General features: G+C 45.1%; 45 protein-coding genes and 2 riboswitches (2 of these 47 only partly in view). Of the genes, 41 read left to right on the top strand and 4 right to left on the bottom strand.

The genetic code is table 11. The features are described 5' to 3' along the window. Window positions 1-112, bottom strand: the 5' portion of a protein-coding gene (locus B2M23_RS20275; RefSeq protein WP_038351731.1) for a FeoA family protein. Its footprint begins 104 nt before the window's first position; 112 of the gene's 216 nt are visible here — the first part of the coding sequence; the start codon lies at window positions 110-112; the stop codon falls past the left edge of the window. A gap of 295 nt (window positions 113-407) precedes the next feature. Here B2M23_RS20275 and B2M23_RS20270 point away from each other — a divergent pair, with 295 nt between their 5' ends. The 29 genes from B2M23_RS20270 to B2M23_RS20130 all read left to right on the top strand — a co-directional run bounded on the left by B2M23_RS20270 (window position 408) and on the right by B2M23_RS20130 (window position 37,239). Beyond that, window positions 408-971: a DUF3793 family protein gene (locus B2M23_RS20270; RefSeq protein ID WP_013381055.1), complete on the top strand. Its 564-nt coding sequence runs from the start codon at window positions 408-410 to the stop codon at window positions 969-971. Window positions 972-995: 24 nt separating this feature from the next. Continuing rightward, window positions 996-1,424, top strand: coding sequence for a flavodoxin (locus tag B2M23_RS20265; RefSeq protein WP_013381054.1), 429 nt, complete (start codon window positions 996-998; stop codon window positions 1,422-1,424). 57 nt (window positions 1,425-1,481) lie between these two features. Further along, on the top strand, window positions 1,482-2,096 hold the full coding sequence (locus tag B2M23_RS20260; RefSeq protein WP_013381053.1) for an L-2-amino-thiazoline-4-carboxylic acid hydrolase: 615 nt from the start codon (window positions 1,482-1,484) through the stop codon (window positions 2,094-2,096). Window positions 2,097-2,810: 714 nt separating this feature from the next. Next, window positions 2,811-3,467: a TetR/AcrR family transcriptional regulator gene (locus B2M23_RS20255; protein ID WP_013381051.1), complete on the top strand. Its 657-nt coding sequence runs from the start codon at window positions 2,811-2,813 to the stop codon at window positions 3,465-3,467. 87 nt (window positions 3,468-3,554) lie between these two features. Beyond that, window positions 3,555-4,211, top strand: coding sequence for an HAD family hydrolase (locus tag B2M23_RS20250; protein ID WP_013381050.1), 657 nt, complete (start codon window positions 3,555-3,557; stop codon window positions 4,209-4,211). A 119-nt stretch (window positions 4,212-4,330) separates the two neighbouring features. Continuing rightward, the gene (locus tag B2M23_RS20245) at window positions 4,331-4,750 is read left to right on the top strand and encodes a MarR family winged helix-turn-helix transcriptional regulator (RefSeq protein ID WP_013381049.1); all 420 of its coding nucleotides are present in this window, start codon (window positions 4,331-4,333) and stop codon (window positions 4,748-4,750) included. A 35-nt stretch (window positions 4,751-4,785) separates the two neighbouring features. After that, on the top strand, window positions 4,786-7,173 hold the full coding sequence (gene lon, locus B2M23_RS20240) for an endopeptidase La (RefSeq protein WP_013381048.1): 2,388 nt from the start codon (window positions 4,786-4,788) through the stop codon (window positions 7,171-7,173). 159 nt (window positions 7,174-7,332) lie between these two features. Then, a complete protein-coding gene (locus B2M23_RS20235; RefSeq protein ID WP_038351732.1) occupies window positions 7,333-8,448 on the top strand; it encodes a 1-propanol dehydrogenase PduQ in 1,116 nt (371 codons plus the stop codon). Window positions 8,449-8,741: 293 nt separating this feature from the next. Further along, window positions 8,742-9,746: an ABC transporter substrate-binding protein gene (locus B2M23_RS20230; protein ID WP_038351262.1), complete on the top strand. Its 1,005-nt coding sequence runs from the start codon at window positions 8,742-8,744 to the stop codon at window positions 9,744-9,746. Next, window positions 9,718-10,500, top strand: a complete 783-nt coding sequence (locus B2M23_RS20225) for an ABC transporter permease (RefSeq protein ID WP_013381045.1) — start codon at window positions 9,718-9,720, stop codon at window positions 10,498-10,500. The genes B2M23_RS20230 and B2M23_RS20225 overlap by 29 nt, the downstream gene beginning before the upstream one ends. Next, a complete protein-coding gene (locus B2M23_RS20220) occupies window positions 10,490-11,098 on the top strand; it encodes an ABC transporter ATP-binding protein (protein WP_038351263.1) in 609 nt (202 codons plus the stop codon). Before B2M23_RS20225 ends, B2M23_RS20220 begins: the two co-directional genes overlap by 11 nt. Window positions 11,099-11,154: 56 nt before the next feature. Beyond that, window positions 11,155-13,047 (top strand): alpha-amylase family glycosyl hydrolase, encoded by a 1,893-nt coding sequence (locus B2M23_RS20215; protein ID WP_052237100.1) that lies wholly within the window; start codon window positions 11,155-11,157, stop codon window positions 13,045-13,047. Window positions 13,048-13,621: 574 nt separating this feature from the next. Then, window positions 13,622-14,611, top strand: coding sequence for a ketol-acid reductoisomerase (ilvC, locus tag B2M23_RS20210; protein WP_038351264.1), 990 nt, complete (start codon window positions 13,622-13,624; stop codon window positions 14,609-14,611). 116 nt (window positions 14,612-14,727) lie between these two features. Continuing rightward, on the top strand, window positions 14,728-16,323 hold the full coding sequence (gene cimA / locus B2M23_RS20205; protein WP_013381039.1) for a citramalate synthase: 1,596 nt from the start codon (window positions 14,728-14,730) through the stop codon (window positions 16,321-16,323). Between the two features lie 22 nt (window positions 16,324-16,345). Beyond that, window positions 16,346-17,608 (top strand): 3-isopropylmalate dehydratase large subunit, encoded by a 1,263-nt coding sequence (leuC, locus tag B2M23_RS20200; protein ID WP_013381038.1) that lies wholly within the window; start codon window positions 16,346-16,348, stop codon window positions 17,606-17,608. A gap of 16 nt (window positions 17,609-17,624) precedes the next feature. Then, entirely contained in the window at window positions 17,625-18,116 is a 492-nt protein-coding gene (gene leuD, locus B2M23_RS20195) for a 3-isopropylmalate dehydratase small subunit (protein ID WP_013381037.1), read from the top strand. A gap of 74 nt (window positions 18,117-18,190) precedes the next feature. Next, entirely contained in the window at window positions 18,191-19,252 is a 1,062-nt protein-coding gene (leuB, locus tag B2M23_RS20190) for a 3-isopropylmalate dehydrogenase (protein ID WP_038351265.1), read from the top strand. Between the two features lie 17 nt (window positions 19,253-19,269). Next, the gene (gene ilvD / locus B2M23_RS20185; RefSeq protein ID WP_038351266.1) at window positions 19,270-20,928 is read left to right on the top strand and encodes a dihydroxy-acid dehydratase; all 1,659 of its coding nucleotides are present in this window, start codon (window positions 19,270-19,272) and stop codon (window positions 20,926-20,928) included. 103 nt (window positions 20,929-21,031) lie between these two features. Next, window positions 21,032-22,699: a biosynthetic-type acetolactate synthase large subunit gene (gene ilvB / locus B2M23_RS20180; protein WP_038351267.1), complete on the top strand. Its 1,668-nt coding sequence runs from the start codon at window positions 21,032-21,034 to the stop codon at window positions 22,697-22,699. Window positions 22,700-22,878: 179 nt separating this feature from the next. Then, window positions 22,879-23,613: a rubredoxin-like domain-containing protein gene (locus B2M23_RS20175; RefSeq protein ID WP_227207411.1), complete on the top strand. Its 735-nt coding sequence runs from the start codon at window positions 22,879-22,881 to the stop codon at window positions 23,611-23,613. Window positions 23,614-23,997: 384 nt separating this feature from the next. Beyond that, the gene (locus B2M23_RS20170) at window positions 23,998-25,410 is read left to right on the top strand and encodes an MATE family efflux transporter (protein WP_081571321.1); all 1,413 of its coding nucleotides are present in this window, start codon (window positions 23,998-24,000) and stop codon (window positions 25,408-25,410) included. 14 nt (window positions 25,411-25,424) lie between these two features. Next, the gene (locus B2M23_RS20165; RefSeq protein WP_038351268.1) at window positions 25,425-26,066 is read left to right on the top strand and encodes a cytidylate kinase-like family protein; all 642 of its coding nucleotides are present in this window, start codon (window positions 25,425-25,427) and stop codon (window positions 26,064-26,066) included. 360 nt (window positions 26,067-26,426) lie between these two features. Next, window positions 26,427-27,263, top strand: coding sequence for a phosphate ABC transporter substrate-binding protein (locus B2M23_RS20160; RefSeq protein WP_038351269.1), 837 nt, complete (start codon window positions 26,427-26,429; stop codon window positions 27,261-27,263). 47 nt (window positions 27,264-27,310) lie between these two features. Further along, window positions 27,311-28,192, top strand: a complete 882-nt coding sequence (gene pstC / locus B2M23_RS20155) for a phosphate ABC transporter permease subunit PstC (protein WP_038351270.1) — start codon at window positions 27,311-27,313, stop codon at window positions 28,190-28,192. Window positions 28,193-28,197: 5 nt separating this feature from the next. Then, window positions 28,198-29,403, top strand: coding sequence for a phosphate ABC transporter permease PstA (pstA, locus tag B2M23_RS21760; RefSeq protein ID WP_038351271.1), 1,206 nt, complete (start codon window positions 28,198-28,200; stop codon window positions 29,401-29,403). 11 nt (window positions 29,404-29,414) lie between these two features. Next, the gene (gene pstB, locus B2M23_RS20145) at window positions 29,415-30,176 is read left to right on the top strand and encodes a phosphate ABC transporter ATP-binding protein PstB (RefSeq protein ID WP_038351272.1); all 762 of its coding nucleotides are present in this window, start codon (window positions 29,415-29,417) and stop codon (window positions 30,174-30,176) included. Between the two features lie 14 nt (window positions 30,177-30,190). Continuing rightward, window positions 30,191-30,868, top strand: coding sequence for a phosphate signaling complex protein PhoU (gene phoU, locus B2M23_RS20140; protein WP_038351273.1), 678 nt, complete (start codon window positions 30,191-30,193; stop codon window positions 30,866-30,868). Window positions 30,869-31,017: 149 nt separating this feature from the next. Further along, window positions 31,018-31,105, top strand: a riboswitch (cyclic di-GMP riboswitch). A 130-nt stretch (window positions 31,106-31,235) separates the two neighbouring features. Further along, entirely contained in the window at window positions 31,236-36,473 is a 5,238-nt protein-coding gene (locus tag B2M23_RS20135; protein ID WP_038351274.1) for a fibronectin type III domain-containing protein, read from the top strand. 10 nt (window positions 36,474-36,483) lie between these two features. Beyond that, window positions 36,484-37,239 (top strand): hypothetical protein, encoded by a 756-nt coding sequence (locus B2M23_RS20130; RefSeq protein WP_038351275.1) that lies wholly within the window; start codon window positions 36,484-36,486, stop codon window positions 37,237-37,239. Window positions 37,240-37,638: 399 nt separating this feature from the next. Beyond that, window positions 37,639-37,801, bottom strand: a riboswitch (cobalamin riboswitch). A gap of 66 nt (window positions 37,802-37,867) precedes the next feature. Here the strand turns inward: B2M23_RS20130 and B2M23_RS20125 are convergent. Next, window positions 37,868-38,728 carry a LysR family transcriptional regulator gene (locus B2M23_RS20125; protein WP_038351276.1) on the bottom strand — a complete coding sequence of 287 codons (861 nt, stop codon included), beginning with the start codon at window positions 38,726-38,728 and terminating at the stop codon, window positions 37,868-37,870. A gap of 114 nt (window positions 38,729-38,842) precedes the next feature. Here B2M23_RS20125 and B2M23_RS20120 point away from each other — a divergent pair, with 114 nt between their 5' ends. From B2M23_RS20120 to B2M23_RS20070, 11 genes are all read left to right on the top strand, one after another. Further along, window positions 38,843-40,579 carry an ABC transporter ATP-binding protein gene (locus B2M23_RS20120; protein ID WP_038351277.1) on the top strand — a complete coding sequence of 579 codons (1,737 nt, stop codon included), beginning with the start codon at window positions 38,843-38,845 and terminating at the stop codon, window positions 40,577-40,579. Beyond that, window positions 40,576-42,324, top strand: a complete 1,749-nt coding sequence (locus tag B2M23_RS20115) for an ABC transporter ATP-binding protein (RefSeq protein ID WP_038351278.1) — start codon at window positions 40,576-40,578, stop codon at window positions 42,322-42,324. Before B2M23_RS20120 ends, B2M23_RS20115 begins: the two co-directional genes overlap by 4 nt. 99 nt (window positions 42,325-42,423) lie before the next feature. Further along, window positions 42,424-43,551, top strand: a complete 1,128-nt coding sequence (locus tag B2M23_RS20110; protein WP_038351279.1) for a DUF362 domain-containing protein — start codon at window positions 42,424-42,426, stop codon at window positions 43,549-43,551. Between the two features lie 713 nt (window positions 43,552-44,264). Continuing rightward, window positions 44,265-45,548, top strand: coding sequence for an MFS transporter (locus B2M23_RS20105; RefSeq protein WP_038351280.1), 1,284 nt, complete (start codon window positions 44,265-44,267; stop codon window positions 45,546-45,548). A gap of 19 nt (window positions 45,549-45,567) precedes the next feature. Continuing rightward, entirely contained in the window at window positions 45,568-47,004 is a 1,437-nt protein-coding gene (locus B2M23_RS20100) for a trimethylamine methyltransferase family protein (protein ID WP_038351281.1), read from the top strand. Between the two features lie 4 nt (window positions 47,005-47,008). Further along, on the top strand, window positions 47,009-48,451 hold the full coding sequence (locus tag B2M23_RS20095; RefSeq protein WP_038351282.1) for a trimethylamine methyltransferase family protein: 1,443 nt from the start codon (window positions 47,009-47,011) through the stop codon (window positions 48,449-48,451). Window positions 48,452-48,543: 92 nt separating this feature from the next. Next, complete coding sequence (locus B2M23_RS20090; RefSeq protein WP_038351283.1) at window positions 48,544-49,995, top strand: sigma-54 interaction domain-containing protein; 1,452 nt, start codon at window positions 48,544-48,546, stop codon at window positions 49,993-49,995. Between the two features lie 23 nt (window positions 49,996-50,018). Beyond that, complete coding sequence (locus B2M23_RS20085; RefSeq protein ID WP_038351284.1) at window positions 50,019-51,458, top strand: trimethylamine methyltransferase family protein; 1,440 nt, start codon at window positions 50,019-50,021, stop codon at window positions 51,456-51,458. Window positions 51,459-51,480: 22 nt separating this feature from the next. After that, window positions 51,481-52,914 (top strand): trimethylamine methyltransferase family protein, encoded by a 1,434-nt coding sequence (locus tag B2M23_RS20080; protein ID WP_038351285.1) that lies wholly within the window; start codon window positions 51,481-51,483, stop codon window positions 52,912-52,914. Between the two features lie 57 nt (window positions 52,915-52,971). Then, window positions 52,972-54,552: a BCCT family transporter gene (locus tag B2M23_RS20075; protein WP_038351286.1), complete on the top strand. Its 1,581-nt coding sequence runs from the start codon at window positions 52,972-52,974 to the stop codon at window positions 54,550-54,552. Between the two features lie 212 nt (window positions 54,553-54,764). Next, window positions 54,765-55,184: a hypothetical protein gene (locus B2M23_RS20070; protein ID WP_038351287.1), complete on the top strand. Its 420-nt coding sequence runs from the start codon at window positions 54,765-54,767 to the stop codon at window positions 55,182-55,184. A gap of 237 nt (window positions 55,185-55,421) precedes the next feature. Here B2M23_RS20070 and B2M23_RS20065 read toward each other — a convergent pair whose 3' ends face one another. Both B2M23_RS20065 and upp read right to left on the bottom strand, forming a co-directional pair. Then, window positions 55,422-56,768 carry an APC family permease gene (locus B2M23_RS20065; RefSeq protein WP_038351288.1) on the bottom strand — a complete coding sequence of 449 codons (1,347 nt, stop codon included), beginning with the start codon at window positions 56,766-56,768 and terminating at the stop codon, window positions 55,422-55,424. 18 nt (window positions 56,769-56,786) lie between these two features. Beyond that, window positions 56,787-57,416 (bottom strand): uracil phosphoribosyltransferase, encoded by a 630-nt coding sequence (upp, locus tag B2M23_RS20060; protein ID WP_013381008.1) that lies wholly within the window; start codon window positions 57,414-57,416, stop codon window positions 56,787-56,789. A 194-nt stretch (window positions 57,417-57,610) separates the two neighbouring features. Here upp and B2M23_RS20055 point away from each other — a divergent pair, with 194 nt between their 5' ends. Next, window positions 57,611-57,671: the beginning of a glutaredoxin domain-containing protein gene (locus B2M23_RS20055; RefSeq protein WP_224168834.1), read on the top strand. Its footprint extends 194 nt past the window's final position; the window shows 61 of its 255 coding nt (coding positions 1-61); it begins with the start codon at window positions 57,611-57,613; its stop codon lies off the right edge, out of view.

Genomic DNA, 57,671 nt, shown 5'->3' with positions numbered 1-57,671 from the left:
CATTATCACCAATAACAAATCCCAAACTATTTAAAAAACGTTTTGTTTCATCTTTACCATTAATTTTCATTATTCTTACTGGTTCTCCCATACGGGCCATACTTAACGGCATCATTCATACCTCCTAATTCAGTTAGATGCTCATAAAAATGTTAGCCGCATCTGATATCTTGTTTAAAGTTTAACCTTTTGTGATAATATTGTCAAGAAGAATTTAGCGATTGATTCAATTTCGAGAGAAAAAATAGCGTAATATTAACTAATTTATAATCATTCCTATTTAATGAAAAGGTATTGACAGAATAAAAAACGCGTGCTAAGATGTTTTCAGTTAGTTAGCTAGCACTAACAATAATTCCAAAGTTAACGCTGGAATCATTGAACATATAAAAGGGGAAATAAGACAGATGCTGAATGATTTTGATAAATTACTGGGTTTTCATTGTGCCCCAACCCTGATGGGAATAAAAGAAGCGAATCTCATCTGCTGCGCAAAGAAGCAGTTTGCAGATATTTCAGATTTGTTATCTGAGTATAATGCCTTTTTGAATCATAAAGGTTTATACCTTGAACCGTTATGGGAAACAGAACGTCGCGTATTGGTTCTGGTTTATCAAAAAAAGAAGCTTACAGAGAGTCTTAAAGAACCAAAAGTAATAAACTTTTTAGAAAAATATGGTTATCAAGAAAATATGACTTTTAATGAACTGCTGGATAACCTTAAAAAAAATGTAAGTGCAACAGGAGATTTTCCACACGAAATTGGTGTTTTTCTGGGATATCCCATAGAAGATGTTGAAGGGTTTATCCTCAATAAGGGAAAAAACTGCCAGGTGTGTGGTTGTTGGAAGGTATATTCGGACGTTGAAAATAAATTGAAATTATTTGAAAAATATACAAAATGCCGAGATGTAGTTTGCAGCTATATTAATCGGGGAGCCTCAATCAGACAATTAATGCAAGCTGGTTGATAAAATCATTAAAGGAGAATAAAAATGGATAAAATTGCAGTTATTTATTGGAGCGGCACAGGAAATACAGAATTAATGGCCAATCGTATTGCGGACGGTATTGAAAAAGGTGGGAAAAGTTCAGAGACTTTTTTTGTAACGGATTTTAGCAAAGACAAAATCGCGGATTATGATCATATTGTTTTCGGATGTCCGTCGATGGGGGCAGAAGTGCTTGAAGAAGGCGATTTTGATCCGTTCTTTACGGATATTGAAGCCAACTTAAAAGATAAAAAAGTGGCTTTGTTTGGCTCTTACGGCTGGGGCGACGGTGAATGGATGAGAGACTGGGAGGATCGTGTTCGTGAAGCTGGGGCAGTGCTTTATGACGAAGGGCTGATTATTCAGGAAACACCAGATAGTGATGGTGAGGAAGAGTGCGTTGACTTTGGAAAAGGATTTGCGCAGTTTTAGTTTTACAGGCCGGCAGAGATCCGGCCTTTTTGTTATTCATCTTAGAAAGGACAAAATATGAGAGCGGCAATCAATAAACAGGAATTACTTGAAAAATGCAGATTATTGCTTTTGGAAATGCTCGGAACTGAAAGAGGAGGTAAAGCCTACAGGTCTTTTGAGCTTAGCTACGATGCTTTGCTGACAAAAGAATCGTCTGAAGAGACAAAGGGCGAGCTGCCGCAGATGCGGGAGATTGTGCTGCGCACAATAGCGTTATATCAGGCATTGCTTAAGATAAAAATTTCATGGCAGCAAACCGAGGAAATATTAAAAGCGCTTATGAAAGGGTATGCTGTTTTAATGTCTAGAGAGCTGGAGAGGCTGTCGTCAACGCCGTTCTTTTTTGCGAACTATCGAAAAAAGGTAGCGGAAGGTTATAGCGATTATTTTTCTGAAAAAGAATGGGATATTGAATTGATTGAAAATACACGCAGCAAGTTGTGCTTTGATATTAAAGCCTGTCTATTTTTTGATGTTTTAAAAGCAAATGATTGCGTCATTTTAGCTCCTTTATTTTGTGAATTTGAAAAAACTGCTTTTGAAGGTATGGAAGATAAAGTTGGATTTAGTCGTCCTTATTATAAAGGGCAGGGAGATGATTATTGCGAGCTGAGCTTTTATAAAGTCTAAATAAAAAAAGCCTGTCAGTAAAGCCTGCAGGCTGTTTAATGAACAATGAATGATAGCATTCATCAATTCAAGAGAGGTTAATTGGATGTGTTGGGAAAGGAGCCTGCCTGCCCTTGGCAGGCTCCAAAAGAAGGAGTATCATTTCCCGAAACACTTTTGAAGAAATTAATAAGTTAGTTTCAGCAGCTTTTGAAAGTGGATTAAACAATTCATTGGTATTTGAACGAAGTTGATTGTTAAAAGGATTTGTCTTAATAGGAATACTTCTCACATGTTACGGTGAGTGATTATCGCTGTGCTTCGATAATCTTCATCTGATTGGCTGCATTAATCAGAGAGTGTGTTGTTGTTCAGTTTAGCTGCTTAAGTTAAGCATAACTAACTTATGACTTAAGTATACAACAAAGAAAAAGAACTGTCAAGTATAAAATATAAAAAATTATTTTTATTTTATTACAAAATGAAACTCTTTCGTTATTGATGTAACTTTGTTTATGTAATTTTCTTTTGCAATACCAAGGCTTAGATGGTAGTGATTGAATTATATATCAAAATATAAATAAAACGATTATTGAAAAAGAAAATATAAAAAAACAGCGAAAAAGACGATATTTTTACTGAGAATATTGGTTGTTATCATGAGAATCAAATGGTACAATTACTGTATTGGAAAATAAAATTCTCCATTAGTACTTAAAGAAAGCAGGGTGAAGTATGGCCGAAAAATTAACAACTAAAGGGAAAAAGACCCGAGAAAATATAATGAATACTGCAAAAAAGCTGTTTTATGAACGCGGTTATACCAATACAGGAATCCAGGATATTGCAGAAGAAGCAGGTGTAAAGCTTGGTACGATGACCTATTATTTCAAAAAAAAGACAGATTTAGTAGGTGAGATTTACAATACATATTTCATGGGGCTTTACAACTCTATCAGTGAGACTTTGGGACAGGAGGCAACACTGTTTACAAAATACTGTTTTACGCTGATTTGTTTTTTTGATGATATCCTTAAAGACTCAAAAAATGCTCGGTTTTATTATGAAATATTGGAAAAAGATGCCAGCCGTAAAGAGCGTTTGTATTTAATTAAGACATTCAATCGATCATGTCTTGATTTTTTCAATAAATCATATGAGAAAGATGATCTGGACGCATATGCCATTACGAATTATGGCGCGCAAAAGGAAATATATATGGATTATTACGACAGAGAGTTGCCTTTTGATGCACACAAGGTTGTGGAGTATCTGGTACGCAACACGTTTCGTATTTTAGCCATTGACAAAGAAACGCTGGATAATACTATTGAGCAGGCCTTTCGTTTTTCTGAAAGCGGACAACTGTCAGAAATTCGCTTTCTGATCTAACCTCGGCGTTAGATGCTTTGGAGTGATATGAGCTTGCGGAAGCGGTTTGCAGTATTTATATAGGAAATATTTTTTTGAGGAGATGAAATGATCGAGGCAGTCATTTTTGATATGGATGGAGTCATTATTGATTCTGAACCAGACTATAAACAAATTGAGTTGGATATGTACGCCGAAATGGGCTTGGAGATGTCTGAAGAAGACGCAGTGAAAAGCATGGGCAGAGTGACAGTTGACTGGTGGCGGGAGCTGAAAGAACGATTTGGTTTTGAACAGAGCGCTGAGGAACTGGCAGAATATGAAAATAATCTATATCTGGACTTTTTATTCAGCGATGAAAATCAGAAAACCATGATGGAGGGTGTAGATGTTTTTCTGAAGACCTTAAGGGATAAAGGGTACCGCATCGCAATCGCCTCTTCCTCAACCGTTCCTGCGATTAATCGTGTGTTGGAATTGTTTGATTTAGAGGACGCTTTTGATGTAAGGGTTTCAGGAGATCACGTCGCTGTGGGTAAGCCGGCTCCGGATATTTTTTTGCGCGCTGCAGAATTATTGAATGTAGCGCCTGAAAAATGTATGGTCATTGAAGATTCTGGCAGCGGGATTCTGGCAGCCAAGCGGGCCGGTATGCAGTGTACAGCGTATCTCAGCGCTCCGGAAGGTCAGGTTGATGTCCATCTGGCGGATTATCGAATAGCACATTTTGACCGCTTTTTTGAAACCGTAACGATTATGGATTAACTTAATTAAAACTTTAGGCAAGGTAGCCCTGTCTTGACACTTGGTTAGGATAGGGCTATAATTATGCTTGTAAAGTTAGGTTAATGCTAACTAATTAATTATGGTAAAAGGTGGACAAAATGACATGTAAAAGACATGAGCTCTATCAGGCATACATGAAGCTTTTAGAACTAGGAAGCCAGTGTAGCGAGACCATCAGCCATGAATGCCAGGCCAAAGCACTGACTCGTAAACAGGTTTATTATTTACGGATCATTGATGAAAACAACAATATGACCTTTAGCAAGCTGGCTGATTTTACATCAAATTCTAAGCCAACCATAACGGAAGTGATCAATAAGTTTATTTCCTGGGATTGTGTTTACAAAGAGAAATCAGATAAAGATAAAAGGGTGTGCTACATCCACCTGACACCCAAAGGAAAACGCATTGCTCGGGCAGAGGAACTGACCCAACTTCGGCTGATCGAACGCATTGAAGCTTGTCTGGATGAGTCAGAAATTAATACACTCATAACCCTGTTGAATAAACTGAATTGACGTTATGGATTTAAATAAAATTGAGGAGGACATTTATGAATTTAGAAATGAAGCATACAGCGATCATTCCAATTACTGAGACGGTTATCTATCCTGGTGTGGCAAGCCGTATTTTTGTAAATGAAGTGATTGGCCAAAATATAAAAAAACTGATCGTTCGCAACGACACCTTGGCTGTCGGCGTAACGACAAAAGATTATCATGCATACGACCTCCTGACGGGTGAATCTTTTTACTCTGTTGGAGTGCTTTTGAACTTTGATAATATTCAGCGTGCAGACAACGGATATATTATTGATATTAATACATTAGGAAGGGTGCGCGTCAGCAATATTGCCAACGATGGTGAAGGACTTGTAGGCGATTATTATGAACTCGAGGATATTCATGATTTGGATGAAACCGAGCAGGCAGAAATGATTGACTATATCAAAGGTATCATGGGAGATATTGGACGTAACTTTAAGGGAGCAGATTATTTTGTCAAGCTGCTTGAAGGGTTCCATTCGATTGAAGAGGTAATCGGCTATACTGTTCCCATGATGGGGATTCCAATTTCCAGCAAGCAGGAGCTTTTGGAGATTGATTCAGAAAAAGAACGGGCGCTTAAATTTATTGATTATGTGATCCGCGAGAAGGATTCGGTTCATCTGCAGCTTGAAATCAGCAAGAAGTATTCCAAGCAGAAGGATAAAGCTTACAGAGAAGCCATGCTCAGAGAGCAGCTGAAAAATATTCGCGCTGAGCTGGGCGAGATGGATACTGAAGAGGAAGAGGAAGCAGATTACAGAAAGCGCATCGAAGAATCCGATATGCCGGAAAAAGTCCGCAAGGTAGCGATGAAAGAGCTTAAAAAGCTGGAGGCTGCGGCCCAGGGAAGTGCGGAGGTTAACGTCATTCAGAATTATCTCGATTTATTGCTTGAGCTGCCTTGGCACAGTGAAATTAAGGAAATTGATATTGGTAAGGCCAGAAATGTGCTTGACTCGCACCATTATGGTATCGATGATGTGAAAAAACGTATCATTGAGCATTTAGCTGTTATGAAGCTGAAAGAAGATAAACAGGGCTCCATTCTGCTGTTAGCCGGACCTCCGGGAACAGGTAAAACAAGCCTTGGAAAGAGTATAGCTGAAGCGCTGGATCGTGAGTACGTACGTGTCAGCCTTGGCGGCGTCAGAGATGAATCTGAAATCCGTGGCCATCGCCGCACATATGTTGGCGCCTTACCTGGACGCATTATCAAGGGAATCAATGACGCGGGAACCATGAATCCGGTTTTCATCCTTGATGAAATTGATAAGCTGGGTATTTCAAACCAGGGTGACCCGTCTGCGGCACTTTTGGAAGTTTTAGATCCAGAACAAAATAATACATTTGCGGATCATTATCTGGAGGTACCATATGATTTGTCCGATGTTTTCTTCATTGCGACTGCCAACGATCTGAGCACCATTCCAGCACCGCTTTTAGACAGAGCTGAAATCATTGAACTTTCCAGCTACACAAACCGTGAGAAACTGCATATTGCCAAGGATCATCTGATTCCGAAGGTATTGGACGACCATGGTCTTAGTGCAAGTCAGCTGACCATCAGCGACGAAGCACTGCTTCAGATCATTGAAGACTATACCGCAGAAGCGGGTGTCCGAGGACTGACCAAGCAATTGGCAAAAATTGCCCGTGTGGCAACGGAACGTATCGTTTCCGGAAAATGTGAAGAGCTGGCAGTTACAAAAGACAATCTAAGAGAAATTCTTGGCAATAAAACACGTCGCCATGAAAAAGCGGGTGAAAACAATAAACCTGGCGTGGTAACCGGTATGGCGTGGACTGCTGTTGGCGGAGAAATCCTCTTTACAGAGGCCACTATTATGCCAGGAAACGGAAAACTGACTTTAACCGGCCAGTTGGGCGATGTCATGAAAGAAAGTGCTACCATTGCCATGAGTTTGATTCGTTCCCGTCTCGGCGGTGAAAGCAATGGGTTTAACTATTTCTCCTACGATACACATATCCACGTGCCTTCCGGTGCAACACCCAAGGATGGCCCAAGCGCGGGTGTAACCTTAACCACTGCTCTGGCATCCTTAGTTCTTGGAAAACCGGTAGACAGCAAACTGTCTATGACCGGTGAGATTACCCTGAGCGGCCAGGTACTGCCAGTTGGAGGAATTAAAGAAAAGGTTATCGCAGCTCACCGCAGCGGCATTGAAAAAGTGCTGCTTCCCAGAGAGAATCAAAAAGATGTTGAGGATATTCCAGAAGAAGTGCGAAATGAACTGACTTTTGTTTTCGTCGATACGATTGAGGATGTCCTTAAAGAGGCTCTTGGCGTTGATTTGCCGGAATGCGACCTGAAATTTGATGTTTTATTAAACAAACCGGAAGATAAGGACCACACCCCTTCAATGATTTTATAAAGATTAAAAAGACCAATACTCAGGCCTTGGTCTTTTTTAATGATAAAAATTTACATGATGTCGACGGGATTTTTTCTTCTAAAAAGTGAATTGAAAGGATAAAATACTAATATTCTATCTGGAAGCTTTATGTACATGGATAAATACCAGAAGGGTAATATGGAAGTTTTTGAATTAAATACAAAGGTCATCAGTGGCGTTGACTGCCTTGAATATTTTAATCAGTACAAGAATCAGGGAATCTTCATTGTCTGCGATAAGTTTCTGGCAGAAAACCAGTCTGTAACCCGAATTTTAAAAGAAATAGACGATTCAAATAAAGTTGTACTGTTCACAGATGTGGTGCCAGACCCACCACTTGAAGAAGTTGCAGCCGGTATGAAGCGGCTCATGGCAAGCAGCTGTGATGTGATCGTCGCCTTCGGCGGCGGATCAGCCATCGATGCCGCTAAAGCGATCCTTTTCTTTACAGCCAAGCAAACGGGGAAGGTTTTTGAGTTTATTGCGATTCCAACCACAAGCGGTACCGGGTCAGACGCAACCGCCGCAACGGTTATCACTGATTTACAGGCAAAGGTCAAGCACCTTTTTGCAGATCCAATGATGTTGCCGGCTGTGGCACTTTTAAATCCGGATTTTACAAGAAGCGTCCCCAAGCCGATCGTGGCCAATACTGGTATTGACGTATTAACACATGCTCTGGAAGCTTATGTAGCCCAGGGAAGAGATAATTTTTCAGATTGTTTCGCTGAAAAGTCTGTTCAGATTATTACACAGTCGCTTTTGATCACATATAACGATCCAGACAATACTTACCACCGTGAACAGATGCAGGTAGCGTCAACCATGGCAGGTATGGCCTTTAATAAAGCGGGACTGGGCATTAATCATGGCATTGCACATAACCTGGGCGGTATGTTTCATATTCCGCATGGACTGGCCAATGCGATTTTACTGCCGCATGTGGTTACTTTTAACAGCCGCGATGAGGGATGTCTGAATCGTTACGCACAGCTCGCTAAGGTTACGGGTATCGCGCCTTTTACAGACACGGCCAGAGTTGCTGTGGATAAGCTGATCGCGTACATCCGGGATATTATGGAAAAAACGGAAATGCCTACTTCTCTGATTGCATGGGGAATGGATAGAAATGAGTTTGAAGCTGGAAAACGTCAGCTTGCAGAGAATGCTCTGGTAGATACCTGCACTCAGACAACACCTCTCATGCCAACCGCTGATGAAGTACTGGAAATTCTTAATAATATATCTCAATAAGTTTAAAACAGCGAAAGCAGACTTTGCAGTTCTGTCTTCGCTGTTTTTTGTGTAAAAACAACGCTGAAAAGAGTGGAAATGTAATCCTTGCCAGAATATTGGAGCTATGATATACTAAAAAAGATGAAATACCCTAACAGACAAGGTTTAGTAGCCTGATTTGAAAGGAAGATGAAATCAAAAAACGCATGTTGTGCATGGGTTTCTTTTAGGTTGCATACTTCCTGCCCCGGCTGGAAGTTTTTTGATTTTTATGGGTATACATTCGAAATAACGTTTAAAGGAGTTTTGAAATGAAGAAAAAAAGATGGCTTACGTTTGTCGGATGCCTTTTGGCAGTAGTTTTAATGAGTGCTGGCTGCTCAACGAAGCAGGTAGAGGAAGAACCAAAACCAGAGCCACAGACAGTTAAAATTGCTGCGTTGTCTGGCCCAACAGGAATGGGCATGGCCGAAATGATCGCCGAAGGTGTTGAACTGGGAGAGCAGGTAGAGCCTGAATGGACAATCGCCACAGCCCCCGACCAAGTGACAGCGGGAATCATCAATGGTGATTATCAGATTGCGGCAGTGCCAACCAATCTGGCGGCCACCCTGTATAATAAAACAGAGGGTAAAGTTATTTTGGGTGCTGTGAACACATTGGGAACTTTATCAATAGTAGCGGATAAAAGTGAGAATATCAATTCCATGGCGGATCTCAGAGGAAAGACGGTTTACGCTACCGGGCAGGGTTCTACACCGGAATATGTCTTAAACTATCTGTTAGATAAAAATGGCCTGACACCAGGGACTGACGTAACCATTGAATGGTTTGGGGAACACAGTGAAGCGGCCGCGAAGCTTGCGTCTGGAGAAGGCTCCATTGCCATGCTGCCGCAGCCTTTTGCCACAGCGACTCTTGCTAAGAATGAAAACTTGAAGTTGGCTGTCGACATGACGGATGCCTGGGAGAAAGCTACAGACGGAACAAAGCTGGAGATGGGCTGTGTAGTAGTAAACAAGGAATGGGCTGAAAAGAACCCAACGATTGTCAAAAAGTTCATGGAGGCATATAAAACCTCGGTTGAAACGGTCAATGTTGCTGATGAGCGCGCTGCCAATGATGTTGTGGAAGCAAAAATTATGGATAATCAGCAGATGGCTCAGAAAGCTATTCCAAATTGCAGTATTGTTTTTATTACACCGTCTGACGCCAAAGGAGACCTGCAGAAATACTTTGATGTTCTGGTTTCTTTTGAACCAAAATCGGTAGGAGGAAAGGTACCGGGTGAAGATTTCTACGGACTCACATATTAAAAAAATGCCGCCAGGAGTTTTAAAACTTCTGGCAATCCTTTTTTGGATTGGTATTTGGGAGCTTGGAGCCAGTATGGTGGGAAACAGCCTCGTTCTTCCATCGCCGTGGACAACCTTGACCGGTGTGGCTGGAGTCGTTGGTGAAGCCGGATTTTTTGAAGATCTTGGAATGACCTTAATCCGGGTTTTTGGCGGGATTGCTGTCTCTGTGGCGCTTGGGGCAGTGGTCGGAATGCTCAGCGGTCTTAACCGTGTTCTTTATGAATTGATGCTGCCGTTTGTCACAGTTGTGAGGACGCTGCCGGTAGTGTCGGTCAGTATTTTGATTAACCTTTGGATCAAGTCAGGCTGGGTACCGCTGATGGTCACCTTTCTTGTCTGTTTTCCTATTACCTGGACGAATGTGGTGGAGGGCATCCAAAATACCAGCAGAAACCTTCTGGAGATGGCGGCGCTGTACCATGTGCCCTTTAAGCGTGTATTAAAAGATATCTATCTGCCCACATTAAAGCCTTACTTCGCTTCTGCTTTAATGAATGTTATCGGAATGGGGTGGCGATCAACCGTAACCTCTGAGGTCTTAGCCAATGCCCTCCCGTCTGTGGGAATGAATTTATACTACGCTAAAGTATATCTGGAAACAGAGACACTGTTCTCATGGACGCTGATTGTCGTAATATGCAGTTTTACCCTTGAAAAACTGACTGTTTGGTTTTTGAGAAAAATAAAGGCCGGTGACGATTATGGATATTAAAATAGAAAACTTGACAAAGGCTTATGGAAATGAAGTGATTTATTGTGATTTCAGTATAAAATTTCCAGAAAATAAGATCACCGGAATTATGGGGCCGTCGGGCAGCGGAAAAACCACGCTGCTGAACCTTCTGGCTGGCGTCACAGCTCCAGACAGCGGCATTATTGAAGGTGTAGAGGATGGGAAGGTTTCTTATATTTTTCAGGAGGACCGCCTTTTACCCTGGCGGACGGTTAAACAAAATCTGTGCTTTGTACTGGATAAAGAGCAGGAATCGACCGTGGCACCCATTCTTGAAATGGTGGGCTTGGCAGAGTATGCAGATTATTATCCAAAAGCTCTGAGCGGCGGAATGCGCCAGCGTGTTTCCATAGCCAGGGCTTTTTGTTATCCTTCGAGCCTGTTGTTGATGGATGAGCCCTTCAGCAGTCTGGACTATGAGCTTAAGGACCGTATGGCTGAAGATTTCAAACGCCTTTGGCGGCAAGATCCCAAAACAGTTATCTATGTAAGCCATAACCGGAATGAGCTTACAAAGATCTGCGATGCGATATATTTATTAAAAGAAAAACCTGTTAAGGTTGAGAAAATTACATAATATTAAAGGAAAAAGTGTTATAATCAAAAGAAAACAGCATTAACAGGAGGAACCTTATGGATTTTGGCGACTTTAATGTATATCACATTTTTACGATGGGCTTTGCCGGAGCTGAGGAATACCAGGAGCAGTGCGGACAAACAAAGCACCGCCTCTGGAAAATAGAGAATCTTCTGGAATACTTAAAAAAGCTGGGCATTAATACGATTTTGCTTGGGCCTCTGTTCAGTTCAGTATCGCATGGATACGACACAACAGACTATTATACGGTTGACAGGCGTCTGGGCACAAATGAAGATTTAGCGGCGCTTATGAACAAACTCCATGATAGTGGTTTTAAGGTGGTGCTGGACTGTGTTTTTAATCATGTAGGAAGGGATTTTTTTGCTTTTCAGGATATGAAACAGAACCGGGAAAACTCGCGTTATAAAGATTGGTTCCTCGGCGTTAATTTTTGGGGAAATAACAGCTTTAACGATGGCCTTAGCTATGAAAACTGGGCGGGGCATGACAATCTTGTCAAACTGAACCTTTATAATCCAGAGGTAAAGGATTATTTAAAAGAAGTCATGCGTTTTTGGATTGAAACATTTCATATAGACGGCGTCCGGATGGACGCTGCCAACGTTATGAGCACTGAGTTTTTAAGAGAGCTTAGTGATTTTTCCAAAAATTTGAAGCAGGACTTCTGGTTTGTCGGTGAGAGTGTCCACGGCGATTATAATGTGCTGGTACAGGAGGGGCATCTTGATTCTGTAACCAATTATGAGGACTACAAAGGGTTGTATTCCAGCCTGAATACCAAAAACTACTTTGAGATTTCCTTTTCCCTGAACCGCCTTTTTGGCGAGTATGGCATTTACAAAAGCTTTTATACTTTCAATTTTGTGGACAACCATGATGTAGACCGGGTGGCCTCAACCCTGACCCGTGAAGCGTGGTTGTATCCGCTTTATCTGATGCTTTATACCATGCCGGGGATTCCTTCGATTTACTATGGCAGCGAACAGGGCGCCAAGGGTGTAAAAGGGAATGGGACAGACGCGCCGCTCAGACCAAATTATGAAAGCATGCATTTTGATGAGCGCTGTGATTTATATCAGAAAATCTGCCGTATGGCGGCGGTTAGAAGGGCGTCGAGAGCAATACGCTACGGCGATTATAAAGAATTATTTGTAAAGTCGCAGCAAATGGGATTCATGAGGCGTTTTGAAAATGAACAGGTCTACGCCCTGTTTAACAGCGAGGAGAATTCTGTCAGAGTTGAGCACCATGACCTGAGAGGAAAATTTAGGGATTTGTATAATAACGAAATTGTGGAGTGTGACGGCAGTGTTGAAATTCCTGGAGATTCTGGACGTGTTCTGGTAGATGAGAGCTGCGGTCTTGTCGTCGAGGAAATAACAGAACAGCCAAGCAGCAGCCAAGCAGAAGAGCAGTCCGCTGGGGAGATCAAATCCCGAGAGGAGAAATGCGACCAGACTCTTGAAACTCCTATAGGGATGACCATGCAGGATATTATGTCTAAAGCAATAGAGGAGGCTGAAAGGGGCATCGAAGAAGGTGAGGTGCCTGTTGGGGCAGTGATCTTGCACAATGGAGAGATCATAGCAGCGGCCCACAACCAGAAAGAAACGCTGCAGGACCCAACGGCACATGCCGAGATGCTTGTTATTCGTGAGGCTTCAAAAAAACTTGGACGATGGCGTCTGGACGACTGTGAACTTTATGTGACAGCGGAACCGTGCCCCATGTGTATGGGGGCAGTTATTCAAAGCCGAATCAGGAAACTGGTTTACGGGACATGGGAAACGCGGTTTGGCGGTGTCGAGACAACGGCAGAGCTGGGAAAGCATCCAATGCTTTCAAATGCAACGGAAATTTATTCCGGTATCTGTGAAGAGAAATGCCAGGAACTGCTTGAACGTTTTTTTCAAAATAACCGTTAGATAAAACAATGGCACAGCGGAAAGAGGCATAGTAAAATAAAAGTCTTTTCGCTGTGCTTTTAAGATTTAAGCCTCTAAAGTGATAAAATAAAAATAATTCCATTGGGGGTAAGCGGTTTCAGGTTGTTAAAATTAAAACAAGCAAAAATAAGTGTTGACAAAGGTTTTAGAAACAGATATAATCTTTTCAACATCAAAAATATCTAACAGCTATGACCAAGAGAAAGATACCGTAGGTCTTTATTCCAGAGAGTTGGCGAATGGTGTGATGCCAACAATAAAGGGGTATGTAATACTCACTTGCGAGCTGCTGACCTGAAAGTTTACCAAACTAGTAGGGGAAGCCGTTATCCTGTAACAGGAGTGTCAGCGTTAAATGACTAGGGTTAAGAAAGACAAATGTCTGTTCCGACCTGAAGAGGAAATGGCCGTGAGGCTGTTTTAAAGAAGAGTGGTACCGTGGATATGTATATATTATCCGCCTCTTTTTATACAATGACAGAATTGTATACAAAGAGGCGGTTTTTTTATATAAAAAATTATTCTTAAGAGTTTTTTAGGAGGAACTAAAAAAATGGCAACATTATTTTATGACAAAGATTGTAATTTAGGTTTATTAGATGGTAAGAAAGTAGCTGTTATCGGTTATGGCAGCCAGGGACATGCTCACGCTTTAAATATGAAAGAATCCGGAGTGGATGTGCGCATCGGTTTATATGAAGGCAGCAAATCCTGGCCTAAGGCTGAAGCAGCGGGCCTTACAGTCAAAACTGTCGCCGAAGCGGTAAAAGAATCTGATGTCATCATGGTATTGCTTCCAGATGAAAAACAGGCTCAGATTTACGCAACCGAGATTGAACCAAATCTGGAAGACGGCAACTACCTGGCATTTGCTCACGGTTTTAACATCCATTTCAAACAGATTGTTCCACCGGCAGGCGTAAATGTATTTATGATCGCGCCAAAAGCTCCGGGTCATACTGTAAGAAGCCAGTTTGAAAAGGGTGAAGGTGTTCCAATGCTGATTGCCGTTGAGCAGGACCCATCTGGTAATACTCATGATATCGGATTGGCTTACGCAAAAGCCATCGGCGGTGCGAGATCCGGTATTCTTGAAACCAGCTTCCGCGAAGAAACAGAAACAGATTTATTTGGAGAACAGGCTGTTTTATGCGGCGGCGTTACAGCGTTGATGAAGGCAGGCTTTGAAGTATTGGTAGAAGCCGGCTACGAACCGGAAAGCGCATACTTTGAATGTATCAACGAAATGAAACTGATCGTTGACCTGATCTTCAAGGGTGGTTTCTCCATGATGCGTTATTCCATCTCTGATACTGCTGAATACGGCGACTATGTCACAGGCTCAAAGATCATTACCGAGGACACAAAAGAAGCCATGAGAGAAGTATTAAGAGACATTCAGGAAGGTACTTTTGCTAAAAACTGGTTACTTGAAAACAAATGCGGCAGACCATATTTTAATGCGAAGAGACGGATTGAGTCCGAACAGCAGCTTGAAAAAGTCGGCGCAGAATTGAGAAAGATGATGACCTGGGCTGACTGATTGTCCAGTTAACGCTTATTCACCAAGAAGGCAGAAGGTTATCCTTTTGCCTTCTTTCATAAAATAAACAAATTGCTAAAATCCCTTCGTAACGGAGAGTAGAAAGAGGAACAAGAATGTCCGAAAAAATAATTTTATTCGATTCTACCCTTAGGGATGGAGCCCAGGCAGAAGGAATATCCTTTTCTGTAGAGGATAAAATCCGGGTACTGGAAACGCTGGACCGGGTAGGCATTGATATCATCGAAGCGGGTAACCCGGGATCAAATCCAAAGGATATCGAGTTTTTTGAACGCGTTAAGGATATTGAACTGAAGCATTCAAAGCTGTGCGCATTTGGCAGTACAAGAAGAAGCGGCATTGATGTGGAAGATGATGCAAACCTGCAGGCGATTATTCAGGCGGATACACCGGCAGTTGCTATTTTTGGAAAAGCGTGGCCTTTTCATATCACAGAGATTATTAAAACGACACTGGACGAAAATCTTGCGATGGTTGAGGATACGATGGCTTTTTTAAAAGCAAGTGGAAAGGCTGTAACCTTTGACGCAGAACATTTCTTTGACGGCTACAAGATGGACCCGGCATATGCTGTTGAGGTTCTGAAAGCAGCTGAGCGCGGCGGAGCCGAATGCGTCGCCCTTTGTGATACCAACGGCGGTACTCTCCCCATGGAAATCATGGAGATTGTAAAGCATGTTGCCAGTGAAGTCGGCATTGCCGTCGGCATTCATTGCCATAATGACAGTGGTCTGGGCGTAGCAAATAGTATTATGGCAGTACAGGCCGGGGCAAGACAGGTGCAGGGAACTTTTTTAGGCTATGGAGAACGATGTGGAAACGCCAATCTTTCTTCGATTATTCCCAATCTTCAGCTAAAGCTGGGGTATGACTGCCTGAGCCCAGAGTCAATGGAAAAGCTGACCAGCTCGGCCATCCGTATCGCGGAAATTTCCAATTATGTTTTGTCCGGGCGAGAACCCTTTGTGGGTAAAAGCGCCTTTGCTCATAAGGGCGGCATGCATATTGACGCGGTATTAAAAGCGCCGACTTCCTTTGAGCATATTCCACCAGAGTCTGTAGGGAACCAGCGGCGGATTTTAATGTCAGAGGTTGCCGGGCGCAGTACCATTATCCAGCTGATCAATGAAATTGATCCAAGCCTGACAAAAAAATCAGAAGAAACCACGCGGGTGATGGACAAAATTAAAGAGCTCGAGTATCAGGGCTATCAATTTGAAGGTGCTGAGAGCAGTATCAAGCTTTTGATTCGCAAAGAACTTGGAAAATACCGGCCGTTTTTTCAGATTGAAGATTTTAAAACCATCGGTGAAAAGCCTGTTGAAGGCCGGGCACTCAGCGCTTCTGCCGTTGTAAAGGTCAATGTTGAGGGACAGTCTGAAATCAACGCTGCTGAAGGTGACGGCCCTGTAAATGCTTTGGATAAAGCGCTCAGAAAAGCTCTGGAGGTCTTTTATCCCAAAATTAAGGAGGTTCGCCTCACAGACTTTAAGGTCCGCGTGATTGATAAAGGCGCGACAGCCTCGAAAGTCCGTGTTTTAATCGAAAGCACAGATGGCGAGGATATCTGGACAAACGTCGGCGTTTCCACTGACGTTATTGAAGCCAGCCTTATCGCGTTAATCGATTCGATTGAGTACAAGCTTCTCAACGATATGGAAAGAAAATTGAAAGAGTTTAAATTTATATAAATTAAGAAGGAGAGTGATCATTTTGGGTATGACAATGACTCAGAAAATATTGGCGGCACATGCTGGTCTGGAATCCGTAAAACCGGGTGATTTGATCATGGCAGACCTGGACCTGGTGTTGGGGAATGATATTACCTCACCGGTAGCCATCAATGTTTTTAAAAATATTAATAAGGAAACCGTTTTTGACAAAGACAAGGTTGCGCTGGTCCCAGACCATTTTGCGCCGAACAAGGATATTAAGGCTGCGGAGCAGTGCAAACAGGTGCGCTGTTTTGCCTGTGAGCAGGATGTCACCAACTATTTTGAAATCGGCGAAATGGGTGTAGAGCATGCTCTGCTGCCGGAAAAGGGGCTGGTTGTTGCCGGCGATGTCGTGATTGGGGCAGATTCTCACACCTGTACCTATGGTGCGCTTGGGGCTTTCTCAACCGGTGTGGGTTCTACCGACATGGCGGTTGGTATGGCAACCGGTAAAGCCTGGTTTAAGGTGCCGTCTGCCATTAAATTCAATCTGACTGGCGCTTTCAAAGAAGGTGTTTCAGGAAAAGACCTGATTCTTCACATTATCGGAATGATTGGTGTGGATGGTGCGCTTTATAAATCAATGGAATTTGCCGGAGAGGGTGTGTCAAGCCTGACGATGGATGATCGCTTCACCATTGCAAATATGGCCATTGAAGCTGGCGGTAAAAATGGTATCTTCCCTGTCGACGATAAGACCATCGAATATATGAAGGAACATTCCACCAAGGAATACAAGGCCTTTGAAGCAGACGCCGACGCCGAGTATGACGCTGTGTACGATATTAATCTGGCAGATATCAAGTCTACGGTGGCATTCCCGCACTTGCCTGAAAACACTAAAACCGTTGATGAAATTACTGAACCGGTTAAGATTGACCAGGTTGTTATCGGCTCATGCACCAATGGACGTTTCTCAGACTTTAAAAAGGCCGCAGATCTGATGCGCGGTAAGCATGTTGCCAAAGGAATCCGTGTTTTGATTATTCCAGCAACTCAGCAGATTTACCTGGATTGTATGGAAGCGGGATATTTAAAAGACTTTATTGAAGCGGGCGCAACGGTGAGCACACCGACCTGCGGGCCATGCCTGGGCGGACATATGGGGATTCTGGCAGCGGGAGAACGCTGTGTTTCCACAACAAACCGTAACTTTGTCGGACGCATGGGCCATGTGGACTCGGAAGTCTATCTGGCGAGCCCCGAGGTTGCGGCGGCATCTGCTATCCTGGGCCGTATTGCCGGACCAGAAGAATTATAAAAAGGAGGAACGCATCATGAAAGCAAAAGGAAAAGTATTTAGATATGGCAACAATGTTGATACAGACGTTATTATTCCCGCAAGATACCTGAACACCAGCGATCCTCTGGAATTAGCGGAGCATTGTATGGAGGATATTGATAAGGATTTTATAAAACGCGTGGAGGACGGCGATATCATCGTCGCTGATGATAATTTTGGCTGCGGCTCTTCAAGAGAGCATGCGCCCATTGCCATCAAAGCCTCAGGCGTCTCCTGTGTAATCGCCAATAGCTTTGCGCGTATTTTTTATCGCAATTCCATCAATATCGGGCTGCCGATTCTGGAATGTCCGGAAGCGGTGGCAGCGATTGAAGCAGGCGACGAAGTAGAAGTGGATTTCGACTCTGGCGTTATCACTGACGTGACCAAGGGACAGAGCTTCCAGGGACAGGCATTCCCTGAATTTATGCAGAAGCTGATCGCAGCAGGCGGCCTGGTAAATTACGTCAACGAGAATCTCATTTAGCTTCATTATATACAGGCTGGATTTCCAGCCTGTGCTTTGAAAAAAATTGAGTAGGTTACAGAGGAGAAAAATCAATGAATTATAAAATAGCAGTTATTAAAGGGGACGGAATCGGTCCTGAAATCGTAGAAGCCAGCATGAAAGTGCTGGATAAAATTGGTGAAAAGTACAATCATACCTTTGACTATACAGAAGTTCTGGCAGGGGGCGCAGCTATTGATGCCTGCGACACACCGCTTCCGCAGAAAACGGTGGATATCTGTAAAGCCAGTGACGCTGTATTGTTAGGTGCCCTCGGCGGTCCAAAGTGGGATAACCTGCCAGGGGACAAGCGACCAGAGGCCGGCCTCTTAGGCATTCGCAAGGCTCTTGGCTTGTTCGCGAACCTGAGACCAGCCATGCTTTTTGAAGAGCTGAGAGACGCTTCACCGTTAAAATCCGAGATTATCGGCGATGGTCTGGACGTTTTAGTCGTCCGTGAACTGACCGGCGATGTATATTTTGGGGAAAAGAAAAAAGACGGCGATTTCGGCGCTTCTGACTTAATGAATTACACGCGGCCAGAGGTAGAAAGAATTGCCCGGGTAGCCTTTGACAGCGCGAAAAAGCGCGGCGGAAAGGTAACCAGTGTCGATAAGGCAAATGTTCTTGAAACTTCACGCTTCTGGCGTTCAGTGGTTCTTGAAATTGCCAGGGAATACCCCGATGTCGAGCTGGACCATCTGTATGTCGATAATGCGGCCATGCAGCTTGTCATTAATCCGCATCAGTTTGATGTTATCTTGACAGGAAATCTTTTCGGAGACATTCTATCCGATGAAGCCAGCATGCTTACCGGGTCGATCGGAATGCTGCCTTCGGCCAGCCTGGGCGAAGGCAAGTTTGGCATGTATGAACCGATTCATGGCTCAGCGCCAGATATCGCTGGGCAGGATAAAGCCAACCCGATTGCCACAGTGCTGTCTGTCGCAATGATGCTGCGCTATTCCTTAGGCCTTTCGGATGAGGCGGACAATATTGAGGACGCAGTGAAAAAGACACTTGCTCAGGGTTACCGCACCGGCGATATTGCCGGTGACAATAGCAATGTTGTCGGCTGTGTCGAAATGGGTGAAAAAATTATTTCTAATCTATAATAATAAGGAGAAAAATTATGCGTAGTGATTCCATAAAATCAGGAATGCAGAATGTGCCGAAGCGGGCGCTTCTGAGAGCGCTTGGCTTGACCGAAGAAGAAATGACAAGACCTTTGATTGGCGTTGTTAACTCTTATAATGAAGTCGTTCCGGGGCATATGAATCTCGATAAAATTACAGAAGCCGTAAAAGCTGGTGTTCGTCTGGCTGGTGGGGTTCCTCTGGAATTTCCAGCAATCGCTGTCTGTGATGGGATAGCAATGGGCCATCAGGGGATGAAATATTCGCTGGTTACCCGAGATCTGATTGCCGACTCTACCGAAGCCATGGCAATGGCCCACGCCTTTGACGCTTTGGTAATGATTCCAAATTGCGATAAAAATGTTCCCGGGCTTTTAATGGCGGCAGCCCGTCTTAATCTGCCTGCTATTTTCGTCAGCGGCGGCCCAATGCTGGCCGGACGGGTAGGCGATTTGAGAACAAGCTTTTCCAGTATGTCAGAAGCGGTGGGCTCCTATACTGCCGGGAAAATGTCTCAGGAAACATTGGAAGAGTATGAATGTAATACCTGTCCGACCTGTGGCTCTTGCTCGGGGATGTATACTGCTAACAGCATGAATTGCCTGACTGAGGTTTTGGGCATGGGGCTGCGCGGCAACGGCACAATCCCGGCCGTTTACTCTGAACGTCTGCGTCTGGCTAAACGTGCGGGTATGCAGATCATGGAGCTGCTCGAAAAAGATATTCGACCAAAGGATATTATGACAGCGGATGCTTTCAGAAACGCATTAACAATGGACATGGCGCTGGGCTGCAGCACGAATTCGATGCTGCATCTGCCGGCGATTGCCCATGAATGTGGTGTGGATCTGAATTTGGAAATTGCCAATGAGCTCAGCGAGAAAACACCGAATCTGTGTCATTTGGCGCCTGCGGGCCATACCTATGTGGAAGACTTGAACGCTGCCGGCGGGATTTATGCGGTTATGAGTGAAATCAACAAGCTTGGCCTGTTAAAAACAGATTTAATCACGGTCACAGGAAAAACAGTGGGCGAAAATATCGAAGGGGTTCATAATCTGAATCCTGAGGTTATCCGCCCTGTTGAAAATCCTTACAGCAAAACCGGCGGTATTGCGGTTCTGAAAGGCAGCCTGGCACCAGATACCTGTGTGGTTAAACAGTCTGCGGTCGTACCGGAAATGCTTAAGCATGAAGGCCCTGCCAGAGTGTTTGAGAGCGAGGAAGCAGCACAGGAGGCCATCAATAATGATCAGATTAACGCCGGTGATGTGGTGGTAATCCGCTATGAAGGACCAAAAGGCGGCCCGGGCATGCGCGAAATGCTGAACCCAACCTCTGCCATCATGGGAAGAGGGCTTGGCAGCTCTGTTGCGTTGATTACAGATGGCCGTTTCAGCGGCGCTACCAGAGGTGCCTGTGTCGGTCATGTTTCACCAGAAGCGGCGGCCGGCGGCCCAATCGCTTTTGTAGAGGAAGGCGATATCATTTCCATTGATATTCCCAACCGCAGCATTGAGCTGAAGGTCAGTGAGGAAGAAGTGGCTAAACGTAGGGAAGGCTGGACGCCAAAAGAACCGGAAATTAAGACGGGTTACCTGGCCCGTTATGCAAAGCTTGTGTCTTCTGCAAATAAGGGAGCTATTTTAGAATAGTCAGGTCTAGCGGCTGTTATAAAATATCGTACTGCCAGATATTATATCTGGCAGTACGATTGATTTATATTTGCTGCTAACCAGAGAAATAGAGGAGAGAACGATGAAAAAAGCAGAAAAATTATTAGGATCAGAGATTGTCGTACGCTGTCTCGAAGAATTGGGAGTTGAACATGTTTTCTCTTTCCCGGGAGGCGTTGTCATACCACTTTTTGATGCTTTCTACCGGATGGATCATAAAATTGCTCAGATCGAGCCCTGCCATGAACAAAATGGCGTTCACGCGGCTGATGGCTATGCGCGTGTCAGCGGTAAGGTAGGTGTCGCGATTACCACATCTGGCCCGGGAGCCACCAATGCCATTACCGGAATCGCCAATGCGTATCTGGACTCTGTGCCTTTGGTTGTCTTTACCGGGCAGGTGGCACAATCCCTGTTAGGAAAGGATTCTTTTCAGGAAGTTGATATTGTCAGCGTAACGATGCAGATTACAAAGCACAGTTTTCAGGTAAGAGATGTCTCCATGCTGGCGCCATCCATTTACGAAGCGTTTAACATTGCATCTACAGGCCGGCCGGGTCCTGTTGTCATTGATATCCCAAAAGATATCTTTATGACGGAAACAGAATATGTTCCTCTGAGCGATGAACGGAAGCCTGTAAACTATTTTCCAACGCCAAGCCGCGATGCGCTGGTTCGTTCCGCGGAGTTTATTAACCGCGCTGAACGGCCCATGATCTATGCTGGCGGCGGTGTTTTAAAATCTGGCGCAAGCGAAGAGCTGGTCGCCTTTGCAGAAAAAGCAGGGATTCCTGTTGCCAATTCTTTGATGGGGCTGGGCTGTATTCCGAGAGACAACCCGCTTTCACTGGGCTTTGTCGGAATGCACGGCTCTCAGGAGTGCAATCTGGCGGTGATCAATTGTGATACCCTGATCGCCGTAGGCGCCCGCTTCAGTGACCGCGTGACAGGCAATATTAATGAATTTATGCGAGATAAAAAAATTATTCACATTGATATTGACCCGACAGAGTTTGAAAAGAATATTCAGGTTAATGTTCATATTCAGGCTAATATCAAGGATGTGCTGCCAGCTCTCTCTAAGCTGGTGGAAGAGAAGAAGCATCCTGAATGGTATAAACAGATCGCGGAATGGCCGCTGCCTGAACGGCCTAAAAATGAATACAACCCTAAAAATATGCTGGAGCATATCAACGATGTTTTTGAAGACGCTTATGTTGTAACCGAGGTTGGCCAGCATCAGATGTGGGTTGGCCAGTACTGGAAATTTAAATTCCCAGGCCAGTATGTTACCTCTGGCGGGCTTGGCACCATGGGCTTTGGCTTAGGCGCTGCGGTGGGTGTTCAACTCGCTAAACCGGATAAAGATGTTATCCTGGTTGCGGGCGATGGAAGCTTCCGTATGAACTGTCAGGAGCTTATTACGGTGAAGCGTTATAACCTGCCCATTAAGATATTCCTCTTTGATAACCAGACGCTTGGCATGGTGCGTCAATGGCAGAAGCTTTTCAATGAAAAACGTTATGCCCAGACTGATCTAGATCAGGGAACCACGGACTATCTCCAGCTGGCGGCTGCCAGCGGCATCAAGGGCTTTGAGGTTAACAGCCTTGAAGAGCTGGATGATGCGCTTGAAAAGATCAAAGATATGAAGGAGCCGGTGCTTGTTCATTGCAATATTTCCAAGGAAGAGGGTGTATACCCGATGGTTCCGGCTGGAAAACCAATTGATGAAATTTATTATGAATAATCGGAAAAAGCCTCATTCTTTAATGAGGCTCTTTTTTAAATGGAAAAACATGAGAATATTTCGTTGTTTGTTTATAAAAAGTAAAAATGGGTATATAATAGAATTGACAAAGACTGTTTTTTAAATTAAAATTATTCTAAAATGTTTTATTATTGAGAGTAGAAAATTAAAAGAAAGTGGTGAATACTTTGAAAAAATGGAGATGTACGGTCTGCGGTTATATTCATGAAGGTGATACTCCGCCGGCAGAGTGTCCGATCTGTGGTGTGGGACCGGATAAGTTTGAATTAATCGAAGAAGAAAAGCCTAAAAGATGGCGCTGCACAGTCTGCAATTACATTCATGAGGGCGATACACCGCCGGAAAAATGCCCGATCTGTGGTGTGGGACCGGATAAATTTGTGCTGGTAGAGGATGAGCCCGAGGATGGCCTTTCTAAGGAAGAAAAGGATAAGCTGCAAAGCCTGCTGTTTAATGTCAGCTATGGATTGTATATCATTTCTTCAAAGGACGGGGACAAAATTAACGGTATGACCTCGAACAGCTTCATTCAGATTACAGACACGCCGCTGCGCGGCTGTGTATGCATCAACAAAGGAACCCGCACAGCTGAAATGATCGAAAAATCCGGCGTGTTCGGCGTTTCTGTTCTTGGTCAGAATAACCATGATCTGGTAACGCATTTTGGTTTTCAGAGTGGGCACACCGTAGATAAATTTAAAGATGTTTCTTATATTACAGGTGAAAAAACAGGTTGCCCTGGTTTGCCAAATACCCTATGCTTCATTGAGCTGGAGGTAGAAAAAACGGTTGACCTCGGAACACACAATATGTTTATCGGTAAAGTTGTCGGCGGCGAGGCTTTTCATAAAGCAGAGCCAATGACCTATGCATATTACCGGGCAACACGGTAAGAAAATGATAGATCTGTCATGATGACGGATTCAATTTGCCAAAGAAGTGGCGCAGGCCGAGACTACGCCTTTTATCCAGATAAGAAAAAGGTCCAAGCGCTGCGGTAAACGGCCGGGAATCATACTTTTTACCGGAAATGCCGGACACTGGAGGGATCAAACGTCTACTTTATTAAAGAAGATACAAGTTTAAAGGCAGTGCCCGCAGGACTCTTTTTTTCCTTAGGTAAAAGGCTCCGTCTCTTGAAGTTTTTTGATGCGCTGAATCCGTCATTGCGACGGATTTTTTTATTTTTCATTGACATTAAACGGGTTTAAATTTATAATTAGTTTCGTGTGAAACTATTGATTGAGTTTTACTTAATAAAGAAGAGAGGAGAGAATATGTCGGAAGAAATGATTAAAAAACAAGATAGTTCGTATTTTGCGACTGAGCGAATTGGAAAGCTTATCGCTAAGTTTGCAGTGCCCTGCGTTGTGTCAATGCTTGTCAATGCACTTTATAACATTGTTGACCAGATATTTATTGGACAGGGGGTAGGCTACCTTGGAAATGCCGCCACAAATGTAGCTTTTCCATTGGTAACCATCTCTTTAGCCATCGCATTGCTCATTGGCGACGGGTGTGCGGCTTATTTTAGCCTGAAACTGGGCGAGGGGAAAAATGAGGAAGCTGCCAGAGGTGTGGGAAACACGATTACCATGCTGACGATTGCTGGAATTCTTTTTTTTATTTTTGGGATGCTCCTGTTAAAACCGATGCTTCATCTGTTTGGTGCAACGGAAACTGTTTTTCCCTATGCTGAAGCCTATACACGTGTTATTATTATTGGTCTGCCCTTCGTACTGGTGGGCGCTGGGTTGAATTCAGTTGTTCGCGCAGATGGAAGTCCTCGTTTTTCGATGGCCGCTATGATTGTAGGCGCTATTATCAACACCATTCTGGATCCAATATTTATTTTTATCTTTGGATGGGGCGTTTCGGGGGCTGCTTTTGCGACTATTCTTGGACAGATCGCCACCTTTGTCATTACGATGTTTTATCTGGTGCGTTTTAAGAATATTGCTTTAAAAAAAGAGTATCTGAAATTAAAAGGAAAAATCTGTAAAATGGTCTGTTCACTTGGCATTTCAAGCTGTGTAAACCAGCTGGCAGTTACGGTCGTTGTCATTGTGACCAACAATGTACTGGCATATTACGGGGCAATGTCACCATATGGCGCGGAGATCCCTTTATCTGCCATTGGCATTGTCATGAAGGTAAACCAGATTCTGATGTCTATCCTTATTGGAATCGGCGTTGGCTCACAGCCGATCATCGGCTATAATTACGGAGCGCAGAATTACGATCGTGTGAAGAAAACCTTTTTTATGTCTGCGGGAATCGCGACGGTGTTTGCCTGTATCGGATTTTTGCTGTTTCAATTCTGCACACAGGGCATTGTCAATATTTTTGGACAGGAGGACGCATTGTATAATGATTTTGCACTCAGGACCTTTCGCGTTTTTCTGGCTGTCTGCTTTTTAAACGGTTTTCAGATGGTCACCTCGATCTTTTTCCAGGCCATCGGTAAACCGCTAAAGGCTACTTTGATTTCGCTGTCAAGGCAGATTCTTTTTCTGATACCGCTGTTTATCATTCTTCCTGCCTTTACGGGTGTCACCGGCGCCCTATACGCAGGACCGATTGCAGATGCCATGGCCTTTTTGTTAGCCTTGGTTTTAGTCATGTTTGAAATGAAACACTTGAATTTATTGGCAAAAACAGGTAAACTAGAGTTAGAAACCAATGAATAAAGGGGGAAGCAGACATGAGTGAACGTATTATTATAACCATTGCCCGTCAGTTTGGCAGCGGAGGAAGAAACATCGGAAAGAAACTGGCAAAAGCACTGGAAATTCCGTTTTATGATCAGGAGCTTATTGACGAAGGCGCTAAGGAAAGCGGTATTAATCCGGAAATGGTTAAGGACCTGGAAGAAACTCCAACCAATTCCCTGCTGTACTCCATTGCCACCAGTTCGTTCTTTGGCGCCGGACATTTTTCACCAACTGTCGAGTTGCCAATGACCGACCGTTTGTTTTTAGCCCAGTCTGATGTGATCCGTAAATTTGCGGCCGAAGGCTCCTGTGTTATTGTGGGGCGCTGCGCAAATTATGTTCTCAGGGATGATGAGGATACTGTGGATGTCTTTATTCACCGGGATTTTGAGGAGCGGGTTAATCAGGTATCTAAAATCTATGATTTGAATCTGAAGAAGGCTGAGGAGACGGTTAAAAAGATTGACAAAAGACGAAGCAATTACTACAGCTATTATTCAGACAAAAAATGGGGACAGGCAGATAACTATGACCTGTGCCTGAACAGCGGCGCTTTAGGCGAAGACAGCTGTGTGGATATTATCAAATCTTTCATTGAAAAACGAAATATACGAAAAAAGGCAAGAGGTTAAAAAACCTTACAGCCCATTGGAGATTTCCAATGGGCTTTTTTATTTTTTGGGTATAAAGGAAATATGGTGTCAAATCAAAAAAGTTTTATGAAAACGTGACATTTTTGAGCCTTAACTTGTTCGTAATACGCTCTTAACATGGGTTCGCTATAATTGAAGAGTCCTGAACAGAAAAACAAGATTCTGATCAGATAAAAAAAGATTTAAGGCAAAATACAGCGTGTGATAAACCGGAGTGTAAGTGGTGCGATTTAACCTGAATTTAACATTGGTTTAACATTCTCTGCACGAATCCGGCGGCTTTCTTTGATATGATTACCGTAATGTTAAATTTAGGTTAATCATGAAGGAGAATGAATAATGAAAAGATCTTTGTCTTGGATCGCGGCATTGACAGTGCTGGTTCTGCTGTCTTTTTCGTTTTCTGGCTGCGGCAATGAGGAACTGCCTGCCTATTCAAGCGAAATTTCAGGAGAGATAAACGGCGGGGGCTCCACCTCTGTTCAAAAAATTATAGACGCCGAGGGCGCGGAATTTGGGGCACTGCATCCGGCGGTAAAATTTACCTACAGCGGCACTGGTTCTTCAGATGGCATTAAAAACGCTGCGAATGGGACATATTCCTTTGGTTGCGCTTCCAGAGAGCTAAAGGAGTCAGAAAAGACAGATCTGACTGAGCTGGTATTTGCCTATGACGGCATCGCAGTGATCGTCAATGACGAAAACTCTGTAGAAGATTTGACCAAAGATCAGATTAAGGCGATTTACACCGGGAAGATTACTAACTGGAAGGAAGTCGGCGGTGAAGACCGCCCCATAGCGGTGGTATCGAGAGAAGACGGCGCCGGAACACGAACCGCGGTGGAAGAGCTTCTGGATTTTACAGAACAGCTGAAGCCCAGCGCTACAGTCAAGGAGGGCAACGGCAATGTCCAGTCCACAGTCTCGGCAAATCCCAATGCCATCGGCTATGTGTCCATTACCTTTGTGGACCGCTCTGTCAAACCACTCAGGGTAGACGGGGTGGAGGCGACCATGGAAAATGTGCTAAATGAAAGCTATGGCCTGTCACGGCCATTTTTAGCGCTTTATAATGAAAAAAACCTCACACCGCAGACCAGAGCTTTTCTTGATTTTATTATGACAGACGAGGGACAGACCATTGTAGAAAAAAATGGCGGAATCAGCGTGAGATAGGATTCTGCTTTTAAAATAAAATTCTTTAAGAAAGTGAGATCATTTACTTGGAAGAAAAGAAACAAACCAAAGTAGGCGAGAAAGTTGTTGAAAAGATTTTTTTACTTTGCGCCCTTGTATCGATCATCAGCGTCGTTACCATTACCATCTATGTATTTGTCAATGGGCTGGAGCCTTTTGTTAACGGCTCTTACTCCTTCTGGAAGTTCATTTCAGGGACAGAATGGCGGCCTGGATCAGATATGTATGGTATTTTTTACATGATTGTCGGCTCAGTTTACGCGACCCTGGGGGCCATTGTCATTGGTGTACCCATCGCGCTGCTGACGGCTGTGTTTATCTCAGAGCTGGCAGGCACACGGATTGGAAAAATAGTCCGGTTTGCCGTTGAGCTGCTGGCTGGTATTCCCTCAGTGCTGTACGGTGTTTTTGGCCTTGGGATCATTGTGCCCTATGTGCTGAAAATTTCGCCTATGGCCCAGGGTGAATCCCTTTTAGCGACGATCATTGTCTTGGCCGTCATGATCCTGCCGACGGTGGTCAGCATCTCTGAAACCTCCATATCCGCGGTCCCTGACGCGTACCGCGAGGGTTCCCTGGCCCTGGGCGCGTCTAAGATCCAGACCATTTTCAAGGTGATTATCCCAGCAGCCAGATCGGGTATTATCACAGGTATTATTTTGGGCATCGGACGGGCGATTGGTGAGACCATGGCGGTTATGCTGGTATGCGGTAATCCTATCGCCGGTATTCCCACCAGCCTCTTTGACCAGATCAGGCCATTAACCACCAATATTGCCCTTGAAATGGGCTATGCTTCTGGGGTACATCAGCAGCTTCTGTTCTCCACCGGTGTGGTTCTGTTTGTATTTATTATGATCATCAATTTTATCGTTAATAAATTTGTCGAATCAAAAATTGGAGGCTGAGGAGCATGAGCAGAAAAGTAAAAGACAATTGCGTAAAGGGAATTATTTACGCTGCCACAGCCATTACTCTTGGTATTTTATTATTTATCATTGGCTTTATCTTTGTAAAAGGGATTGGTATGGTGGACTGGAACTTTATCACCCGCGATTTTAATGATAAGGTCGGCTATCAGATGGCAGAAAAAAAAGAGGTTCCTCTCTCGATCAATGAAGCGGATCTTTTGTCAAAATCGGATTACTATAAAAAGTATGAAACGCCGGATGGCGAGCCGCTTTATATCGAGTCTTTAGGGGCGGCTATTATGAAGGTCGACTATTCAAAGAGAAATGAACAGCACAAACAGGTGGTTTTCAGTTATATCGAAAAAGACTCGAGCTTAAATGCCACGAAGGATACAACGGGTAAGGGCACAGCGGTCAAAACAGATTATGTGCTTGAGAGCGTGGATGGCACCGACGTGACGGATTTATCACTGCAGGAAATCGCCCAGCTGATCGACGATGGCGGCAGTACGCTCAAGCTGAAGGTGGTCAACCCAGGCGGTGGTATTTTCAGCAATATTATCACCACACTGTATATGGTGTTCCTGTCACTGATCATTGCGCTGCCAATCGGTATTTTGGCGGCCATATACATGACCGAATATGCCAAGCCAGGCAGACTGGTCAACGCGATCCGGTTTGCCACAGAGTGTCTCTCGGGTATTCCGTCGATTATCTTTGGTCTCTTTGGGATGGCGTTTTTCGTTGTCGCACTGAAATTTCAGATATCCTTACTGTCAGGCAGTTTAACGGTGGCGATTATTCTGCTTCCGGTTATTATAAGAAGCACGGAAGAAGCCCTTAAAACTGTTCCAATCAGCTATCGTGAAGGTTCACTGGCTCTTGGCGCAACCAAGCTTCAGACAGTGTTTAAAGTAGTGCTGCCTTCGGCGGTTCCTGGTATTGTGACTGCGGTGCTCCTGAGTATTGGCCGGGTAATCGGCGAATCGGCAGCGCTGCTGCTGACGGCGGGGACCGTTGCGCAGATTCCAGGAACGTTGTTTTCACCGGGAAGCACACTGACGGTTCAGGCTTACTATGTGGCTAAGGAAGAGGGAAACATTGAGCTGGCCTGTGCCATTGGCATTGTCATTGTATTGATCGTTATTGTATTGAATATTTTATCGAGGCTGGCAGCAGACAAGCTGGATGTTGCCCATAAGAAATAGACGAGGTTAAAATGGATAAGAAGAAAAAATTTGATGTGAAGGATCTGGATTTATATTACGGCGATTTTCAGGCCCTGAAGAAAATCAATATTGATATTTATGAGAATGAAGTAACTGCTTTTATCGGTCCCTCCGGCTGTGGTAAATCCACATTTTTACGCTGCCTGAACCGTATGAATGATTTAATCGACTCTGTCCGTATTGAGGGGACGCTGAATTTTGACGGCAAAAATATTTATGAAAAAGATACGGATGTTATCCAGCTCAGAACAAAGGTGGGCATGGTTTTTCAGAAGCCTAACCCATTCCCGATGAGTATTTATGACAATATCGCCTATGGTCCAAAATGCCAGGGCTTGAAAGATAAGAAGAAACTTGATAAAATTGTCCATGACAGCCTGGTGAGCGCTGCGCTGTGGGATGAGGTCAGCGACCGTCTGGGCAAGTCGGCACTTGGCCTTTCCGGCGGGCAGCAGCAGCGTCTCTGCATTGCCCGAACCATTGCCATGCAGCCAGAGGTTATTCTGATGGATGAACCAACCTCTGCCCTTGACCCTATTGCCACTTCAAAAATTGAAGACCTGATGGAGGAGCTTAAAAAGGATTATACCATTATTATCGTAACACACTCCATGCAGCAGGCGGCCAGAATCTCAGACAGGACTGCGTTTTTCCTTATGGGAGAAATCATCGAGTATAATGAAACCAACACCATTTTTATGAATCCGGAAGATAAACGTACTGAAGATTACATTACCGGACGATTTGGTTGATAAAGGAGCGAATAATGAGAGAAGTTTATAATGAAGAATTAAAAACCATTAAGAATGAAATTCTGCTGATGTCTTCTCAGGCAGAACGGATGCTGTCCGATTCAATTACAGCGCTGGAAGAACAGAATGTAAAACTGGCCAGAAGTGTTATCAGCCGTGATGATATCGTGGATTTAAAGGAAATTCAGCTTCAACAGATTGTCAGTGAGGTTATTGCAAGACAGCAGCCGGTCGCAGGGGATTTGAGAAGGCTTTCTTCAACCTATAAGATTATTACAAATCTTGAGAGAATCGCGGATTTAGCGGTTAATATCTGCCAAAAAGTGATCTGTCTGCGCAAAGAGGAATACTATAAAAAACTTGATAATATTCCGCAGATGGCAAAGATGGTGGAAGACCAGCTGAAAATGTGTATAGAGGCTTATATTGATGAGGATATCAGCAAAATGGACGATGTGATCCGGTATGAGGATGAAATTGACCGTTTGAACAATACCCTGCACAGTGACTGTATTGCAGAAATCAACAAAAATCCGGAGATGGCTCTTCAGGCCATGAGTTTTTCCTTTATTGGGAGTCATCTGGAGAGAATCGGCGATCATGCCACCAATATTTTTGAAACAGTATATTTTATTGTGACCGGAAATTATATGGATTTTAATGATTTAAACACAATTCCTGAAGACGAGTAAGTTCTAGCTTTTATTTTTGACCAGAGTAGCTTTTTACTCTGGTCTTTTTCTTTTTAATGCAAAATAATCAATGATTCTTGACGCGGAGAATCGTGCCTGTTATAATGAGACATAGTCTATAGTGATTTTAATTTAATAACGTTTTTAAAACGTAAAAAGGGCAAATCTGTTGAAAGGCAGAGACGCAAAACTAAAGGGCCTGAAGCCGGTAAACGGTAATGGCAGCCAGCTGCTACGGAAATCCATCATCATCGGTGGACACCGCACGGCTGCGCCCTTTCGCAGCCGTTTTTTGTTCATACGAGCGTAATGAGATAAGCGGTAAAAGACTGGGAGTACTTATATAAGAGAAGGAAAGGAAAAGAACATGAAAAAATGGTTAGCTTGTTTTATGTCAGTTGTTATGCTGTTTGCGAGCTTTCCGGTATCTATTCTGGCGGAAGAATCAGGACAGGAGCCTGCTGCCCAAATGACAGAGAATGATACCGTGACAGAAAATCAGGAAGAGGGTGAGACAGCGGAAAGTGCGGAGAAGCCATCTTCTGAGGCGGTTGAGTCTCCTGAGCCTCAGCCGGAAAATAAAGAGGCAGGTGTCATCTATGCAGGAGCGTCTGCTGACCTGGTGGGAAATATCGAGGTGGAAATCCACTTTAACCAGCCGAAGACAAAGCTGTCAGAAACAGCAGTCCTGACTCTGGCAGCCAGCGACGGTACGTCCAAGGAAATTCCTTTAAAGGATGTCATCAGTGAAAAAGCCACAACGGATTTTGGCAGCAGGAGCATCCAGTATAAGACACTGCTTTTTGACAGAGATTCCAATGGAGTGGACAGCAGCAACGTTCTTTGCAATGAGCAGGAGCCCGATGCGAAGATTTATTTTGCCAATGTCAATTTTTACAGCCTGCCAATTGGCGACTACACCGTCACAGTCTCTGACAAGGGGATGGTACCAGCCCAGGCGCAGGTAAGCCTCCAGGGCAGCTCCAAGCGTGTCGAATTTATGGGCGGTTCAATTTTAACAGGCGATGTCGACCAAAACGGCAGCATTGACGATGCCGATTACGATGCGGTCATGAAAAGCCTTGGTTCTTCTGAAGCAGACTGTGACCTGAATGGAGATGGAACCGTGGATATTGTCGATCTGGTCTATTTACAGGAAAATATGGGTGTGTCCCATGACTCAGGAAAAGTACAGATCAGTGACACCTCCCCGATTGTAGATCCCGGCAACGTGACTTTCGAAAAAGATAAAACGGATCCTGTGACGATAAAAAGCGGCGATATTGCCCAGCTTTTCAGCACAGCCTCCGATCAGGCAGGCATGGTTCAGTTTGCCAGGGAGGATGGAAGCAGCATTTCAGAGGATACGCCTCTGTTAATTCCGCTTGTAATGAAGGAGCCAGTCGTAGCGACAGAGCTTCGCATTGCCCCAAGTGAACTGGGGCTTGAAAATGCGCCAAAGAGGGGAACCATTGAGGTGACCGATGAATTTGAAGAGATACATAGCTATAAGTTTGACCTTCAGGACAAGGCGGATTATCTCTTTTTAACCGATGAAGCCTCCCCGTCAACCATTGTTGTTGACCTGAAAGGGCAGGTCGCGATTAAAAAGGTTACGATCATTGTAAAAGAAACCAATAAGGCGAGCAGTAATTTGGCGGAAATTTCAAAGGTTGAATTCTTGAATAATACCAAGGATAAGATTGTCGAGCAGGTGACGAGCATCCCGACAAACGTTCAGGTAGCCTCTGGCAATGAAAGCCTGAGTGTCAGCTGGGAAGCACAGAGTAATGTAACAGGCTATGAGGTCAAAATGAGTTATACGGACCCCAAAAGCGGTAAGGCAGAGACTGTACTGACGCCTGTGGATGGAACTTCCCTGACGATCAGTGATCTGACCAACTTTGTGGAGTATAAAATTTCGGTTCAGTCTGTTAACCGATCAGAGGGCGGAAACTGGGAAAGCGGCTTTAGCGCGCCCGTAATAGGAATACCGCTGCCAACCTCAGTGCCTGAGCAGCCAGAGGGGATCACGCTAAAAGGCGGATACCGCCAGATTACAGTTAACTGGGAAAAACAAAAAAATTCTACCGGATATAATGTCTACTACCGTGAAAAGGGAAACGGTGAATACACCAAGGTTGGGGGTTTAGAAAACACCAGCTATGTGATTGAAAACCTTAAGGATCAGGCTGAATATGAGGTTTATCTGACCGGCTATAACGCCATTGGCGAAGGGGCAAAATCATCTGTATATACCTGCGCCACAGAATCCATCGAGCCGCCGGTTACCTCAAATTATAAGCTGATCAACCGTGCCGGTGAGATTAACCAGCCCACTGCCCATATTAAGGACGTCACTTATCCCTATTTAAAGGAAAGTGATTATGAACAGGCCTATGATAAATTTGATATTGTGGACAATGACTATTCCTCGTATTGGAACTATGGGGGCTGGGATGCCGGCGGCTGGTCAGGCAAGCTTCAGGCGCCGGTCGTAGAATTTGACCAGTCCTATGAAATGAATGATATAGTGCTGGTGCGCGGCGAAGGTGAGCCAAGTACTTATAACGCATACATGAAAATCCGCTGGTGGGATGAGGCCGGGCAGGCACACGACCTGAACATCGGAAAAGATTTTGTGGTTCAGGCGAAAAAGAGCACCAATGGAAAAGAATACTACCGTATCCGCATCAATGAAAAGATTAAACCTGTAAAAATTCAGATGAATCCGGCGCTCTACTGGCCAGGCGCTCCGAATGCGCGCTGCCGCATTTCGGAAATAAAATTCTACGCCTATGACAGTCTGGCAGATGAAACAAACGCTCTGTTCGTGGATGATTTACATGTGGAACTGAGGGACAGTGTAACCATGGAGGTTGTGGATAAGCTTATTGAGCGCGCCAATACTCCAGATGCTGTGAGCGGAGAGTTCCATCCGGATAAGGATTCCATCCTTTCAGAGCTCACGCTGGCAAAAGCGATTCTGAGTGAAACCAATATTGATGATACGGTTCTTGTGGACCAGAATGTATCAAACGCCAAAAATGGCAATCTGGGCTTTGCCATGGCGCTGAATGATTTTCAGCCGCTGGGCCTGGCCGCAAAAGCAGGCGATACCATCAATGTTTATGTGGGAACAGAAGGGAGTGTCCTCCCGCAGCTTGTCTATACTCAATACCATCCTGACGTCAAAACAGGCTGGAGCAAGACCGTTAATTTAAAGAAAGGGAAGAATGAAATTACCCTTGAGCAGATTGGCGGCGAAGATAGTGAACGCGGCGGAGCCCTGTATATCCGTTATCCAAACGCCAGCCCATCCGGTAAGGATATCAAGGTAAGAGTGGCGGGAGCAACAAAGATCCCGTACTTGAATTTAACGGGAATTACAGATGAAAATGACTCAAAAGCAGCGATCCAGTCCTATATTAAAGAACTGAAAGATTTTGTCGCCAAAGTGCCGGACATGTATGCCGGTGAAGAATCGAAATATCAATGGGATAAAAAATCCAGCATTTACAACAGTACAGATATTATGACAAACCAGATGCTGCTTTCTGTGCCGGCGACAGCTGTGCTCGAAGCCCTTAACGGCAGCGAAAGCGAACAGATTGAACAGCTTTATCAGAATAGCCTGGCCATGGAACAGCTGATGGACATCACCTATAATTCAAAAGGACTGTCCAGAGATGCGGAGGATGCAAAAGATAAATGGCCTGGTTCCAGAATTAATATCCGGTATACCCGTATGTTTACCGGCGCGTTTATGTATGCTACCGGCCAGCATATCGGCATTGAGTATGGCTCAGTCGGCGGCATGACACACGGACGGCCACATACGAAACAGGCGGATGGAACCATGGGAGGCGGAAACCTCTATGGCTGGGGGATCGCCCATGAAATTGGACATGTGACCGATGAGGGTGACATGGTCTACGGTGAAACCTCCAATAATATTCTGTCTCAGCTTGTAAAAACCTTTGACGAAAAAGCAGAAGCACGGGCCGATTACCCTGGGATTTACCAGAAGGTCACTTCTGGCACAAAGGGCTACGCGAGCAATGTATTCACACAGCTGGGCATGTTCTGGCAGCTGCACCTCGCGTATGATGATACCTACAACAATCTCGATGATCCCGACAGCTTCTATGGCCGCCTGTATCAAAATTACCGAAGAAATACGATGAAGACAGATAAGGATAACCTGTTAATCCGTATGGCGAGTGATACAGCCAAGAAAGACTTAACCGCTTATTTTGAAAAGTGGGGATTGACGCCAAACGAAGAAACCATTGAATATGTGAGCAAGTATCCCAAAGAGGAACGGGCAATCTACTACCTGAACGACGGCGCCAGACACAAACGGATTGAAAAAGCGCCGGCGATGGCTAAGAATACAAAGGTTGAGGCGACTCTGAACCATAAAGTGGAAGATGGGAAGGACTCAAAACAGATTAGTTTCAATTTGGGCGTAAACAAAAGTTCCGAAGCGATTTTAGGCTATGAAATTATCCGAAATGGCGAGGTAGTTGGCTTTACAACAGACAATACCTATACAGACGTGATTTCCTCCATGAACAATCGTGTGCTGAAATACGAGGTGGTCGCTTATGACAATTACCTGAATAAAACCGAAGCTTTGGCGCTCGAACCGATCAAAATCCAGCATGACGGCAGCATCGCGAAGACAAAATGGACCATGGATACAGATATGACTTCGGAAGGCGATGAATATATCGAGGATTGTACGGGCTCAGGTTTAAGCCACCCGGCGCTGGCCAAGCTCTATGACAATGATTATAGCAGTATCTATGAAGGAACTAAGACCACAAACAATCCGCAGATTACCATCAATCTGCATGAAAATATGCCTGTTGTCGGCTTTAAATACACAGCAGCAGTAAAAGATGGAGCCTTTGTGGAGAATACCATCAAAAATTATACCATCCAGGTAAGTGAGGATGGTGTGAAATGGCAGGATGCCGCAAAGGGCAGCTTCGCAATGACCACAGAAAAGCCTGAAGCGACCGTTTACTTTAATGAAAAGGACCAGGAGGGTGCGAACCAGCTGATCACCTACCGGGCAGAGTATGTGCGGATCATAGCAAATGGTGCAGCAGGCGTAAGCGCGGCAGAGTTTGATATTATTGGACCTCCGGGAGATAATGTGGAGCTTGAGCAGAATGGCATAGGACTATTGGAAGAGGATTTCGTCTATGATCCAGACCAGCCGGCCATTAAAGCTGGATCCCTTATCTTTACAGGCAGCTATCGCGGACATCCGGGCTTTAATGCTGTGCTGCTGAAAGATCAGGACGGCAACAATGTTGTCGGTAAGGATAATGAAGCAGCAAGTATCTTTATGGCCAATATACCGGAAAATGGTAATATCGGTGAAATCAGCCAGGGAACCTGGATTTACTGGATTGATAAGGAGCAGCTGGATATGAAGAAGCTTCCGGGGGCGGTTAAGGTTGAGCTATACCGAGTTAATAACATGGAAACAAATGAAGGGCAGCGCCTGACCAGTGATACATTTGACGTAGAATTACCCGATAGCCTGCCGAACATCAGGCTGACCGGCGAACAGATACCAGAGGAATAGGAGAGCAGTAATGAAGCAAAATAAAAAACTGAGAAAAATAGGCATAGGCTGTCTTGCAACCCTCATGGCAATCCTTTTTTCAATGCCAGTCATGGCAGCAGATAACGGACCTGAGCTGTTGGTCACAAAAGGAGAAAGCGCGAATCAGGTTAATCTTACGCTGACGAATCTGGGGGATAAAGCCATTAAAGGCTTTTCCCTTGAATTAAAAATTTCCGGTGACGGAGCAGCCTTTACCGGAACAATCCAGGCAGGCAGTACCCTCAGCACAGAGGACAGCCGTGTGAAAATTATCACAAAAAATGATGGAAAAGAAGCCACGCTGGCCGTTACCCGAAAAGGGCAGCTGCCAGCAGGCAAAATTGACATCGGCACGCTGACAGTTAAGGGAAAAACAGGTGAAAAATACACCATTGAAGCTAGCCATCTTGAAATGGTTGATGTTTCGGATTATCAGAAGAGCACAGTTGAGCTAATCGGACTGGATAAAGATTCCGACGATAATCTGGTTATCGAGCATCAGGATACATCAGATCCTGATCAAAAGCCGGACACCAGGCCAGATAGTCCGGAAAACGGCCAGGACAATGAGAATCCAGACAGCACAGAAAATCTTGCTGCGCCGTCGTCCGCTGCGCCATACGGTTCTGGAAACCCATCGACCGGCGTCATTACAGACCCTGGCGCCGCGGCCTTTATAACATCGGGCATACTTATTGTCATGCTGGCAGGGCTGATGGCCTTTAAACGCAAAAAAATCTTATAAAAAAATGAAAACAAAAATCCCGCTGATAAACTCAGCGGGATTTTTGTTTTTGAGAAATTGATTAATCTTTTCAGGCGTTAAAGCTAGAAAAAAGGAGGACGGTATTAATAAATAATACACAGTATTTTAATAAATATTGGGAACCGTTTAAATTGTTTGGGGAAAGGGGTGTTACACACCACCCCTTTTGGCGTTTTAAAATGGCAGATTTTAATCCCAAACAAGTGTCAAATATTGAGCGATGATTAAATTGTTGGAGATGTAGGTTCTGTGTTCATTGAAGTCCAACCATGTACACGGGAAGGAGGAGAAATAAAAAATCCTTCTCCGGGTGCGAAGAAGGATAAAAAATACTAACATGGTACATGGTAGCTCTCAAACCCTCTAAATCGGAGGCACTTAAGAATAAACTCCTATATAGGTCTTCTGGCTCGGTAATATCATCCGGTTTCCCTTCCCATCCGTGAGGACAGTGGATTGAAACGGGCATTTTACCTTACAGCTGCGATTACAGCAAAGGATTTTCACCTTTTTCCCTTGAACATAGGATCATTCAATATTTAACTAACCATATGATACACCAGATATTGTGGTTTGTCAAGGGTGAAAACGAAAGAAGGCTACAATGTTAAAAAAAGGTCAAAAAAGAACGGGCGATACGGCTCAGGGTATGTCCCTTTCGCCAGATCAGGGCTACCTGCGTATTCAGAACTTTGGCGTCAATATTTTTACAGACAGTATCGGCAGAGGCGATGATCCGGCTGGCGGAGCTGGGGATTACCGCAACGCCGATGCCAGCATTGGCCCACATGAGAGACGTCCGGGCATCATCATTTTTGCAGACCGCCTTTGAGGGCAAGCCTGCCGATTCAAAAGCGCCTTCAATCAGAGACTCAAAGCGGCGATAATAGATCAGCGGCTTTTGGGACAGCGCCTGGAGGGTAATAATATCAGAGTTGATGCTCTCAAAAAAAGCAGGAGTGCCAACTGCTACCATGGGCTCAGACTCTAAAAAATGTGTTTCAAATCCTTCTGAATGAAAGGGCGTGCGGACAATACCGAGCTCGATGATGCCAGCATTTAAGAAATCGATAACCTGAAAAGTGGTACCTTCGTGAAGCTCGAACCGGATATGCGGGTGCAGGGAATGAAAAGCCGGGAGCGCGTCCGACAAAATGATAGCGCCGGAAGAAGAGATAGTGCCGAGGGTGAGCGTGCCCTCCAGGCCGTCGTGAATATCGCGGAGCTCCTGCACGGTCTGTTCTGCCAGTGTGAGCAGGGTACAGCCCTTTTCATACAACACTCTGCCTGCTTCGTTCAGCGTGATTTTTCTGGCGCCGCGCTCCATCAGCGTGACACCCAGCTCGAATTCCAGCTGTTTGATCTGCTGGCTGAGCGGAGGCTGAGAGAGATTTAGCTTTTTAGCCGCGGCGGAGATTGTCCCCTCCTCCACCACTGTTTTAAAATAAAGCAGCTGTTTGAGATCCATTGTGACTCCTTTCTATTTGTTTTTTATATAGAAGATATATAAACTAAATATTATTCATATGGTTGTTTTTATGATAACATAGTCCTGATAAGACGTAAAGACAGGAGAAGAGAAATGTTAGAACTAGCGCATTATCTTAAGCACTTTAAAAAAGAGATGATCCTCGGACCATTTTTCAAGCTGACCGAGGCGGTTTTTGAGCTGATTGTCCCGCTTGTTATGGCCAGCATTATTGATGTGGGAATAAAAAATGGTGATACCCGGTATGTTTATCATATGGGAGGGCTGATAGTGGCTCTGGGTGCGGCAGGCCTGTGCTTTGCACTGATTGCTCAATATTTTGCCGCCAGGGCCTCTCAGGGGACCGGCACACTTATGCGGCGTGATTTTTTTGCGCACATTAACCGGCTTTCCTATGCCGAGCTTGATAAAATCGGAACCCCGTCCCTCATTACCCGGATAACCAATGATATCGACCAGCTGCAGGTGGCAGTGGCCATGAGCATCCGGCTTTTACTGCGGGTACCTTTTTTAATTATCGGTGCGACGATTATGGCAATGACTATTGATCTCAAGCTGTCAGTTGTCTTTTTGGTGGCGGCGCCGCTCATTGCGCTGACCATCTATTTTGTCATGAGCCGTGCCGTGCCGGTTTACAAAAAAATTCAGTCGAAGATTGATGGGATCTCACTCATTACCCGTGAAAATCTGGACGGGGTACGGGTAATCCGGGCGTTTTCAAAGCAGGAGAGCGAGACGGCCCGTTTTGCGGCGGCAAATGAGAATCTGATGAAAGCATCGCTGAAGGCCGGGCGTATTTCGTCGCTGCTCAATCCTCTTACCTATGCCATTGTCAATGTCGCCATTCTCTTTATCCTCTGGTTTGGCGGCATCCGTGTCAACGCCGGTGATCTGAGCCAGGGAGAGGTGATTGCCTTTATCAATTATATGACGCAGATTCTGCTGGCGCTGATCGTTGCGGCCAATCTTGTGGTGATCTTTACCAAGGCAGCCGCCAGCGCGGCGAGGATTAATGCGGTTTTTGATACCAGGCCTGCAATCACCCCAGGCAGTGCGCGTTTATCCGAAGTATCCGCCGAAACGGATGATGAAATAAAATTTGAAAATGTTTCTTTTTCTTACAATCAAAATAATGAGTATGCCCTGAGAAATCTCAGCTTTTCGATTAAAAAGGGTGAGACTATCGGCATTATCGGCGGTACAGGTTCGGGGAAGAGTACACTGGTCAATCTGATTCCCCGTTTTTACGATGTAACCGGGGGAAATATTCGCGTAGATGGGATCAGGGTACAAGAATACCCTTTGGAGCAGCTGCGATTAAAAACCGGCATGGTTCCTCAAAAAGCAGTCCTTTTTACCGGAACGATCCGGGAGAATATGAAATGGGGAAATCCACGGGCAAATGATGAGGAAATCGGTCGGGCGCTGGAAATTGCCCAGGCGGCTGAAATCATTCAAAAAATGCCAAAGGGGTTAGACACTGAAATATACCAGGGCGGAAAGAACCTGTCTGGAGGCCAGAAGCAGCGCCTGACCATCGCCAGAGCACTGGTGCGCCGTCCTGAGATTCTGATTTTGGATGACAGTGCCAGCGCCCTTGACTTTGCCACAGACGCGGCCCTCAGAAAGGCCATACAGAAAGAAACCGACAGCATGACGGTGCTTATGGTGTCACAGCGGGTCACCACTGTAAAAAACGCCGACCGGATCATCGTGCTGGATCAGGGAAGAATGGCAGGATTCGGCAGCCATGAAACGCTTTTTAAGACCTGCGGTGTATACCGCGAAATCTGCCTTTCACAGCTGAGCAGTCAGGAGGCCAGCCAATGAGAAAAGAAAATAAAGTACCGGTTATCCCAAGATTATGGGCTTATGCAAAGCCAAACGGCATTTTTCTTTTTCTGGGCCTTGTCTGCGCAATAATCAGCATCGCACTGTCCTTATGGATGCCCATCTTGATCGGCCACGGGGTCGATTATATCGTAGGGCCGGGTCAGGTGGATTTTTCAGGCATTATGCGCTATGTGATCATTCTCGGGGTTAATATCGGCGTTACCGTTGTTTTCCAGTATCTCATGAGCCTGTGCACCAACCAGATTACCTATAAAACGATTCAGAATATCCGAAAAGATGCTTTTGAGAAGTTTAATACTGTGCCGCTGAAATATATCGACAGCCATTCTCACGGCGATTTGATGAGCCGTTTTGTCAATGATATCGAGCTGATTTCAAATGGCCTGCTTCAGGGCCTGACCCAGCTTTTTACCGGAGTGGTGACGATTCTGGGTACGCTGGCGTTCATGCTGTCAATCAATATGAGCATCACGGTAGTTGTGGTGCTGGTAACGCCCTTATCCATCTTTGTGGCAGGGATCATCGCGAGGCTTTCATACAGTAAGTTTAAAGAGCAGTCTGTGGTGCGCGGTGACCTGAGCGGTTTCGTAGAAGAGATGGTTGGAAATCAGAAGGTCGTTACAGCTTTCAGCCATGAAGAAAAGGCAGAGCAGGCGTTTGAGGCCATCAACCAGCGTCTTTACCGCTGCGGCGTGCGCGCCCAGTTTTACTCCTCGCTGACCAACCCCTCCACACGATTTGTCAACGCTATGGTTTATGCCGCTGTGGGCATAACCGGGGCTGTTTTAGTCATTGGAGGAGGCCTGAGCGTCGGGCAGCTGTCAAGCTTTTTGTCTTATGCTAACCAGTACACCAAGCCCTTTAATGAGGTGACCGGCGTGCTGACAGAAATCCAGACAGCCTTTGCCTCGGCCAGGAGAGTTTTCGCCCTGCTGGATGAACGGCCTGAGCCCAGTGACGCAGAGCTGCCGGCACTGCCACCGGCAGAAGGCGCGGTGTGTGTGGAGCATGCAGACTTTTCATATCAGCCGGATACACGCCTTATTAAGGACTTGAACATCACTGCTGAGCCAGGGCAGCGGATCGCGCTGGTCGGACCGACCGGCTGCGGAAAAACCACGATTATCAACCTGCTCATGCGCTTCTATGATGTGAACCGCGGCAGTATTGCAGTGGACGGGCATCCGGTAAAAAGCGTTACCCGCAGCAGCCTCAGGGGGCAGTACGGCATGGTGCTTCAGGACACCTGGCTGTTCTCTGGAACGATCCGGGAAAATATAGCCTATGGCAGGCCGGACGCCACCGATGAGGAGATCCTTGAGGCGGCTCGAAAAGCCTATGCGGACAGCTTTATCAGGCAGCTTGAAAAGGGGTATGATACCCAGATTGCCGAAGGCGGGGACAATCTTTCCCAGGGACAGCGCCAGCTCCTCTGTATCGCCAGAGTGATGCTGACCAAACCGCCTATGCTGATCCTGGATGAAGCGACCAGCAGCATTGACACACGGACAGAGGTACGCATCCAGAACGCCTTTAATGATATGATGAAGGGGAGGACCAGCTTTGTGGTTGCCCACCGCCTGTCGACCATCCGCAGCGCCGATACGATTCTGGTTATGAACCAGGGGCGTATTATTGAGCGGGGAAACCATGAGACCCTGCTGGCGCAGAACGGCTTTTATACAAAGCTTTATAACAGCCAGTTTGAGGGAAACGAATAGCTGTTTTACTTTACGATTACAAGATATTAAAACAAGTACCGAAACCGACGGGTTTATGATAAAATAATTTGGAACAATTCAAGGAGGCGTTAAATAAATATGAACGAAAAAGCAAAGGTCTACTTTACGAATTTCAGGGCAAATCCCAAAATGAATCTCCTGCAAAAGCTTAAGAAGCTGATCATTGAGGCAGGAATGACCGAAATTGATTTTGAAAATAAATTTACAGCCATTAAAATCCATTTTGGAGAGCCTGGAAATATCGCCTATCTCCGGCCAAATTTTTCCAGGGTTGTGGTGGAGCTGATTAAAGAGCAGGGCGGCAAGCCCTTTCTGACAGACTGCAACACCCTGTATGTAGGGCGCCGGAAGGACGCCCTGGAGCATCTCGACGCTGCCTATGAAAATGGCTATAATCCATTTACTACCGGCTGTCAGCTGATCATTGCCGATGGCCTTAAGGGAACCGATGAGGTGGAAGTGCCGGTGAATGGTGAATACATCAAAGAGGCAAAAATAGGACGCGCTGTTATGGATGCGGACATCTTCATTACACTGAGCCATTTTAAAGGCCATGAAAACACGGGCTTTGGAGGCGCTCTTAAGAACATAGGGATGGGCTGCGGCTCCAGACGCGGAAAAATGGAAATGCACAATGCCGGAAAGCCCCATGTCATTGAAAAGAAATGCCGCGACTGTAAAGTCTGTAAGGATATCTGTGCGATGAATGCCATCTCATATCCGGAAAAAGCCGTAATTGACCATGACAAATGTGTAGGATGCGGACGCTGTATCGGGATCTGCCCCTTTGATGCCATCGCTACGCCAAATGACGAAAGCTTTGACGTGCTCAACAAGAAGATGGCTGAGTACAGTCTGGCGGTTGTAAAAGGCCGTCCGAATTTTCATATCAGCCTGGTAATGGACGTTTCACCATTCTGCGACTGCCATGCCGAAAATGACCTGCCGATTATTCAGGATGTCGGCATGTTTGCTTCTTATGATCCGGTAGCTCTTGACATGGCATGCGCCGACGCTTGCAACAAAGCGCCCATCATCCCCGGCAGCTATCTGGCAGATCAGATTCATAAAAACCATGTCCATGACCCTGAAGACCACGACCGTTTTACCTGCACACACCCGGAAACGGACTGGCGCGTATGTCTGGAGCACGCAGAAAAAATCGGGCTTGGAACCAGACAATATGAATTGATTGAAGTAAAATAGTGAAAAGGCTGCCTGAACGATCAGGCAGCTTTAGACTGTCAAAAAAGTGACACAGTCCGAGACTGTGCCTTTTACCCAGATAAGAAAAAAGGTCGAGGCGTTGTGGTAGACGGCCGGGAATCGTGCTGCTTTAGCGGAACAGCCGGACACTGGTGAGATCAAGCTTCTACTTTAGTGAAGAAGCTATCTGCGTGAAAGTGGTGCCCGCAGGACGCTTTTTTCTTCCTTAGGTAAAAGGCTTCGTCTCTTGGGTTTTTTGACAATTCGGCTGCCTGATCGTTCAGGCAGCTTTTTATTTTAGAGGTATTCATTCCAGTTTTACAGGAATGAATGCTTTTTTTATTTGCCGAAAATATTTAATTTACAAAAAAATATGAAATTCAAGCTCAAAGCGCAAAAAAATATTGCGCTTAATAGAATGTAAACTTACAATGTAAAGGTTTTAAAGTGAGACGCACAAAAAATTGCGCGCAATTTTTTGTGTAAAAAGAATAATAAAAAAACCAAACTCTATATTTAGCATCGTCATAAAAGAAAAAAAGATATAAAAAAAGGATTTTGAGTAAATTTTCGTAAAAAAATAAAAAATATGCTTGGCACAAAATTTGCAAATATTAATTTCAAGCCGTCTTATGTGAAAGGGGGAACAATGCGTACAAGAAGGCTGAAGGCTCGCGGTAACAATGTTTTTATAATAATCCAAGGGGGAAAAAATGAAAAAATTTGATTTTAAACGAGCGATTCAATTTATTTGCCTGTGTGGCGCAAGCATTATCTATTATGTGCCTTATATGAAAGCAAGCTTTTATGACGCGTTAATCCAGGCGTTCAATGTCACAAACGTGGAGCTTGGAATTATGACAAGCGCTTACACAACCATGACAATTGCCACATATTTTTTAGGAGGATTGGTAGCGGATAAGTTTTCAGCAAGAAAGCTGCTGGCTTTTTCATATGTGGCTTCAGGGCTGTTGTGCGTTGGGTTTGGCACAATTCCCGATTATCGTGTCGCGGTAGTGCTTTTTGCTATTTTAGGGGTTACCACCACCTTAACCTTCTGGTCGGCTTTGATCAAAGCGATCCGTATTTTTGCCAGACCAGGTGAAGAGGGGAAAGCCCAGGGAGATGTTGAGGGGACCAGAAGTATTCTGGCAGCAGTTCTTGGGACAATTGCCATTTTTATTTTCAGCCAGTTTTCCAATATTGTAACAGGTATGCAGGTGGTTATTTTCATCTTTGGCGGCGCCTGTATATTAATCGGAATTCTCATTTGGATTTTCTTTGAAAGAGATGAACCAGATAAGGACCAAAATCTCGGCATTGGGAAGATTCTTTTAACCTGTCTGAAAAACCCAAACGTCTGGCTGATGTCCTTTATTGTTTTTGGCGCGTTTATTTCCTGCACGACAACGCCTTACATGACACCATACGGGACGCAGATGTTTGGCCTGTCTATAACTCTGGGAGCGATTCTGGGCATGTTCAGGGATTATATGCAGCCCATCGGAGCCCTGATTTCAGGAAATGTCAGCAATAAAACCGGGATTTCAAAATTGTTGATTATTGTAACCGCGCTGCTGGCAGTCATCAATATTTTTATCGCGATTATTCCACAGCAGGCCTCTCTTGTGATTCTGGTATTTATCGGAACAGCGCTGGGATATATTATCCTTGGGGCAGCCAGAGGTATTTATTTTGCAACCCTGCCAGAAGCGGATATTCCAATGTATATGTCGGGTACCGTCATTGGGATTATCTCGACCATTGGGTTTTTACCTGATAGCTTTATGCCGATCATCATCGGTAACTGGCTGGATACCTATCCGCCGGAGCTGGCATACCGCTTTATTTTTATAGCGGCAGCGGCAGGCGCCGTATTTGCATGTATTATCTCCATTATTTTTCATAAACGAAATAAGGAGACCATCGCAAAGCTGGCAGTGATTCAAAAAGAAGGGAAAATTGCGGATAAAAAAAACACAGAAGCATCTGTGTGAAATGGGGAGAAGATAGAATATGAAAGCCTATGAACAGTATATTTCAAAAGCGTCCGTTGAAAAAATACATGAAAATACGTTGAGAATACTATCAGAAATCGGTGTTAATTTTGAAAATGAGCGCGCGCTGGATGTATTTAGAAAGCACGGTGCAAGAGTAGAGGGCGAGACTGTTTTTATTGATGAGAAAATGCTGGATGCCGCTTTAAAAACAGCGCCTGAAAAATTTATGCTTTATTCCAATTCCTATAAAAATATGGAAATTGGCGGAGGCAGCATGATGAAAATCGCCCTTGCTTCCAACATCTACATTCAGGATGGGGAAAAAATCCGAAAAACAACGAATGAAGACAATATTAATCAGTTTAAAATGGGAATCATGAGCCCTGTCATCGACTCCGCCGTACTGAACCAGTTTCCGGATACAAAGCAATTTACAGATGAGGAAAAAATATTTGGCGTTTACGCCATGGACTTAAAATATTCGGGGAAAAGCCATATAAATGCCAATGAAATGACCCTGGGCCTGGGTCCCGGAGCTGTTTATGATTTGACGCGGAAAGGTATCCAGCTGATTAAGGAATTTGAAGGGATCCGGGACCGGTATGTATGCTATCGAAGCCTGAACGTGCTGTCGCCTTTGACCTATGACAGCGCGCCAATCGAAAAGATTTTTGCGGCCTGCGACGAGAACCAGCCATTGATTTTATCACCTTGCGCAATGCCAGTGCTGACAGGACCGCCCTCGGTGGCGGGCATCCTCTCAATGAACAATGCGGAAATACTGGCAGGGCTGGTACTCATACAGCTGATACGGCCAGGAACGGGCTTTGTCTATGGGAATACATCGGGATCTTCAGACTTAAAAACACTTCAGCTGACCATCGGCACACCCGAAACAGCGTTAATCGCCTACGGAACTGCCGCGCTGGCGGATCGCTATGGTCTGCCCTTCAGAACAGGCGGCTCCTTATCAGACGCCAAGGATTTAGACGGACAGGCTGGCGCTGAAACGATGATGCTCCTAAAGGCAACGATTGATGTTCAGCCGGATGTAATCTACCATACCATCGGGACAATGGGCACCTTTAATGTATTGAGCCTTGAAAAATTTATTATGGATGAGGAAATTATTGGCATGCTTGAGCGTGAGCGAAGCGGGATTGACTGCTCGGAAGAGAAATTATGCTTTGACGCCATCCGGAAGGTTGGGCCACGGGGAACGTTTTTAAAGGGCAGAACACCGAAGATGTACAGAGAAGAGTTCTATAAAGCGTCTTTGTTCAATAAAGAGGACCCAAATCAGTGGCAGAACGCAGGGGGAATCAGCATTAAAGAGAAAGCCGGGAACGAGGTTCAAAAGCGTCTGGAGGCCTATGAGACGCCAGACCGGACAAAAGACCAATGCAGATTATTGGACGCGTTTATCCCGAAAGCTTACAGAGAAGGGATCTAGCCCGATGAAAGCATATGAAAAGTACATAAAGAAAGAAGAAATTGAGAAGATACATGAAAAAAGTCTGTACATATTAAAAAATACAGGAATCCGGTTTGAGCATCCGGAAGCCCTCGATATTTTCAAAAGAAACGGCGCTGTGATTGAGAATGATACGGTTTATCTGGATGAAAAAATGGTCCAAAACGCGCTAGCCACAGTGCCGGAGGGCTTTACACGGTTTTCCTTAAAAGGAAGCTACGAGGTAGGACGCGGCTCCAGAATCATGCGCCCGGCGGACGGAGCGATCTATTTATCGGAAAACGGCCGTATTCGCAAAATGCACAATGACGATATTATCAGGCAGTTTAAATTAGGTGAGACAAGCAAGGTGGTCAACAGTAACGACGTAAACGGTTTTCTGGAAACAGCGCATTTCAGCAAAGAACAAAAGATATTTTCAAATATTGCGATCGCTTTAAAATACAGCCATACAGCGCCTGTGGCGCTTATGCCAAGAACCTTCGCCCTTTCTGAGCAGGAAAGCGTGCGGGAAACTTTCGCGGAGGGAATCCGGCTGGTCAAACGTTTTGAAGGCGTGGAGGAGGAAGAAAAATATGTGGTTTCTTACGGGGTAAATACGCTGTCGCCGCTATGCTATGATCATGACCCCGTCGAGCGCATTTTAGCGCATTGTGATGAAAACCAGCCGTTGTGGATCAGCCCCTGCGGGATGGCTCTTTTGACAGCGCCCCCGTCAATCGCGGGCATGATGGCCATGACAAATGCCGAAACCCTGGCGGGGATTGTCCTCACACAGCTTTGCCGGCCGGGCCTGCCGGTTGTCTACGGAAATACCTCGGCAGGTACAAATCTTAGGACTCTGCAGCTGAGTATCGGCGCTCCAGAGTCTGCGCTGATCTGTTATGCGACGGCAGGATTGGCAGATTTGTATCATATGCCATTCAGGACAGGGGGAGCGCTGAGCGACGCCAAGGATTTTGATATTCAGGCAGGAATCGAGTCGGAGATGATCACCTTTGCAACGCTGGACTGCGGCGCCGATCTGATCGCCCACGCCTGCGGAATTATGGGCTCGTTTAATGTTATCAGCTTTGAGAAGTATCTTATTGATGAGGAAATAACAGCCATGTGTAACCGTCTCATAAGCGGTATTGACTGTGATGAAAGCCGTTTCTGCCTTGACGAAATTGAAAAAACCGGCGCGCGGGGCACTTTTCTGAAAGGCAGGACGCCAAAGATGTACCGGCAGGAGTTCTATCTTCCTCAATTTTTGAATAAAGAAGATCCTAATCAATGGATGAACAAGGGGGCCAAAAGTGTTTATGAAATTTGCAGAGAGGAGGTTGAGCGGCGCATTGCCTCCTATCAGGCGCCCGATATTACAAAAGAACAAAATGACCTGCTTACACCTTATATTCCTGTTGAATATAGAGAAAAGATATAGACAAAATAGTGAGTCTTAATAAAGAACAAGACCATTTTGACATGCCAGTATTTTAGGTTAAAATACCATCACCAAAAAACAAGAGGTGCTTTATGAAAAATGGGAAAACAGATCAAAAATTGATGCCGGCAGAATGCCTTGAAAAAATAGAGGATTTCTGTGTGCTGGTTGTCGATAAAAACAAAAAAATTGTCGCTTATTCAAAAGGCTGTGAACGTATTGAGGAAATGAAACGAGAGGATGCGATCGGTAAAAATCCCAATGAAATCTATAAGCCGAACGATCCGGATAAGACCATCAGCCTGGATGATGAGAGCCGGTCTTTACTGTTGAACACCCTGAAGGACGGGCGCTGCTACAAAGACACATTTTCTTATTATAAAACAAAAAATGGCAAGGAGTGCACAGTGCTTTTTAATTCCTTTCCAGTTTTTGATGAAAATGGAAACATTGAAATGAGCGTGGGCACCTACCGTGAGATATCCGAGTATTTTAACCTCATAGATACGATCAATAAGAAAAACCATGATAACGGGGCGCTGAGCGCTGTCAAGCTGCATAACAACACACAGTACACCTTTGAGGATATCATAGGAGAAAGCAACGAAATGAAGCAGTGCGTTGAAAAGGCAAAGCTGGCCGGAAAAACGGACGTACCGATTATGATATCCGGGGCTACGGGAACAGGAAAAGAGGTCTTTGCCCAGAGCATCCATAATATCAGTGATCGGAAAAAGAATCATTTTGTGGCTGTTAACTGCAGCGCTATCCCTGAAAATCTTTTAGAGAGCACACTTTTTGGCGTAAGGAGCGGTTCCTTTACTGGCGCGAAAGAGCGGAAGGGGCTCTTTGAAGAGGCCGAAGGCGGGACACTTTTTCTGGATGAGCTGAATTCTATGAACATTACGATCCAGTCCAAATTGCTGAGGGTACTGGAAGAGAAAAGGTTTAGAAGAGTGGGCGGGAACAAAGAGATTGTTGCGAATGTCCGTATTATCGCCGCCATTAACCAGGACCCCCTCGAGGCCATCAGGGAAAACCGGCTGCGCTCAGACCTTTATTACCGGCTCAGCGTTTTTAATCTTCAATTGCCGCCGCTGAAAAACCGAAGGGAAGATATTATCGCCCTCTCAAACTATTATATTTCTGAGGTCGCTTCCTTCCTTGGGAAAAAAATAAACAGCTTGTCAAAAACAAGCAGAAAAATTCTGCTGAAGCATGACTGGCCGGGGAACGTAAGAGAGCTGCGGCATGTCATTACCCAAAGCCTGTATTTGGCCGGAAACGACTGCTACGCGCTGGAAAGCGCATGTCTGCCGGAATACCTGCTGGACCGGTACAAGGTGATCGAAGAAAAACAGACGGCTTCTCTGAGCTTAGGCGCCAATAAAAATCTCAGGGAGATGGTCGATAATTTTGAAAAAGAAACGATTATTAAAGCATTAAAGCAAAATAACCACAATGTGACCCAGGCGGCAAAGCTTTTGAATATTTCAAGACAGAATTTACAAAATAAAATGAGAAAATATAAAATTTTGGGATAGATATCCAGATAGGAGAATGAAAAATGAAAAGCTATGAACGTTTTATATCCAGAGAAGAAATTGAAAAAATTCATGAATACTCATTAAAAATTTTATCAGAAATCGGTATGCGGTTTGAGCATGAGGGAGCCCTGGAGGTTTTCAGGAAGCATGGGGCCCGTGTGGAAGGACAAACCGTTTTTATTGATGAAAAAATGGTGACCGAGGCCCTCCGCCACGCGCAGCGCTCCTTTACGGTAAAATCCTGTAAAGGGGATCTGGAAATCGGCAGCGGCAAACAATACAATGGCGCGATCGGCGGCAATGTATATTGTCATTATCCAGATGGGGCCATTCGGAAAATGAGCAATGAGGATACACTAAACCAGTTTAAGCTCGAGGATACCAGCGATATCCTTGATTTTGGGACCATCAATTATTTCCAGGATTATTCCAAGGGATTTACCTTAGACCAGAAAATATTCAGCAACATTGCCCTGATCTTAAAATATGGGCATAAGCCACTGTTTCTGACAACCGCCAACACCTTTGCGCTGTCCGATAAAAAAGCCATCAAAGAAGCCTTTGAAAAAAGTGTACAGCTTTTAAATGATTTTGAAGGAAACGACGCGGTACATAACGTTTATATTTTAAATACTTTATCGCCGCTCACCATGGATCATGATCCGTTAGAGCGGGTATTTGTCCTCTGTGAGGCAAATCAGGGCATTATGTTCGCTCCCTGCGCCATGCCGCTCATGACTGCGCCGCCTTCCATTGCTTCTATGGTGGCAATGACAAACGCCGAGGTGCTGGGTGGTTATGTACTGGCGAAATTATTAAATCCGAATGTGCCGGTTGTTTACGGGAACACCTCGGGCGCGACAGATATGCGGACCGTCCAGCTTGCAATTGGAGCGCCCGAATGCGCATTGGTCGTTTACGCCACAGCCGGTTTAGCAGACTACTACGGCCTGCCCTTCAGAACCGGCGGATCACTCAGCGATGCGAAAGATGCAGATATTCAGGCGGGGGCTGAATCCATGATGATGATTACAGCGACACAGGACGTCAACGCCGATATTGTTTTACACGCCTGTGGCTGCATGGGATCATTTAATGTAACCGACTTTCGCAAGTTCCTGATTGATGAAGAAATTCAGAGAATGAATCAGCGGTTATTTGCGGGAATTGATTGCAGTGATGAAAAATTCTGCATGGATACCCTTAAAAAGGTTGGCCCAAGGGGCGCTTTCCTGACAGGCCGTACCCCTAAGATGTATCGCGAAGAGGTTTATCTCGCCCGATATTTTAATAAGGATGACCCGAACCAATGGCAGAATAAGGGAAGTATCAGCGTGGTCGACGTGGCCCAGCAGGACGTTGAAAAGCGCCTGGCATCCTACACAGTGCCAGAAATTACAAAAGAGCAGAACGATCTGCTTCAGCCTTATCTGCCCGATGCATATAAGGAAATGATATAAGGCGGGATGTAAGGGAACAGCGATGAAATCCTATGAAAAGTACATCTCAAAACAAGGGATTGAAAAAATCCATGAGCAGACACTGCGTATTCTCAACGAGGTTGGGGTAAAGTTTGAAAACCAGGAAGCGCTGGAGGTATTTAAAGATCACGGCGTCCGGGTGGAAAATGATACGGTATTTATTGATGAAAAAACATTGATGGAGGCCCTGCAGAATATCCCGTCTCAGTTCATTCTTTCTTCTTTTAAGGGCGATTTGGTAATAGGGGGAGATAATACTGTTTTCAGGCCGCTTGGGAGTAACATTTATATTCAGACAGGCAAAGAAATAAGAAAAATGGATAATGCGGATATATTTGACCAGTTTAAGCTGGCGGATACCAGCCCGGTGATCACAGGGTCACATATTAACCTTTTGGCGGAAACCAAAAATTTTACATCCGAACAAAAAACTTTTGCCAATATGGCGCTTCAAATGAAATATGCCAATAAGCCGACGGTGACGCTTTATCCTAATACCTTGGCTTCTGGAAAAGAGAGCCACTTAAGAGCATTGTTTAAAAAAACCATACAGATTGTCAACCGTTTTGAGGGCAATGACAAATACCATATTTTACCAATGCTGAACTCCCTGTCCCCGCTCACCTTTGACAATGCACCCATCGAAAAATTGTTTGCGACCTGTGAAGCGAACCAACCCCTGTGGATTGTGCCCTGCGCCATGCCGCTGATGACCGCGCCGCCGTCTGTCGTCTCGATGATGGCCATGACAAACGCAGAGCAGCTGGCTGGGATTGTGCTGGCCCAGCTTTTGAGACCAGGTATACCGGTGATCTATGGTAATACCTCGGCATCAACAAATATGCACACCATTCAGCTGAGCATTGGGTCGCCCGAGACGGCGCTGGTCTGCTATGTAACGGCAGGGCTTGCGGATTATTATCACTTACCCTTCAGGACAGGCGGCGGGCTCAGTGACGCAAAAGATTTTGATGCCCAGTCAGGCATTGAGAGCATGATGATGCTTTACGCAAGTTTAGACTGTGGGTCTAATTTTATCGAGCATGCCTGCGGGACACTGGGAACCTTCAATGTCATAAATTTTGAAAAGTTTCTGATGGATGAAGAGATCATACAAATGACCACACATCTGCTGAAGGGGGTAAACTGTTCAGAAGACCGCTTCTGTTTCGAGGAAATCAAGGCGACAGGTGCGAGGGGAACGTTCTTAAAGGGACGGACGCCCAAAATGTACCGGGAAGAATTCTACCAGTCGCAATACATGAATAAGGAAGACCCAAACCAATGGCAAAACAGCGGCTCAAAATCTTTAAAGGAATCGATGGAGCCGGCTGTGAAAAAACGATTGGAGAGCTATCGTCCTCCGGAAATTTCAAAAGACCGTTTATCTGTCATTGAACCGTATATTCCGGAATGCTACAGGCTGGAGATATAAATTTAAAAAGCAGAGGCAGGCTTTGTCTCTGCTTTTTTTAAAAGGAGAGGAATCGCTATGTATAAAAACAAAAGGGTGCTGAAAATGGTCAATTGGCATGTGCTGCTGATTTCCGGAGCCGCCCTTATTTTCTTTGTGGCATTTGCCTGCATTGCGCCAGAGGCTTTTTCAAAAGCTGCCGACACAGCACTTGCGTTTGTATTGAAAAATTTTACATGGTTTATCACGCTTGTCGCGTTTTCGGCCATTATATTTTGCCTGTGGGCTGGTTTTAGCAAATATGGAAAAATCCGGCTGGGAGGCCCAGAGGCAGTGCCCAGGATAAATAAATTTGTCTGGTTTGCAATCGCCCTGACCTCAGGAATAGCAGTGGGGATTAATTACTACGGTGTTTATGAGCCGATACAGTTTATCTATAATCCGCCGCCATTTTTAGACGCTGCGCCTTTATCCAGCGCTGCTGTTTTCGGCGCCCTGAAATATACTTTTCTGCACTGGTGCATCCATCCCTACTCAATTTATACAGCGGCGGGCCTGAGCGTTGTCTTCTTAATCTATAATAGCAAAAAAGATTATCGGGTCTGTACGGCGCTGTACCCCCTTGCGGGGGATAAAATCTATGGCGCGGCCGGAAATGCCGTCGATGCACTGGTTATTTTCGCGATCATTGCAGGAATTGCGACCTCGCTTGGATTCGCCACACTGCAGATCGCCCGGGGATTCGATATTATTATGGGATTTACAAGCAATTTGTACAGTTGGGTTGTGGTCATAGCAGTGATCACCCTGTTTTATACGCTATCCAGCATCTCCGGGCTGCACCGGGGCATTACATACATCAGCAACCTGAATACCGTGCTATACTTTTTCGTTTTGATTTTTGCCTTTATTGCGGTAGACCCTGTGGGGGTAACGGAATTGACCATTACGGCTGTGGGGCAGTATTTTAATGATTTTATTAACCTGTCCCTGTTTCTTGACCCCATTGAGAAAACAGGGTGGATCGGGGCTAATAATGTATTCTTTAACACATGGTGGATGGTTTTTGCGCCGCTGATCGGCCTGTTTTTAGTAAAGCTGGCCTATGGGCGCACCATACGGGAATTTGTGGTCATAAATCTCATTGCGCCGGTAGTGTTTTCCTTTGCCTGGTTTGGTATTTTTGGCGGAGGAAGCATTCTTCTTGAAAAATTTTACGGCGCCAATATCGGTGAGCTCATTGAGCAAACCGGATCAGACATGGCCCTGTACGCTTTCTTTAAACAGCTGCCGTGGAGTGCCGTCATGAACGTGGTAGCCCTTGTTATCGTGGTATTGTCTTTTGTCACGTTGGCCGAGTCGATGACCATGTCCATATCCGCCATGTCTATGAAACAGTTTAAAGATGTAACGGGAGAGGCGGCACCGCCCAGGAGCATCAGTATATTCTGGGGGAGCATAATGGCGGTAACCGCCGCTGTTTTGCTGAGTGTTGGCGGAACAGAGGCCCTGCAGACGGCTTCCATTGTATGTGGCCTGCCCATTGCGCTTTTAATGGTATTGATGATGGCTTCTTATTACCGCGCTATGAAGCACCTGCGTCAATATGATGACTACAGCCGGGGAGATCTGGATATTTATAAAAAAGATAATCAGTAATATCTGATTTTGTGGAAAAGATAAATCTTTCTTTAAAGCTTTCGTGCTAAAATAGAATTATCAAAAAAAGGAGACCCCCGGCCACTTTGGCGCTGACCGGGGATTTGAGAGGAGTAAAAAATTAATTTATATAAAAGGAGACCGGTGTGGTTTCCCTGCCAGAAAGATATATACCCTTGATTTTTTAAAACTAACATATAAGGAGAAAAAGAATGACAATTTTTGATGATTTGGGAAAAACCCTGAATGACGTGGCCGCCGCAACAGCCGATATGCTCGGCGACCTGGCAGAAGCCGCAAAGGTAAAAACCACCATTGTGTCCGAAAAGCACGAGCTCGAGGCGCTTTTTGCCGAGCTGGGTAAAACGGTTTATGAAGCCCGAAAAGAAAATCTGGCTGAAGACAGTGACGATCCTTGTGATGTGCTGTGCCGCAAAATTTTAGAAAAAGAAGAAAAGATTGCAGAGCTTGAGGCCAGAGAAGAAGAAATGAAAGCCAAAGAAGAAACCAAAGAAGAAACAAAGGAAGAAAACGGAGAAGCAGCCAAAGATACAGACGAAGAAGCCGTTTCTGACGCGGAAATAATCGAGGAAGAAGAAACCAAGGATAAAGACGATTCAAAAGAAGCATAAGAAAAAGCGCAGGCCGAGACTATGTCTTTTATCCAGATAAGAAAAAAGATCCAGGCGCTGCGGTAAACGGCCAGGAATCGTGCCGTATTACCTGAACGGCCGGACATTAATAAGATCCAAGCTTCTGCTGTAGTGAAGAAGCTATAGCCCTGAGCGGAGTGTCCGCAGGACGCTTTTTTCTTCCTTAGGTAAAAGACTTCGTCTCTTGAGTTTTTTGACACGAAAAAAGCGCAGGCATCAGACCTGCGCTTTTGTTATTTTTTGGTAATAAACCATGCCGGCAGCCAGAAAAACAAGGCAGATGGCAATGTAGAGAATAAACAGCGGGCTTTGCAGACCGCCTGAAAAGATGATCAGCGAGCCGACCGCTGCCAGAACCGGACACAGAATGCCTCTGAAAGCCCCAATCTGCTGTTTTCTCCCAAGTTTAAAGACCTGGTAGTATAAAGGAAGGTAGAGCAGGTAAGAGACCACAATGGCGATTTCTGACACATCGGAGTTGGTCAGCAGTCCAAAGCGCTGTGTGAAATAATGGACGACAAACCAGCAGGTAACAATCAGGTAGGATGCGATGGTCGAGTTGAGTGGAAAATCCGACTTTGGTGTGAGAACCTTGAGCTTATCCGCGCCTGGGATCATTTTCTGAAGCGCCAGGGAGTAGGGCATCTGCGAAATCCCCATGACCAGACCGTTCAGACCGCCAAGCACAGAGATTAAAACAAAGAAGCCGATAAGCTTAGCGCCAAAAGGGCCAAAAACCATGGCCGCCGCCTGGTCCAGGTGAGCGTCGCCCAGCTGCATAATGGCCGGGGCGCCCAGCAGGTTGGTGACACCTACAAAGTAGAGGATGTACATGAGCAGAATAAACAAGGGGCTGATGACCAGCGCAATGGGCAGGTTCCGCCGGCTGTTTTTGATCTCATGAGCCACCGAGGTGGAGATGATCCATCCGTCAAAGGAGAAGGCCACCGAGGGGATCGCCATAATCCAGGAAGCGTGAAGCATCCCGGTGGCTGGGGCCGGCATGGCGGCTGTGGCGGTTTCTGTATTCCCGTGGACCAGTCCCGCTACCGCAATGATCAGAAGTGGAATCAGCTTGATGACCGTCGCAGCGTTCTGAAAAAGCCCGGCAAGCCTGGCCGAGAGCATGTTCATGAGGTACAAACCTGTCAGCAGGCCAAAACCCACGAGACACTGAAGCTCCAGCGAGGCATTGATGTTAAAGAAAATACAAAAGTAAATGCCCGAAACCCAGGATAACACGACGGTGATGGTGGGCAGATAGACAAAGGTTTGAAACCAGCCGTAGGCCGAGCCTGCCATGGGGTTTATAAAAATTCGGGCATAAGTGAGTACCCCGCCGGGCTCGTCGGTTCGGGAGGCCAGCTCCGCCACCGTCAGGCTTCCAAAAATAATGCTGACGGCCGCAAAGCAGAAGATGATTACACCCAGAACGACATTGCCGCCGGTGGCAATTAAAATATTATCGCTTTTAAAAAAAATACCGGAACCGATGACGATTCCGATAATCATGGCAATGGCTGTAAACAGTCCATAACGTTTTTTGATTGTGTCTGTTGTCATGGTAACAGACCTCCTGTCCTATTTAGTCCCGAAGAGGCGGTCTCCCGCATCGCCAAGGCCTGGAACAATATAGGAATGATCGTTCAGCCCTTCGTCGATACAAGCACAATAAATAGGTACCTCGGGGTGTTTTGCTTGTACAGCCTTTATACCCTCCGGAGAAGCTAAAATAACAACCAACTTAATATTTTTGCAACCCGCGTCCTTCAAGATGTCAATGGTGTGGACAGAGGAGACGCCAGTGGCCAGCATGGGATCGGTGATGATGGCCTCGCGCTCAGCGATATCCGTGGGCAGCTTGCGGTAATACTCCACGGCTTCCAGCGTTTCAGGATCGCGGAATAAGCCGATATGCCCGATTTTGGCATTGGGGATAACATGGGTAAAGCCCTCGACCATGCCCAGACCAGCGCGCAGAATCGGCACGATAACCACATCCTTGTCTGCCAGCACCTGCTTGGTGGTTTTACAGATGGGCGTTTCAATCTCAATATCTTTAAGGGGAAAGCGCCTGGTGACTTCATAGGCCATGAGCGTGGCCAGTTCCTTGACCAGCTCTCTGAAATCCTTAGACGGTGTATCCTTCATACGGAGTAAGGTTAGCTTATGGGTGACCAGAGGATGGTCAATGGTAGTTACTTCATTCATAAAAAAAGCTCCTTTGTCTTGTTTACTAAACACTATAATACATTAAAAAAAGCTGAAAGGCCATTGTTTTTTACTTTTAATTCTTGACACTCTGCCAGAATAAGGTAAAATGGTAAAGAAAAGGACCGATATTATCAAAGCTTGAATAAAAATAGCCAATCAGGATATAAACATAAGAAACGGAAGGATGTTTGATGATGAAAGAAATAAGATTATATACCTGGCCCCACTGCCCATTTTGCAATAACGCAAAGC

Origin of the sequence: Eubacterium limosum, assembly GCF_000807675.2 — a bacterium.
GTDB lineage: Bacteria > Bacillota > Clostridia > Eubacteriales > Eubacteriaceae > Eubacterium > Eubacterium limosum.
The sequence above is the reverse complement of the archived record's forward strand: the minus strand, read 5'-3'. Positions and strand labels throughout refer to the sequence as shown.

What these genes read in the sequence shown, in the direction of transcription:
- B2M23_RS20270 (WP_013381055.1), top strand. Translation starts at nt 408, where the DNA reads ATGCTGAATGATTTTGATAAATTACTGGGTTTTCATTGTGCCCCAACC.
- B2M23_RS20265 (WP_013381054.1), top strand. Translation starts at nt 996, where the DNA reads ATGGATAAAATTGCAGTTATTTATTGGAGCGGCACAGGAAATACAGAA.
- B2M23_RS20260 (WP_013381053.1), top strand. Translation starts at nt 1,482, where the DNA reads ATGAGAGCGGCAATCAATAAACAGGAATTACTTGAAAAATGCAGATTA.
- B2M23_RS20255 (WP_013381051.1), top strand. Translation starts at nt 2,811, where the DNA reads ATGGCCGAAAAATTAACAACTAAAGGGAAAAAGACCCGAGAAAATATA.
- B2M23_RS20250 (WP_013381050.1), top strand. Translation starts at nt 3,555, where the DNA reads ATGATCGAGGCAGTCATTTTTGATATGGATGGAGTCATTATTGATTCT.
- B2M23_RS20245 (WP_013381049.1), top strand. Translation starts at nt 4,331, where the DNA reads ATGACATGTAAAAGACATGAGCTCTATCAGGCATACATGAAGCTTTTA.
- lon (WP_013381048.1), top strand. Translation starts at nt 4,786, where the DNA reads ATGAATTTAGAAATGAAGCATACAGCGATCATTCCAATTACTGAGACG.
- B2M23_RS20235 (WP_038351732.1), top strand. Translation starts at nt 7,333, where the DNA reads ATGGAAGTTTTTGAATTAAATACAAAGGTCATCAGTGGCGTTGACTGC.
- B2M23_RS20230 (WP_038351262.1), top strand. Translation starts at nt 8,742, where the DNA reads ATGAAGAAAAAAAGATGGCTTACGTTTGTCGGATGCCTTTTGGCAGTA.
- B2M23_RS20220 (WP_038351263.1), top strand. Translation starts at nt 10,490, where the DNA reads ATGGATATTAAAATAGAAAACTTGACAAAGGCTTATGGAAATGAAGTG.
- B2M23_RS20215 (WP_052237100.1), top strand. Translation starts at nt 11,155, where the DNA reads ATGGATTTTGGCGACTTTAATGTATATCACATTTTTACGATGGGCTTT.
- ilvC (WP_038351264.1), top strand. Translation starts at nt 13,622, where the DNA reads ATGGCAACATTATTTTATGACAAAGATTGTAATTTAGGTTTATTAGAT.
- cimA (WP_013381039.1), top strand. Translation starts at nt 14,728, where the DNA reads ATGTCCGAAAAAATAATTTTATTCGATTCTACCCTTAGGGATGGAGCC.
- leuD (WP_013381037.1), top strand. Translation starts at nt 17,625, where the DNA reads ATGAAAGCAAAAGGAAAAGTATTTAGATATGGCAACAATGTTGATACA.
- leuB (WP_038351265.1), top strand. Translation starts at nt 18,191, where the DNA reads ATGAATTATAAAATAGCAGTTATTAAAGGGGACGGAATCGGTCCTGAA.
- ilvD (WP_038351266.1), top strand. Translation starts at nt 19,270, where the DNA reads ATGCGTAGTGATTCCATAAAATCAGGAATGCAGAATGTGCCGAAGCGG.
- ilvB (WP_038351267.1), top strand. Translation starts at nt 21,032, where the DNA reads ATGAAAAAAGCAGAAAAATTATTAGGATCAGAGATTGTCGTACGCTGT.
- B2M23_RS20170 (WP_081571321.1), top strand. Translation starts at nt 23,998, where the DNA reads ATGTCGGAAGAAATGATTAAAAAACAAGATAGTTCGTATTTTGCGACT.
- B2M23_RS20165 (WP_038351268.1), top strand. Translation starts at nt 25,425, where the DNA reads ATGAGTGAACGTATTATTATAACCATTGCCCGTCAGTTTGGCAGCGGA.
- B2M23_RS20160 (WP_038351269.1), top strand. Translation starts at nt 26,427, where the DNA reads ATGAAAAGATCTTTGTCTTGGATCGCGGCATTGACAGTGCTGGTTCTG.
- pstA (WP_038351271.1), top strand. Translation starts at nt 28,198, where the DNA reads ATGAGCAGAAAAGTAAAAGACAATTGCGTAAAGGGAATTATTTACGCT.
- pstB (WP_038351272.1), top strand. Translation starts at nt 29,415, where the DNA reads ATGGATAAGAAGAAAAAATTTGATGTGAAGGATCTGGATTTATATTAC.
- phoU (WP_038351273.1), top strand. Translation starts at nt 30,191, where the DNA reads ATGAGAGAAGTTTATAATGAAGAATTAAAAACCATTAAGAATGAAATT.
- B2M23_RS20135 (WP_038351274.1), top strand. Translation starts at nt 31,236, where the DNA reads ATGAAAAAATGGTTAGCTTGTTTTATGTCAGTTGTTATGCTGTTTGCG.
- B2M23_RS20130 (WP_038351275.1), top strand. Translation starts at nt 36,484, where the DNA reads ATGAAGCAAAATAAAAAACTGAGAAAAATAGGCATAGGCTGTCTTGCA.
- B2M23_RS20125 (WP_038351276.1), bottom strand. Translation starts at nt 38,728, where the DNA reads ATGGATCTCAAACAGCTGCTTTATTTTAAAACAGTGGTGGAGGAGGGG.
- B2M23_RS20120 (WP_038351277.1), top strand. Translation starts at nt 38,843, where the DNA reads ATGTTAGAACTAGCGCATTATCTTAAGCACTTTAAAAAAGAGATGATC.
- B2M23_RS20115 (WP_038351278.1), top strand. Translation starts at nt 40,576, where the DNA reads ATGAGAAAAGAAAATAAAGTACCGGTTATCCCAAGATTATGGGCTTAT.
- B2M23_RS20110 (WP_038351279.1), top strand. Translation starts at nt 42,424, where the DNA reads ATGAACGAAAAAGCAAAGGTCTACTTTACGAATTTCAGGGCAAATCCC.
- B2M23_RS20105 (WP_038351280.1), top strand. Translation starts at nt 44,265, where the DNA reads ATGAAAAAATTTGATTTTAAACGAGCGATTCAATTTATTTGCCTGTGT.
- B2M23_RS20100 (WP_038351281.1), top strand. Translation starts at nt 45,568, where the DNA reads ATGAAAGCCTATGAACAGTATATTTCAAAAGCGTCCGTTGAAAAAATA.
- B2M23_RS20095 (WP_038351282.1), top strand. Translation starts at nt 47,009, where the DNA reads ATGAAAGCATATGAAAAGTACATAAAGAAAGAAGAAATTGAGAAGATA.
- B2M23_RS20090 (WP_038351283.1), top strand. Translation starts at nt 48,544, where the DNA reads ATGAAAAATGGGAAAACAGATCAAAAATTGATGCCGGCAGAATGCCTT.
- B2M23_RS20085 (WP_038351284.1), top strand. Translation starts at nt 50,019, where the DNA reads ATGAAAAGCTATGAACGTTTTATATCCAGAGAAGAAATTGAAAAAATT.
- B2M23_RS20080 (WP_038351285.1), top strand. Translation starts at nt 51,481, where the DNA reads ATGAAATCCTATGAAAAGTACATCTCAAAACAAGGGATTGAAAAAATC.
- B2M23_RS20075 (WP_038351286.1), top strand. Translation starts at nt 52,972, where the DNA reads ATGTATAAAAACAAAAGGGTGCTGAAAATGGTCAATTGGCATGTGCTG.
- B2M23_RS20070 (WP_038351287.1), top strand. Translation starts at nt 54,765, where the DNA reads ATGACAATTTTTGATGATTTGGGAAAAACCCTGAATGACGTGGCCGCC.
- B2M23_RS20065 (WP_038351288.1), bottom strand. Translation starts at nt 56,768, where the DNA reads ATGACAACAGACACAATCAAAAAACGTTATGGACTGTTTACAGCCATT.
- upp (WP_013381008.1), bottom strand. Translation starts at nt 57,416, where the DNA reads ATGAATGAAGTAACTACCATTGACCATCCTCTGGTCACCCATAAGCTA.